General features: G+C 59.2%; 53 protein-coding genes, 1 tRNA gene and 1 pseudogene (2 of these 55 only partly in view). 34 read left to right on the top strand and 21 right to left on the bottom strand.

Going from position 1 to position 57,671, the window contains the following annotated elements; genetic code table 11:
* The 4 genes from FHT84_RS18835 to FHT84_RS18825 all read right to left on the bottom strand — a co-directional run.
* Positions 1-472 carry the 5' portion of a GntR family transcriptional regulator gene (locus FHT84_RS18835; RefSeq protein WP_113249934.1) on the bottom strand. Its footprint begins 143 nt before the window's first position, so only the first 472 of its 615 coding nucleotides appear in the window; it begins with the start codon at positions 470-472; the stop codon falls past the left edge of the window.
* A 191-nt stretch (positions 473-663) separates the two neighbouring features.
* Positions 664-870, bottom strand: coding sequence for a hypothetical protein (locus tag FHT84_RS31460; RefSeq protein WP_112340805.1), 207 nt, complete (start codon positions 868-870; stop codon positions 664-666).
* A gap of 239 nt (positions 871-1,109) precedes the next feature.
* On the bottom strand, positions 1,110-1,367 hold the full coding sequence (locus FHT84_RS18830; RefSeq protein ID WP_112340804.1) for a GlsB/YeaQ/YmgE family stress response membrane protein: 258 nt from the start codon (positions 1,365-1,367) through the stop codon (positions 1,110-1,112).
* Between the two features lie 333 nt (positions 1,368-1,700).
* Positions 1,701-1,776, bottom strand: a tRNA-Lys gene (locus FHT84_RS18825).
* Positions 1,777-2,031: 255 nt separating this feature from the next.
* Here FHT84_RS18825 and FHT84_RS18820 point away from each other — a divergent pair.
* Complete coding sequence (locus FHT84_RS18820; protein ID WP_210278897.1) at positions 2,032-2,535, top strand: hypothetical protein; 504 nt, start codon at positions 2,032-2,034, stop codon at positions 2,533-2,535.
* A gap of 185 nt (positions 2,536-2,720) precedes the next feature.
* A complete protein-coding gene (locus tag FHT84_RS18815) occupies positions 2,721-2,924 on the top strand; it encodes a hypothetical protein (protein ID WP_162736971.1) in 204 nt (67 codons plus the stop codon).
* Positions 2,925-3,196: 272 nt separating this feature from the next.
* On the opposite strand, the gene FHT84_RS18810 is transcribed toward FHT84_RS18815, so the two are convergent.
* Positions 3,197-3,478 carry a PsiF family protein gene (locus FHT84_RS18810; protein WP_112340802.1) on the bottom strand — a complete coding sequence of 94 codons (282 nt, stop codon included), beginning with the start codon at positions 3,476-3,478 and terminating at the stop codon, positions 3,197-3,199.
* Between the two features lie 271 nt (positions 3,479-3,749).
* Between FHT84_RS18810 and FHT84_RS18805 the strand changes: the two genes are divergently transcribed.
* Positions 3,750-4,502: a cytochrome c biogenesis CcdA family protein gene (locus tag FHT84_RS18805; protein WP_113249935.1), complete on the top strand. Its 753-nt coding sequence runs from the start codon at positions 3,750-3,752 to the stop codon at positions 4,500-4,502.
* A gap of 64 nt (positions 4,503-4,566) precedes the next feature.
* Positions 4,567-5,529 carry an AEC family transporter gene (locus tag FHT84_RS18800; RefSeq protein ID WP_113249936.1) on the top strand — a complete coding sequence of 321 codons (963 nt, stop codon included), beginning with the start codon at positions 4,567-4,569 and terminating at the stop codon, positions 5,527-5,529.
* Here FHT84_RS18800 and FHT84_RS18795 read toward each other — a convergent pair.
* Positions 5,506-6,708 carry a UbiH/UbiF family hydroxylase gene (locus FHT84_RS18795; protein ID WP_113249937.1) on the bottom strand — a complete coding sequence of 401 codons (1,203 nt, stop codon included), beginning with the start codon at positions 6,706-6,708 and terminating at the stop codon, positions 5,506-5,508. The two genes, FHT84_RS18800 and FHT84_RS18795, sit on opposite strands and share 24 nt — an antisense overlap.
* 214 nt (positions 6,709-6,922) lie before the next feature.
* On the opposite strand from FHT84_RS18795, the gene pcsA reads away from it, so the two are divergent.
* From pcsA to FHT84_RS18720, 15 genes are all read left to right on the top strand, one after another.
* A complete protein-coding gene (gene pcsA, locus FHT84_RS18790; protein WP_183763458.1) occupies positions 6,923-7,648 on the top strand; it encodes a phosphatidylcholine synthase in 726 nt (241 codons plus the stop codon).
* A gap of 12 nt (positions 7,649-7,660) precedes the next feature.
* On the top strand, positions 7,661-8,644 hold the full coding sequence (locus FHT84_RS18785) for a quinone oxidoreductase (protein WP_183763455.1): 984 nt from the start codon (positions 7,661-7,663) through the stop codon (positions 8,642-8,644).
* Between the two features lie 41 nt (positions 8,645-8,685).
* The gene (locus FHT84_RS18780; RefSeq protein WP_183763452.1) at positions 8,686-10,260 is read left to right on the top strand and encodes an ABC transporter ATP-binding protein; all 1,575 of its coding nucleotides are present in this window, start codon (positions 8,686-8,688) and stop codon (positions 10,258-10,260) included.
* Complete coding sequence (locus FHT84_RS18775) at positions 10,250-11,335, top strand: ABC transporter permease (RefSeq protein ID WP_183763449.1); 1,086 nt, start codon at positions 10,250-10,252, stop codon at positions 11,333-11,335. Before FHT84_RS18780 ends, FHT84_RS18775 begins: the two co-directional genes overlap by 11 nt.
* Entirely contained in the window at positions 11,332-12,252 is a 921-nt protein-coding gene (locus FHT84_RS18770) for an ABC transporter permease (RefSeq protein ID WP_112340794.1), read from the top strand. The genes FHT84_RS18775 and FHT84_RS18770 overlap by 4 nt, the downstream gene beginning before the upstream one ends.
* Before the next feature lie 48 nt (positions 12,253-12,300).
* The gene (locus FHT84_RS18765) at positions 12,301-13,377 is read left to right on the top strand and encodes a BMP family ABC transporter substrate-binding protein (RefSeq protein ID WP_112340793.1); all 1,077 of its coding nucleotides are present in this window, start codon (positions 12,301-12,303) and stop codon (positions 13,375-13,377) included.
* 141 nt (positions 13,378-13,518) lie between these two features.
* On the top strand, positions 13,519-14,481 hold the full coding sequence (ytfQ, locus tag FHT84_RS18760) for a galactofuranose ABC transporter, galactofuranose-binding protein YtfQ (RefSeq protein WP_112340792.1): 963 nt from the start codon (positions 13,519-13,521) through the stop codon (positions 14,479-14,481).
* Positions 14,482-14,609: 128 nt separating this feature from the next.
* Positions 14,610-16,133 carry a galactofuranose ABC transporter, ATP-binding protein YtfR gene (ytfR, locus tag FHT84_RS18755; protein WP_183763446.1) on the top strand — a complete coding sequence of 508 codons (1,524 nt, stop codon included), beginning with the start codon at positions 14,610-14,612 and terminating at the stop codon, positions 16,131-16,133.
* Positions 16,130-17,155, top strand: a complete 1,026-nt coding sequence (locus FHT84_RS18750; RefSeq protein WP_112340790.1) for an ABC transporter permease — start codon at positions 16,130-16,132, stop codon at positions 17,153-17,155. Before ytfR ends, FHT84_RS18750 begins: the two co-directional genes overlap by 4 nt.
* A complete protein-coding gene (gene yjfF / locus FHT84_RS18745) occupies positions 17,152-18,120 on the top strand; it encodes a galactofuranose ABC transporter, permease protein YjfF (protein WP_112340789.1) in 969 nt (322 codons plus the stop codon). The genes FHT84_RS18750 and yjfF overlap by 4 nt, the downstream gene beginning before the upstream one ends.
* Positions 18,121-18,136: 16 nt before the next feature.
* Entirely contained in the window at positions 18,137-18,883 is a 747-nt protein-coding gene (locus tag FHT84_RS18740; RefSeq protein ID WP_112340788.1) for a FadR/GntR family transcriptional regulator, read from the top strand.
* 103 nt (positions 18,884-18,986) lie between these two features.
* Positions 18,987-20,348, top strand: coding sequence for a bifunctional UDP-N-acetylglucosamine diphosphorylase/glucosamine-1-phosphate N-acetyltransferase GlmU (glmU, locus tag FHT84_RS18735; RefSeq protein WP_112340787.1), 1,362 nt, complete (start codon positions 18,987-18,989; stop codon positions 20,346-20,348).
* 115 nt (positions 20,349-20,463) lie between these two features.
* On the top strand, positions 20,464-22,290 hold the full coding sequence (glmS, locus tag FHT84_RS18730) for a glutamine--fructose-6-phosphate transaminase (isomerizing) (RefSeq protein WP_183763443.1): 1,827 nt from the start codon (positions 20,464-20,466) through the stop codon (positions 22,288-22,290).
* Between the two features lie 176 nt (positions 22,291-22,466).
* Positions 22,467-23,168, top strand: a complete 702-nt coding sequence (locus FHT84_RS18725) for a DUF502 domain-containing protein (protein ID WP_183763440.1) — start codon at positions 22,467-22,469, stop codon at positions 23,166-23,168.
* A 228-nt stretch (positions 23,169-23,396) separates the two neighbouring features.
* Positions 23,397-24,893, top strand: a complete 1,497-nt coding sequence (locus FHT84_RS18720; protein ID WP_183763437.1) for an esterase-like activity of phytase family protein — start codon at positions 23,397-23,399, stop codon at positions 24,891-24,893.
* A gap of 42 nt (positions 24,894-24,935) precedes the next feature.
* Here FHT84_RS18720 and recG read toward each other — a convergent pair whose 3' ends face one another.
* Positions 24,936-27,041, bottom strand: a complete 2,106-nt coding sequence (recG, locus tag FHT84_RS18715) for an ATP-dependent DNA helicase RecG (RefSeq protein ID WP_183763433.1) — start codon at positions 27,039-27,041, stop codon at positions 24,936-24,938.
* A 173-nt stretch (positions 27,042-27,214) separates the two neighbouring features.
* Here recG and FHT84_RS18710 point away from each other — a divergent pair, with 173 nt between their 5' ends.
* Positions 27,215-27,529 (top strand): succinate dehydrogenase assembly factor 2, encoded by a 315-nt coding sequence (locus FHT84_RS18710; RefSeq protein WP_112340784.1) that lies wholly within the window; start codon positions 27,215-27,217, stop codon positions 27,527-27,529.
* Entirely contained in the window at positions 27,526-31,026 is a 3,501-nt protein-coding gene (gene mfd / locus FHT84_RS18705; protein WP_113249938.1) for a transcription-repair coupling factor, read from the top strand. The genes FHT84_RS18710 and mfd overlap by 4 nt, the downstream gene beginning before the upstream one ends.
* A 91-nt stretch (positions 31,027-31,117) precedes the next feature.
* On the opposite strand, the pseudogene FHT84_RS18700 reads toward mfd, so the two are convergent.
* Positions 31,118-31,539, bottom strand: a pseudogene (locus FHT84_RS18700) (RidA family protein).
* 168 nt (positions 31,540-31,707) lie between these two features.
* On the opposite strand from FHT84_RS18700, the gene FHT84_RS18695 reads away from it, so the two are divergent.
* A complete protein-coding gene (locus tag FHT84_RS18695) occupies positions 31,708-32,295 on the top strand; it encodes a TetR/AcrR family transcriptional regulator (protein WP_113249940.1) in 588 nt (195 codons plus the stop codon).
* Positions 32,296-32,374: 79 nt separating this feature from the next.
* Here the strand turns inward: FHT84_RS18695 and FHT84_RS18690 are convergent, their stop codons facing one another.
* Both FHT84_RS18690 and FHT84_RS18685 read right to left on the bottom strand, forming a co-directional pair.
* Entirely contained in the window at positions 32,375-33,046 is a 672-nt protein-coding gene (locus FHT84_RS18690) for a DsbA family oxidoreductase (protein ID WP_183763430.1), read from the bottom strand.
* Between the two features lie 91 nt (positions 33,047-33,137).
* Positions 33,138-34,949 carry an extracellular solute-binding protein gene (locus tag FHT84_RS18685; RefSeq protein WP_183763427.1) on the bottom strand — a complete coding sequence of 604 codons (1,812 nt, stop codon included), beginning with the start codon at positions 34,947-34,949 and terminating at the stop codon, positions 33,138-33,140.
* A 264-nt stretch (positions 34,950-35,213) separates the two neighbouring features.
* Between FHT84_RS18685 and FHT84_RS18680 the strand changes: the two genes are divergently transcribed.
* Positions 35,214-35,873, top strand: coding sequence for an invasion associated locus B family protein (locus tag FHT84_RS18680; RefSeq protein ID WP_112340779.1), 660 nt, complete (start codon positions 35,214-35,216; stop codon positions 35,871-35,873).
* 136 nt (positions 35,874-36,009) lie between these two features.
* Here FHT84_RS18680 and hspQ read toward each other — a convergent pair whose 3' ends face one another.
* From hspQ to FHT84_RS18665, 3 genes are all read right to left on the bottom strand, one after another.
* Complete coding sequence (hspQ, locus tag FHT84_RS18675; RefSeq protein ID WP_112340778.1) at positions 36,010-36,339, bottom strand: heat shock protein HspQ; 330 nt, start codon at positions 36,337-36,339, stop codon at positions 36,010-36,012.
* 214 nt (positions 36,340-36,553) lie between these two features.
* The gene (gene glnA, locus FHT84_RS18670) at positions 36,554-37,963 is read right to left on the bottom strand and encodes a type I glutamate--ammonia ligase (RefSeq protein WP_112340777.1); all 1,410 of its coding nucleotides are present in this window, start codon (positions 37,961-37,963) and stop codon (positions 36,554-36,556) included.
* Positions 37,964-38,025: 62 nt separating this feature from the next.
* Positions 38,026-38,364 (bottom strand): P-II family nitrogen regulator, encoded by a 339-nt coding sequence (locus FHT84_RS18665; RefSeq protein WP_015339877.1) that lies wholly within the window; start codon positions 38,362-38,364, stop codon positions 38,026-38,028.
* Between the two features lie 348 nt (positions 38,365-38,712).
* Here FHT84_RS18665 and FHT84_RS18660 point away from each other — a divergent pair, with 348 nt between their 5' ends.
* Positions 38,713-40,188, top strand: a complete 1,476-nt coding sequence (locus tag FHT84_RS18660; protein WP_183763424.1) for an NAD(P)H-hydrate dehydratase — start codon at positions 38,713-38,715, stop codon at positions 40,186-40,188.
* 2 nt (positions 40,189-40,190) lie between these two features.
* Here FHT84_RS18660 and FHT84_RS18655 read toward each other — a convergent pair whose 3' ends face one another.
* Together FHT84_RS18655 and uvrA are read right to left on the bottom strand one after the other, a co-directional pair.
* Positions 40,191-40,997 carry a DUF72 domain-containing protein gene (locus FHT84_RS18655; RefSeq protein WP_112340775.1) on the bottom strand — a complete coding sequence of 269 codons (807 nt, stop codon included), beginning with the start codon at positions 40,995-40,997 and terminating at the stop codon, positions 40,191-40,193.
* Positions 40,998-41,030: 33 nt separating this feature from the next.
* Positions 41,031-43,952 (bottom strand): excinuclease ABC subunit UvrA, encoded by a 2,922-nt coding sequence (gene uvrA, locus FHT84_RS18650; protein ID WP_113249941.1) that lies wholly within the window; start codon positions 43,950-43,952, stop codon positions 41,031-41,033.
* A 271-nt stretch (positions 43,953-44,223) separates the two neighbouring features.
* Here uvrA and FHT84_RS18645 point away from each other — a divergent pair, with 271 nt between their 5' ends.
* Positions 44,224-44,790 (top strand): single-stranded DNA-binding protein, encoded by a 567-nt coding sequence (locus FHT84_RS18645; RefSeq protein ID WP_113249965.1) that lies wholly within the window; start codon positions 44,224-44,226, stop codon positions 44,788-44,790.
* A 105-nt stretch (positions 44,791-44,895) separates the two neighbouring features.
* Here FHT84_RS18645 and FHT84_RS18640 read toward each other — a convergent pair whose 3' ends face one another.
* Positions 44,896-45,600: an alpha/beta hydrolase gene (locus FHT84_RS18640; RefSeq protein WP_113249942.1), complete on the bottom strand. Its 705-nt coding sequence runs from the start codon at positions 45,598-45,600 to the stop codon at positions 44,896-44,898.
* A gap of 106 nt (positions 45,601-45,706) precedes the next feature.
* Here FHT84_RS18640 and FHT84_RS18635 point away from each other — a divergent pair, with 106 nt between their 5' ends.
* On the top strand, positions 45,707-46,633 hold the full coding sequence (locus tag FHT84_RS18635) for a LysR family transcriptional regulator (protein ID WP_112340772.1): 927 nt from the start codon (positions 45,707-45,709) through the stop codon (positions 46,631-46,633).
* Between the two features lie 152 nt (positions 46,634-46,785).
* Here the strand turns inward: FHT84_RS18635 and FHT84_RS18630 are convergent, their stop codons facing one another.
* On the bottom strand, positions 46,786-47,418 hold the full coding sequence (locus FHT84_RS18630; RefSeq protein ID WP_112340771.1) for a MarC family protein: 633 nt from the start codon (positions 47,416-47,418) through the stop codon (positions 46,786-46,788).
* A gap of 224 nt (positions 47,419-47,642) precedes the next feature.
* On the opposite strand from FHT84_RS18630, the gene gyrA reads away from it, so the two are divergent.
* Positions 47,643-50,426 (top strand): DNA gyrase subunit A, encoded by a 2,784-nt coding sequence (gene gyrA / locus FHT84_RS18625; protein WP_183763422.1) that lies wholly within the window; start codon positions 47,643-47,645, stop codon positions 50,424-50,426.
* 147 nt (positions 50,427-50,573) lie between these two features.
* Here the strand turns inward: gyrA and FHT84_RS18620 are convergent, their stop codons facing one another.
* From FHT84_RS18620 to FHT84_RS18610, 4 genes are all read right to left on the bottom strand, one after another.
* Positions 50,574-51,410, bottom strand: a complete 837-nt coding sequence (locus tag FHT84_RS18620) for an NAD(P)-dependent oxidoreductase (RefSeq protein ID WP_348647359.1) — start codon at positions 51,408-51,410, stop codon at positions 50,574-50,576.
* A gap of 255 nt (positions 51,411-51,665) precedes the next feature.
* Complete coding sequence (locus FHT84_RS31690; protein WP_281023965.1) at positions 51,666-51,800, bottom strand: hypothetical protein; 135 nt, start codon at positions 51,798-51,800, stop codon at positions 51,666-51,668.
* A gap of 40 nt (positions 51,801-51,840) precedes the next feature.
* Complete coding sequence (locus FHT84_RS18615) at positions 51,841-51,999, bottom strand: hypothetical protein (RefSeq protein ID WP_162943881.1); 159 nt, start codon at positions 51,997-51,999, stop codon at positions 51,841-51,843.
* Positions 52,000-52,090: 91 nt separating this feature from the next.
* A complete protein-coding gene (locus FHT84_RS18610; RefSeq protein WP_246713298.1) occupies positions 52,091-52,315 on the bottom strand; it encodes a hypothetical protein in 225 nt (74 codons plus the stop codon).
* 202 nt (positions 52,316-52,517) lie between these two features.
* On the opposite strand from FHT84_RS18610, the gene coaD reads away from it, so the two are divergent.
* From coaD to FHT84_RS18575, 7 genes are all read left to right on the top strand, one after another.
* Positions 52,518-53,030, top strand: a complete 513-nt coding sequence (coaD, locus tag FHT84_RS18605; protein WP_112340768.1) for a pantetheine-phosphate adenylyltransferase — start codon at positions 52,518-52,520, stop codon at positions 53,028-53,030.
* 29 nt (positions 53,031-53,059) lie between these two features.
* Complete coding sequence (locus tag FHT84_RS18600) at positions 53,060-53,632, top strand: peptidylprolyl isomerase (protein ID WP_112340767.1); 573 nt, start codon at positions 53,060-53,062, stop codon at positions 53,630-53,632.
* Positions 53,633-53,715: 83 nt separating this feature from the next.
* Positions 53,716-54,225: a peptidylprolyl isomerase gene (locus FHT84_RS18595; protein ID WP_092715425.1), complete on the top strand. Its 510-nt coding sequence runs from the start codon at positions 53,716-53,718 to the stop codon at positions 54,223-54,225.
* 88 nt (positions 54,226-54,313) lie between these two features.
* Entirely contained in the window at positions 54,314-55,399 is a 1,086-nt protein-coding gene (gene queA / locus FHT84_RS18590) for a tRNA preQ1(34) S-adenosylmethionine ribosyltransferase-isomerase QueA (protein ID WP_112340765.1), read from the top strand.
* 6 nt (positions 55,400-55,405) lie between these two features.
* Positions 55,406-56,536, top strand: coding sequence for a tRNA guanosine(34) transglycosylase Tgt (tgt, locus tag FHT84_RS18585; RefSeq protein ID WP_112340764.1), 1,131 nt, complete (start codon positions 55,406-55,408; stop codon positions 56,534-56,536).
* Between the two features lie 245 nt (positions 56,537-56,781).
* Positions 56,782-57,207: a VOC family protein gene (locus FHT84_RS18580; RefSeq protein WP_183763419.1), complete on the top strand. Its 426-nt coding sequence runs from the start codon at positions 56,782-56,784 to the stop codon at positions 57,205-57,207.
* Positions 57,208-57,460: 253 nt separating this feature from the next.
* Positions 57,461-57,671: the beginning of a cell wall hydrolase gene (locus tag FHT84_RS18575; RefSeq protein WP_183763416.1), read on the top strand. Its footprint extends 680 nt past the window's final position; only the first 211 of its 891 coding nucleotides appear in the window; its start codon is at positions 57,461-57,463; its stop codon lies off the right edge, out of view.

Below are 57,671 nucleotides of genomic sequence, written 5' to 3'. Positions count from 1 at the left end.
GCCTGCGCGCATGTGTCTGCACTGGTCCGAGCGCTGCCGTAATGAAATTGTTGGGGCAGGCGGCTTCCAGAATCTCATCGAACGTCTTGTCGGCGGCGAAAAATCCGGGCAGGTCGCCTGTAACGGCACACTCCGTCATCAGACGAGCGCATTCCCGCAACTGCTCACGCTGCTGCGGATCTGCATGGGTGGCAACGAGCGCGGCCGCGATCGGCTCCAGTTCGCGCCGGACCTGCATGACGAATTGATGGTCCTCGGGGCGGATCTCCGCAATCTGCAGGCCGACGCGCGGCCGCACATGGATCAGCCCTTGCCAGGCGAGCTTCTGAATCGCTTCGCGCACCGGAGTTCGCCCGTGGCCAGCCATCTCGATCAGTTGTTTCTCGGTGACGAGGGCGCCTGGCGTCAGCTCGAGCGTCACGATCGAGTATTCGAGCGTGAGATAGGCGAGGTGGCTAAGCGAATTCTGCATTCGAGACGGTTTCCGGCATGTGCATGGACGGCACAGAGTGTCATCTGGCATCATCGAAGGCAATCGATAGTGATATATCAGTATCGCAGTCGGCCGGCCTTCTTTACGTCCATGTATTTCAATGATTCCGGACCGCCTTGAGAAAATCGACGGTCCGGCGGCAATTCACGCCTGACGGAAAGAGCCGCGCATCATTGGCCTATTGCCGTGGAAAGGCTCGGCGGCTTCCGTTTGGCTGCCATGAGCAGATCCAGCTCCGTCGATGAGGGCCCGAACTTATAGAAGAGGCGCTTTGCTTCCGCGTCGTCGAGACGATATTTCCGCGCAAATTCAGCAATGCTGTAAGGGCGGCCTCGGATGACTCTTCGCGTGGTTGTCCGATTGGCGTTTTCCGTCATGTTTCCAACCTCCTTTCGGTTCCATTCTGGTAGATAGCGCCAAGCTGGAGGTTGGAAAGGCCTCGAAGTGCATTGTGATCGTGCACATCGGCTCTCTCGGGTCTCATATTCGGATTTTTATATGTCGTGGCAACCCGCCGCGCATGCCGACACCGTTCATGCAACAAAAAGGGAAGGCGAGAATATCTCGCCTTCCCTTTTCCTCTTCCCGATTCGGGCGCTTCCCGCCCGATATATGGTTATCGCCTGATCAGTCGGCCGACGAAAATCAGGATGCAGGCGCCGATGAAGCCCGTGACCAGATAGTTCAGCCACACATGGAACGGCAGAGCGATGCCGAGGGCACGGAACAGCCAGCTGGCGACGAGCGCGCCAACGATGCCGAGGATGATGTTCATGATGATGCCGGTGTTGCTCTTCATGATCATCTCGGCGAACCAGCCAGCCAAACCGCCGATGATAATTGCTGCAATCCAACCTACGTTTGCGTCTTCCATAAAAGAACCTCCTGAGGGCCCGACAGGTTGTCAACAATAACCGATATACACCAAAAACGATTCGCACCCCAACTGTTGCCGATTGCAGGCTGATGGAACCGATCTTTGCAACCCTGATTATTAGCGAAAATTGTAACCTTTGTTTGCGCCTGATGAGAATCGGCTGCCTGCCGAGGGCAATCGGTTTGTCAGCTTCATGCACTATGATCTGGGATATATCGACCTGGAGCAGAGGACCTTGCAAACCATCGACAACCTGTTCGCCACGAGGTTGTCACCCATGTCTTAGGGACAATCTGTTACCTATGTCTTCGGTATGGACAAAAAATCCGCTGGTGAGAGCGATGGGATTCGAACCCATGACCTACTGATTAAAAGTCAGTTGCTCTACCGACTGAGCTACGCTCTCCCTTTCCGCAGGCAGATACTGCCTCGGCTGGAAGTGCGCGGAACATATGCAGACGCCCTATTGCGGTCAACCCATAAAATAGCAGTTCTCGCGCCCCGAAGATGCTTTTCCTCGTCTCCTTGTGGCGAAATGGGGAGGCGTGCCGGAAAAATCCTCTCTTGTGAGATTGTATAACGCACAGGTTGTTGATGTCGTTTGTGTCAAAATGGCTGGTGAAGGCCCTCGATTGGGTAGTAAGGTGCCCTGATCAAAAAGATGGCTGGTAAAGACGACGGGCGAATAATGGAATTCGTGGCAGATCTGCCCTTATGGGAAATCTACGCAATCGTTTGCGGGCTGCTGGGTTCCCTCGGGATCCTATTAGGGCTGATCGCCGGAAAGAGGTTTGGGATTGCATTGAGGGTATTGCCGCTGGTTGGCGTCGCGATCACGACGCCGGTGACAGAGCATCTTGTGATTCCCTATCTCACGGAGCGCTACCCGGTAATCTTCGCCAACAAGGACCTGCCCAGAAAGGTCGATCAGAAAACCACTTTGACGAAGATAGATTTTACTGACCAGATTTACAGCTATTTCTACGATGTGGATGATGATGAGGAGGATTTCGATCCTCCTCTCGTCAAATCCGCCCAGCTTGCCGACTTGTGCAACTTCCTCCTGCCGAAATTCAGCTCCGGCGAAGCCTTGCTGGCAAATTACATCTATCAGCTGAAGGGTCGGGATTACTCGTTTTCGGTCGACAGCCGCGACTGCTCGTGAGGCTTGGATATCGACTGTCGTATTTTTATATTAAATGTCGCTAAAAGTATGACGCCTTGTTGTTTCGGCGTCCTTAAAGCCGCGCCGACCGCGGATTGGACAATCGTCGGACAGCGATATCCCCAGCCTCCTTGGAACGGAATCGAATCGACCGAGTTTCCCTTCCGACAAAGAGGAGACGTATGTTGGCAAACGATCGATCGCATGATCCGCAGGACGGAAACGAAGAGAAGCAGGCGCTGGCGAAGATTCAGCACAGCAAGGCACATGATTCGGTTCGGGTATCGAAGAATAGGGACAAGGCCAAGGTTGTTGCCGATCCTCGCAACAGGCTCGCCGATGGCAAGGTCGATCCGGCGACGAGAGAACTCAAGCCGAAGACGGAGTGATCCTCGGCGGGTCATGGCTCCGGTCGCATCCGACTGGCCGGTTTCTGCTCCGTCCATTGATTCGACCGGACAGGAAAGGAGCTTTAATTTCAGTGGTTTCCGCTGTTTGTCTCGTCGGTTGCAAACATTGCCGCCGCCATGGCAGCCAGACGTGCTGTTTTCCTGTGCCGCATCTCTCCGGCTTATGGTGCGAGGTGAAGACCCTATCGCAACGATCAACTCCACCGCCGCTTCAACGGCAAAGTTGATCGTTGCGTAAGACGTATTTGGCCTTAGACCTTACCGCCGTTCTTCTTGCAGTCGCTGCGGAATTTGGCGCGTGCCTTTCCATGCAGACCCTTGGCATCGGCCTGGGTCGAACATGCCTTGGACACGGCAGTCTGAGCCGGCTTCATTGCTTTCGGCTTGGTCGTGGTGGTCGTCGAAGGCGTCGACATCGTTGCACTGGGGGTCGTCGTAGTCGTGGTGCTGGGCGTCGTCGCGGTTTGGGCCATGGCGCTGACGCTGAAGAGTGCGACAAAGGCTGTAGTCGTGAACATAGTAGCAATTCGCATGGGGGCTTTCCTCCGTTAAATAGCTGAGATGGAATATGCGTTGTTCTACGAACCATGGCAGCTTGGACCCCGAATTGGGCGAAAAGTGAATTCTTTCATCCGCTTCCTCTGCGGCGTTTGGTCGCGTCTGTGGAAACGGATTGGCAGCCTGTGCTGGGCGCAGCAATCGTTCGTCTCCAAGGCTGTACCGGGACTGCCCGCGAAAAGGTGATTGGCTTTCGGTCGTCTGCAACGCTAGGAAGGGACCGGAATGACATAGCCGGAGTCCATCGTGTCGCTCGCCGATATCTCGCTTCTGAGTGCATTGCTCGCCGGAGCGCTTTCGTTTCTTTCGCCCTGCGTGCTGCCGCTCGTACCGCCTTATCTCTGCTACATGGCGGGAATTTCGGTCGAGCAGTTTCGTGGCGGCGGCGCGGCTGCCGTAGCGGCGCCGAACATTCGCGGCAATGTCCTTATGTCGGCGCTCTTTTTCACCTTAGGATTTGCCACGGTATTCGTCGCGCTCGGAGCCGGCGCCTCCTCCATCGGGCTGCTGCTGCGCCAGCACCTGGATATCCTCGCCAAGATCGGCGGTCTCATCATCGTCATCATGGGCCTGAATTTTCTCGGCGTCTTCCGGATCGGCCTTCTGGCCCGCGAGGCACGCTTCCAGAGCGGCGGCAAACCGGCGACGCTGACGGGTGCCTACATTATGGGCCTTGCCTTCGCCTTTGGCTGGACGCCTTGCATCGGCCCTGTGCTGGGCGCCATTCTCGGCATTGCTGCATCGCGTGAGACGGTCGGCGCTGGTGCGGGCCTGCTCGCCGTCTATTCGCTCGGCCTTGCCATTCCCTTCTGGATCGCCGCCGGCTTTTCCGGGGCCTTCATGAGCTTTCTCTCCCGCTTTCGCCGCCATCTCGGTACGGTCGAGAAGGTCATGGGCGGGCTTCTGGTGCTCACCGGTCTCGCCTTCATTTTCGGCTATGTGAGCGACATGGCGATCTGGTTTCAGCAGACCTTTCCAATCCTAATGAAAATCGGCTAATCCGGGCGACACCTTTCGCCTTCATTTTCCCCGGCAAACGGAACATGCCCGATGGCTGACCCCCATGGCTGATATTGTTGGTCTGCTGCTGCCATTCTTCGGCCTGATCCTGATCGGTTACGTCGCCGCACGCGTTACGAAACAGCCGGCGGAGGCACTCGGCTGGCTGAATACCTTCATCATCTATGCCGCATTGCCGGCGCTGTTCTTCAAGCTCGTATCCCAGACGCCGATCGAACAGCTGACACGGATCGACTTCATCGCCGCCGATATCGCCGCGACCTATTCGATTTTCCTGCTGCTGTTTCTGATCGGCCGTTTCCTGCGCCGCAATTCACTTGCCGACTGCACGATCCAGGCTTTCGCCGGCGCCTATGGCAATATCGGCTATATGGGGCCAGGGCTCGCACTTCTGGCGCTGGGCGAAAGGGCCGCCGTTCCCGTAGCGCTGATCGTTTGCTTCGAAAACGCCCTGCATTTCATCGTCGCGCCCGCGCTGATGGCGTTGGAAGGTGAAGACAAGCGATCCCCATCGCGGCTTGCCGCGGATATTGCCGGCAAGGTGTTGTTGCACCCCTTCATCCTATCGACCGCGCTTGGTTTCGTCGTGGCGGCGTTTTCGCTCCATCAGCCTGTCGCCTTCGAGCGATTTGTCAATTATCTCGCGCAAGCCGCTGCACCTTGTGCGCTATTTGCCATGGGCGTGACGCTTGCATTGCGGCCGTTGAAACGGATTCCAGTCGAGATCGGCTATATCGTGCCGGTGAAGCTCATCCTGCATCCGCTTGTCGTCTATATCGTTCTGCAGGCCGTCGGCGGATTCGATCCGATCTGGATCGAGGCGGCGGTGTTGCTTGCGGCATTGCCGACGGCAACGAATGTCTTTGTCATCGGTCAGCAATATGGCGTCTGGCAGGAGCGAGCCTCCGCCACCATCCTGATCACCACGGCCTGTTCCGTGGTGACGGTTTCGCTGGTGCTCTATCTGATAAAGTCCGGCACCTTACCGGCGCAGCTTTTCCCGTAATGCCGACGAAAAATTGCGCAAGCCGCCGCCGGGTTCTATGCCCTCGCGCATGACGATGTTGCGGAGCGGAGCAATGGCCGAGAGCACATGCAGGCCTGCCGCGCGCAGCATCTGCACAGGCAGGAAATCCGACAGAAGCGAGCGATTGAGGAGGTCGACGCTTGCTGTCCGGGTGACGATATCGGCGCGTCTCTTGCGGTCGAAACTTTCGCCCGATGTCGCCGGGATCGGCTGATCGGCGCGCGAGCAAAGAATATCCGACAACGCCAATATATCGCGAAGACTGAGATTGAGCCCCTGGGCGCCGATCGGCGGAAAGACATGTGCGGCTTCGCCGATCAGCGCGGCGCGGCCCTTGCCGAAACGATAGGCCGTCATGCCGGAAAGCGGCCAGACCTGCACGCTGTCCTCGATCGTGACCTCACCGAGCATCGACTGCATCCGCTCCTCGACCAGCCGGCCGAGTTCTTCGAGCGACTTCTCCGCATTGGCTGCCGCTTCGGCCGGCTTCTGAACCCAGACGAGGCTGGAACGCCGGCCGGGCAGAGGCACCTGCGTAAAGGGGCCGCTTTCGGTATGGAATTCGGTAGAGATGTTCTGATGCGGCAGGCTATGCGAAAAATTCAGAACCATTGCCGATTGCGGATAAGACCAGCCCTTGGTTTTGATTCCGAGCGTCTCTCGCACCATCGAATTGCGGCCATCCGCACCGATGACGAAGGCGGCTTCGATCGAATCGCCGTTGTCGAGGACGACCGTGACGCCGTCATCGCGGAAGGTGATTTCGGAAGCGGTGGCTTCGATGCGGCTGATATTGCCTTCCGCTTCGATGGCTTGGCTGAGATTGTCGAGCAAGACGGCATTCGGAATATTGTAGCCGAAGGCGTCCAGTCCGATCTCGGACGATCGGAACGAGACGGTCGGCGCACGCAGCAGCCGCGAAGTGCCGTCGACGATGCGCATCGTGGTCAGCGGTGCCGCCGAAGACGCTATTCTTTCCCATAGCGTCAAGCGCTCCAGAAAGCGGATCGATTGGTCCATCAGCGCCGTCGTCCGCTTGTCGGCCTTGTTGTGCGGCGCGGCGACAAGGGCGACGGATCTTCCGCCGCGCGCAAGCGCGAATGCCGTGATCATGCCGGCGAGTCCACCGCCGATAACGGCCACTTCAATCTGCTTCATATCGATGCCTCAATTGCCTTTGGTTCTGAAAATAAGCGCTTAGCCTGTTGAAATCCATGGGATGAAACATCGCAATGGGTGAAAATGACAGTAAGTCGCGCTAGCGTGCCGGGATCGACGCTTTTGTGCTGGCGGTGCAAGCCAAAGGATGCATATTAGCGAGAAAAAAACCGCCTGCCGGGGCAGGCGCATAAGCAGGCGAGTCACGGGGCGGATGAAAATCTTCAATTACAAGCGGGTGCCTTACGCGGAGATGCGTGCTTTCTCCGTTCATATACTGACGGCATCCGGATCGTTTCTCGCCTTTCTCGGCGTCGTCGCGGCGTCGGAACATCGCTTCGTGGATATGTTCTGGTGGCTTGGTCTGGCACTGCTTGTCGACGGCATCGACGGACCGATCGCGCGCAAGGTTCGCGTCAAGGAAGTGCTGCCAAACTGGTCCGGCGACACGCTCGACAACATCATCGATTACGTCACCTACGTGCTCCTGCCGGCCTTCGCTCTCTACGAGAGCGGCATGATCGGCGAGCCATGGTCGTTTGTCGCAGCCGGGATGATCGTGGTTTCCAGTGCCATCTATTACGCCGATACCGGCATGAAGACGGACGAATATTTCTTCTCCGGCTTTCCGGTCGTCTGGAACATGGTGATCTTCACGCTCTTTGTCATCGACGCCAGTGCGACGACAGCCATGATCCTCGTCGGCGTTTCCGTCGTCCTGACCTTCCTGCCGATCAATTTTCTGCATCCCGTGCGCGTCAAGCGCTTGCGGCCGCTGAACCTTGGCATATTTTTCTTCTGGTCGGCGCTTGGCATCTATTCGCTGCTGATGCATTTCGTCATGCCGCAATGGGCCGTTGTCCTATTCATCATCAGTGGTATCTATCTTTATTGCATCGGCGCCGTGCTGCAGTTTTTCCCGTCCATCGGACGTCAATGAGGATTGCGCATCATGAAGAAGACCAAGGTTATCCGCATCCATGAAAATGGCGGTCCTGACGTCATGAAGCTGGAGGAGGTGGAACTGCCGCCTCCGGGTGCGGGTGAGGTGCAGATCCGCCATGCCGCAATCGGCCTTAACTTTATCGACGTCTATTTTCGTTCCGGTCTCTACAAGGCGCCCTATTTTCCTCTGCCGCTCGGCAAGGAAGCCGCAGGCACGATCACTGAAGTCGGGTCTGGGGTGAGCGATTTTGCCGTGGGCGATCGCGTCGCCTATGTCGGCAGCGACGGCGCCTACAGTGTCGAGCGCAATATCGAGACGCGCCATCTGGTGAAAGTGCCTGACGATATCCCGCTCGAAACCGCCGCATCGATGATGCTGAAGGGAATGACGGCCGAATATCTGCTGAACCGCACCGTCAAGGTTGGTCCCGGAACGACGCTGTTGTTTCATGCGGCTGCAGGCGGTGTTGGCCTGATTGCCGGCCAATGGGCCAAGGCCCTCGGCGCCGAAACCGTCATCGGCACCGCCGGTTCCGCCGAAAAGGTCGAACTGGCGCTGGCGCATGGCTATGACCACGTCATCGACTACAGCAGAGAGAATTTCGCAGATCGCGTCCGCGAGATTACCGGGGGCAAGGGTGTCGATGTCGTCTACGATTCGGTTGGCAAGGACACGTTTCCGCAGTCGCTCGACTGCCTGAAGCCGCGCGGCATGTGGGTCACCTTCGGCCAGTCTTCCGGCCCGATCGAGAACTTCAATCTCGCCATCCTCAATCAAAAGGGCTCGCTTTTCGCCACGCGACCGAGCCTCTTTGCCTATGTCGGTACACCTGAGGAGTTGAGAGCTAGTGCAAAGGCGTTATTTGCTGTTGTGCAAAGCAGCAAAGTGCGTATCAATATTCATCAGACTTATCCGTTGGGCGATGCTGGGCGCGCGCACGCGGATCTGGAAGCCAGGAAAACGAGTGGAACTACACTACTGATCCCATAGATCCGTAAAGGACAGGTCGGTGGGAAGGAAATGAGGGGAACGTGTCGTCATCCGATGCGCCGGCAACCGGCGCGCTATTGTCGGTTCGCAAACTGACGAAAATGTTCGGCAGTTTTACTGCTTGCAACGAAATCGATCTTGAAATCCAGCCGGGAGAAATTCACGCTCTCCTCGGGGAGAACGGCGCAGGCAAATCCACGCTCGTCAAGATGCTGTTCGGCGTGCTCGAACCGTCTCATGGCGAGATTATCTGGCAGGGACAGCCCGTTTCGATCGATGCGCCGAGTACTGCGCGCAAGCTCGGGATCGGCATGGTATTCCAGCATTTTTCCCTGTTCGAGGCGTTGACCGTCGCGGAAAATATAGCGCTCTCGCTCGACAGCAATATCCCGCTCGCAAAAATTTCCGAGGAAGCTGCAAAGCTTTCGCATGCCTATGGACTGCCGCTCGATCCGAATGCGCATGTCGCCGATCTTTCGGTCGGCGAACGCCAGCGCATCGAGATCGTTCGCGCGCTTCTGCAGAATCCGAAGCTGATCATTCTCGATGAGCCAACCTCTGTTTTGACACCGCAGGAAGCCGATCGCCTCTTCGAGACCCTGTTTAAGTTGAGAGACGAGGGACGCTCGGTGCTTTACATCAGCCATCGGCTGGAGGAAGTGCAGCGCATCTGTTCGCGCGCCACTGTCCTGCGCCACGGTAAAGTTACGGGCGCCTGCGACCCGCGGCAGGAAACGACGAGCTCGCTCGCCCGTATGATGGTCGGCAGTGATGTCGCGAGCGTGCATCACGAAGGTCTGGACAAGAAAGGGGATATCCTCTTGGAAGTCGCCGGCCTTTCGGCGCCCGCGCGAACTCCTTTTGCCATGTCGCTGAAGGATGTTGCCCTGCGTGTACGTGCGGGCGAGGTGTTGGCGATTGCCGGAGTCGCCGGAAACGGCCAGGGCGAGCTGTTCGACGTCATTTCAGGTGAATACACCGTTGCATCGGATGATCTCGTCCAGTTGCGCGGCAAGGCGGTGGGAGGCAAGGGCATCAATGCGCGCCGGCTGCTGGGTGCCGGTTTTGTGCCGGAAGAACGCCATGGCCACGCGGCCGTATCGGCATTGAAACTCTCCGACAATCTCGTGCTCGCCAGGCATCAGTCGGACCGCAAGTCGTTTCTGGGTGGTGGCTTCTTCAACGTCATCAGGCATGGCGCGGTCAAGCAGGCGACGAAGCGGATCTGCGAGGCGATGGATGTGCGCAAAAGCGGCGAGGATCCCGCCGCCGGCGCGCTTTCCGGCGGCAATCTGCAGAAATTTATCGTCGGTCGCGAGCTGGATCGTCAGCCGAGCGTGCTCGTTGTCAATCAGCCGACCTGGGGCGTGGATGCCGGCGCTGCCAGCCGCATCCGCCAGGCACTGGTCGATCTCGCCCGCGACGGTTCGGCGGTGCTCGTCATCAGCCAGGACCTGGATGAGATTTTCGAAATCGCGACCGATATCGCCGTGATCTCGGAAGGGCGGCTGTCGCCATCCTATCCGACAGGTGAGCTGACCCGCGAAAAGATCGGCCTGCTGATGGGCGGGCTGCATGAATCGAAGACGCATTCGGAGCCTGCCCATGCGCATTGAACTCGAAAAGCGCCCGCAGGTCTCGAAGCTGTTCGGCTTCCTGTCGCCGTTGCTTGCCCTCGTCCTGGCGCTGATCGCCGGCACCATCATGTTCGCCGTCATGGGCAAGGATCCCGTCGAGGCGCTCGATGCCTTCTTCGTCGAGCCTCTGCTGGAAGTATGGTCGCTGCACGAACTCGCGATCAAGGCTGGGCCATTGATCCTGATCGCAGTCGGCCTGTGCCTCTGCTACCGTTCCAACAATTGGAATATCGGTGCCGAGGGCCAGTTCACCATGGGTGCAGTCGCTGGATCGTTCATCCCGATCGTCTTCACCGATTGGCACTCGCCGTCGATCCTGCCTCTGATGCTGCTCGCCGGCGCTATCGGCGGTGCGCTCTATGCTGCCATTCCGGCGCTGCTGAAGGCGCATTTCAATACCAATGAGATCCTGACGAGCCTGATGCTGGTCTATATCGCGCAGCTCTTCCTGGATTGGCTGTCGCGCGGGCCATGGCGCGATCCTCAAGGCCATAATTTTCCGCAGAGCATCGATTTCCCCCCGGAAGCCGTGCTGCCGGCGATATGGGAAGATTCCGGGCGGGCGCATTGGGGCATCGTCTTTGCCGTGGTCGCGGCGGTCCTTGCCTGGTTCCTGATGAAATATACGCTGAAGGGCTTTGAGATAACGGTACTCGGCCAGTCGGCGCGGGCAGGGCGCTTTGCCGGTTTCTCCTCGCGCAAGATGGTCTGGTTTGCCTTCCTCTTTTCCGGTGCGCTCTCGGGATTGGCCGGCATATCCGAGGTTTCCGGCTCCATCGGCCATCTTCAGCCGGCGATCTCGCCTGGTTACGGCTTCACCGCTATCATCGTCGCCTTCCTCGCACGCCTCAATCCGCTCGGAGCCATCCTCTCCGGCCTTGTATTGGCGCTGACCTATCTCGGTGGCGAGGCGGCGCAATTGTCGCCCGGCATTTCTGCCAAGGCGGCCAGCGTCTTCCAGGGGCTGTTGCTGTTTTTCGTGCTCTCCTGCGACACGCTGATCTATTACAGGATCCGCCTGGTCTGGTCGCGGGTTCGGGGAGGTGCGGCATGAGTGTCTTCGAAGCCATCCTGCTCACCATCATCACCGCATCGACGCCGCTCGTCATCGCCGGCCTCGGTGAGCTGGTGGTAGAACGGTCGGGCGTGCTCAATCTCGGTGTCGAAGGCATGATGATCATCGGTGCCGTTGCCGCTTTCGTCGGCGCCCAGATGAGCGGATCTCCCTATGTCGGCCTGCTGACCGGCATCGTTGCGGGCGCGCTGTTTTCGCTGCTGTTCGGCTTCCTGACCCTGACGCTGGTGACGAACCAGGTCGCAACGGGGCTGGCGCTGACTATCCTCGGCCTCGGCCTTTCCGGCATGATCGGCGAAGGCTATGTCAGCGTGCCGGGTGTGCAGCTGCAGGAGATCGTTTTTCCGTTCCTGTCGGATATTCCGCTGATCGGCTCGGTGCTGTTCAAGCAGGACGTGACCTTCTATCTCTCGATAGCGCTACTCATCGGTGTCAATTGGTTCCTCTTCCGCAGCCGTGCCGGCCTGAAGCTGCGCGCCGTCGGCGATAGCCATGGCTCGGCCCATGCTCTCGGCATCGATGTCATCCGCACGCGCTATCTCGCCGTCATGTTCGGCGGCGCCTGTGCCGGGCTTGCCGGCGCCCAGCTCTCGCTTGTCTATACCCCGCAATGGGTCGAGAACATGTCGGCCGGCCGCGGCTGGGTGACGCTGGCGCTGGTGGTCTTCGCATCCTGGCGGCCGATGCGCGTCATGGCCGGCGGCTATCTTTTCGGTGCCGTAACGATCCTGCAGTTCCATGCGCAAGGCTTCGGCGTCGGCATTCCCTCGCAATTCCTATCGATGCTGCCCTATGCATCGACTATTGTGGTTCTCGTCATCATCTCTCAAAATCGCCGCGCGACCTTGATCAACACGCCAGCGTCGCTCGGCAAGGCCTTCGTTCCGGAACGCTGAAGACAAGAATCGGACGGATTTCATAGTGTCAAACCAACAGGGGTAACCATGAAGAAACTAGCACTCGCCCTCACAACGACAGCCGCTGCCATCATCGGCTTTGCGGCCGCTGCTGAAGCAGCGCCGACCAAGGTCTGCTTCGTCTATGTCGGCTCGCATACGGATGGCGGTTATTCGCAGGCGCATGATCTCGGCCGCCAGCAGGTCCAGAAGGAGTTCGGCAACAAGATCGAGACGCCCTATCTCGAAAACGTGCCGGAAGGCCCGGATGCCGAACGCGCCATCGAGCGTCTTGCCCGTTCCGGCTGCTCGCTGATCTTCTCCACCTCATTCGGCTTCATGGACGCGACCGTCAAGGTTGCCGCCAAGTTCCCGAAGGTGAAGTTCGAACATGCGACCGGGTTCAAGAGCGGCCCGAATCTCGCGACATACAACTCGCGCTTCTATGAAGGCCGTTACATCCTGGGCCAGATCGCCGCCAAGACGTCGAAGAATCATGGTGCCGCTTACATCGCGTCCTTCCCGATTCCGGAAGTCGTGATGGGCATAAATTCCTTCGAACAGGGCGCGCGCTCGATCGATCCCAGCTTCAAGCTCAAGGTCGTCTGGGTCAACACCTGGTTCGATCCGGGCAAGGAAGCAGACGCCGCCAAGGCCATGGTCGACCAGGGTGTCGATATCCTGACGCAGCACACCGATACGACGGCGCCGATGCAGGTGGCTGAAGAGCGTGGCATCCATGCTTTCGGCCAGGCTTCCGACATGATCAAGGCTGGCCCGAAGGCACAGCTGACGGCAATCGTCGACACCTGGGGTAACTATTACTCCAAGCGCGTTCACGCGCTGCTCGACGGCACCTGGAAGTCCGAACAGAGCTGGGACGGCCTCAAGGACGGCATCTTGAAGATGGCTGACTACACCAACATGCCCGACGACGTGAAGAAGATGGCTCAGGAAACCGAAGCCAAGATCAAGTCCGGCGAGCTCGCGCCCTTCACCGGCCCGATCAACAAGCAGGACGGAACCCCTTGGCTGAAGGCAGGCGAAAAGGCCGATGACGGCACGCTGCTTGGCATGAACTTCTACATCGAAGGGGTCGACGACAAACTGCCGGCTTCGAAATAAGCGGGCCAAATAGTTTAAGTTGAGAAGGGGCGTTTTAAATGCCCCTTTTTGTTGCGCTGCAACATCGAATGCCGATTTACAAAAGTATTACTATATGATTTTTAAACCTTGGCCTGAGGAAATGGCCTTTGGGAGGAAATCATGAAGTTGAAGACTGCACTGATCAGTGCGACGATGCTCGCTGCCTGCATGTTCACGTCGGCATCGGCTAAAGACCTGGTCGTCGGATTCTCGCAAATCGGTTCGGAGTCTGGTTGGCGTGCGGCCGAAACGACGCTGACGAAGCAGGAAGCCAAGAAGCGCGGCATCGACCTGAAATTCGCTGACGCGCAGCAGAAGCAGGAAAACCAGATCAAAGCGATCCGCTCGTTCATCGCGCAGGGCGTCGATGCGATCCTGCTTGCGCCTGTGGTCGAGACCGGCTGGGATGCTGTCCTGAAGGAAGCCAAGGAGGCCAAGATCCCCGTCATCCTGCTTGACCGCACGGTCAACGCGCCGAAGGACCTTTATCTGACCGCTGTCACGTCCGACTTGGTTCATGAGGGCAAGGTTGCCGGCGACTGGCTCGTCAAGACGGTCGGCGACAAGAAGTGCAATGTCGTCGAGCTGCAGGGCACGACCGGTTCCTCGCCGGCCATCGCCCGCAAGAAGGGCTTCGAGGAAGCCATCAAGGGTCACGACAACCTGAAGATCGTTCGCAGCCAGACCGGCGATTTTACCCGCGCCAAGGGCAAGGAAGTGATGGAAAGCTTTCTGAAGGCTGAAAACGGCGGCAAGGATATCTGCGCGCTCTATGCTCATAACGACGATATGGCCGTCGGTGCAATCCAGGCGATCAAGGAATCCGGCCTGAAGCCGGGCAAGGATATCCTGGTCGTGTCAATCGATTCGGTTCCGGATATCTTCAAAGCGATGACTGCCGGCGAGGCGAACGCCACTGTCGAACTGACGCCGAACATGGCTGGTCCCGCCTTCGATGCGCTCGACGCCTATCTGAAAAGCAAGAAGGAGCCGCCGAAGTGGATCCAGACCGAGTCCAAGCTCTACACCCAGGCCGATGATCCGCAGAAGGTCTACGAGCAGAAGAAGGACCTCGGCTACTAAGACAAAAGCTGATCGCACCGGCTGGCAGAGCCGCCGGTGCGCATTCTTGTTCAAGATGCCGGCGCATCGACGCAATGCGCCGGCTATCGCTTTCGCCCATTGGCTCAATGCAAGGATATCAGCGCTTCATGGCTCAAGACATCGAGCGACTTCTGACAGCGACAGGCTTTTGTAAATATTTTCCCGGTTCGACCGCTCTCGATCACGTTGATTTCACATTGATGCGCAGCGAGGTTCACGCGCTGCTTGGCGAGAACGGTGCCGGAAAATCCACGCTGATCAAGTGCATGACAGGCGCCTATCGCCGCGACGGCGGCACTCTGGTTCTCGACGGCGCCGAGATCGATCCTCACGACACGCTGGCGGCGCAAAAGCTGGGCATCGGAACAGTCTATCAGGAAGTGAACCTGCTTCCCAATCTAAGCGTGGCGGAGAACCTGTTCCTCGGTCGCCAGCCGCAGCGGTTCGGCATGGTCAGCAGCCGCATCATGAACGGCATGGCGAGAGACCTGTTGTCGCAATATGGCATGGATATCGATGTCAGCCGCCAGCTGGACCGTTTCTCCGTTGCCATACAGCAGGTGATCGCGATTGCCCGCGCCGTCGATCTCTCCGGCAAAGTGCTGATTCTCGACGAGCCGACCGCGAGTCTCGACACGCATGAAGTCGAGATGCTGTTCGGCATCGTCAGGCGCCTGAAGGAGCGCGGCCTGGGAATCGTCTTCATCACGCATTTTCTGGAGCAGGTCTACGAGATCTGCGATCGCATCACCGTTCTTCGCAATGGTCGTCTGGTCGGCACGCGCGATGCGGATGGTCTGCCGCGGCAGACCTTGATCGCCATGATGCTCGGCCGCGAACTTGCCGAGACGGAAAGTGCGGCCAAGCAGACAGAGACGGAAAGCGGCCCGGTCAGATATCATTTCACGAATTTCGGCAAGCGCGGCAAGATCAAGCCCTTCGACATGGAGGTTCATGTCGGAGAGGTGGTCGGCATCGCCGGCCTGCTTGGCTCCGGACGCACCGAAACCGCCGAAGTGCTTTTCGGCGTCGAGCGTGCCGATAGCGGCGAAGCGAAGATCGATGGCAATACCGTTACGCTTTCCAGCCCACGCGCGGCGATCAAGCGCGGCTTCGGCTTCTGCCCGGAAGATCGCAAGACGGATGGCATTATCGGCGATCTTTCCATCCGGGAGAATATCATCATGGCACTGCAGGCCAGGCGCGGCTGGGCCAGGCCTCTCGCACGCAGCGAGCAGAATGCCATCGCCGACCGCTACATCAAGGCGCTCGATATCCGCACGACCGATCGGGAAAAGCCCATCCGTCTTCTTTCGGGTGGCAACCAGCAAAAGGCGATCCTGGCGCGATGGCTGGCGACCAATCCGAATTTCCTGATCCTGGACGAACCGACCCGTGGTATCGATGTCGGCGCGCATGCGGAAATCATCCGGCTGATCGAAGATCTTTGCCGGCAGGGCATGTCCCTGGTAGTCATTTCGTCGGAACTCGAGGAGCTTGTCGCCTATAGTTCACGCGTCATCGTCCTGCGCGACCGCGAACATATTGCCGAGTTGACCGGCAGCGAGATATCAGCCGGAAATATCGTCGAGGCCATTGCCACGGCTCAGAATGCAAAGGAAGACGCATGAGCTCGCAAATCAAGGCATCCTTGCTTCGGTTGCTGCCGCAGTTCATTGCGCTTGCGGTAATTCTTCTGTTGAATTTCATTATGTTCCCGCATTTCTTTCATCTAGAAATTCAAAATGGAAGACTCTACGGGAGCCTGATTGACGTGCTCAATCGCGGCGCACCGGTGGCGCTGCTGTCCATCGGCATGACGCTGGTTATCGCCACCAAAGGGATCGATCTTTCGGTCGGCGCGGTGATTGCCATATGTGGTGCCGTGGCGGCATCGTCGATCGTTTCCGGCTATTCGCTGAGCTACACTCTGTTGCTGACCGTCGGTATCGGTCTGGCGTGCGGCTTATGGAATGGCTTTCTGGTCGCCGCGCTCGATATCCAGCCGATCATCGCGACGCTGGTGCTGATGGTGGCCGGTCGCGGCATCGCGCAATTGATTACCGAGGGTACGATCCTCACCTTCAACAATGACGGGCTGATCTTTCTCGGCAGCGGTTCCTTCGCGGCACTCCCGATGCCTGTGGTGATCTGGCTTGTCGCTGCGCTCGTCGTGATCCTTCTCGTCCGGCGCACGGCGCTTGGGATGCTGGTTGAAGCGATTGGTATCAACCGCCGGGCGAGCACACTGTCAGGTATCCAAACCCCGGTCCTGCTCATGGCGGTTTATGCATTGAGCGGGCTTTGTGCCTCTATCGCCGGCATCATCGTTTCGGCCGATATCAAGGGAGCCGATGCCAATAACGCCGGCCTGTGGCTGGAGCTGGACGCGATTCTCGCCGTCGTCGTCGGTGGCAATTCGTTGCTTGGCGGCCGTTTCAGCATCGTCGGTTCATTGATCGGCGCGATGATCATTCAATCGGTCAATACAGGCATCCTGCTCTCCGGCTTTCCGCCGGAGTTCAATCTGGTGATCAAGGCGGTCATCGTCATCGTCATTCTGGTCATCCAGTCCCCGGCGATGCAATCCACCATGTCATTTTTCTGGCGCCGAGGCGAAGGGCGGATGGTGCAAAAGGAGCAGGCAAAGTGAATTCCAAATATCTTCCGCTGCTTGCGACGATCGTCATCTTCATCCTCGCCTATGCCGGCTGCGTGACGCAATATCCGAACATGCTGTCGACGCGAGTGATCGGTAATCTATTGACCGACAATGCTTTTCTGGGGATTGCGGCCGTCGGCATGACATTCGTGATCATTTCCGGCGGGATCGATCTGTCCATCGGCTCGGTCATTGCCTTTACCGGCGTTTTCCTGGCGGTTATCTTTCGCGATACGACGATCCATCCCCTGGTCGCGTTCGCCCTGGTCCTCGTGATCACGACGATTTTCGGCGCCGGCATGGGTGCCATCATCCATTATCTCAGCATGCCGCCCTTCATCGTGACGCTGGCCGGCATGTTCCTGGCGCGCGGCATAGCCTTCGTGCTGTCCATCGACAGTATCCCGATCGAGCATGATTTCTATTCGCAGCTGAACGATCTCTATTGGCTCATGCCTGGCGGCGGCCGGCTGACATTGATCGGTGGCCTCATGCTGCTCGTCTTCGCCGGCGGCGTTATCCTGGCTCACCGCACTCGTTTCGGTGCCAATGTCTATGCCTTGGGCGGCGGTGTGCCGACGGCGCAACTCATGGGCGTTCCCGTCGGCCGTACGACGATCCGGATCTACGCTTTGTCGGGTTTTCTCGCCGGTCTATCCGGAATCGTTTTTTCGATCTATACATCCGCTGGATATTCGCTTGCCACCGTTGGCGTTGAGCTCGACGCCATCGCTGCTGTGGTCATAGGTGGAACACTGCTAACGGGAGGAGCGGGGTTCGTCGGGGGAACACTCATCGGAATTCTCATACAGGGCCTGATTCAGACCTACATCACCTTCGATGGAACGCTTTCCAGCTGGTGGACGAAGATATTGATCGGCTTATTGCTGTTTGCATTTATTCTGATGCAGAAGGGCCTTCTGCTGCTTTCCCGTTTCAATCGACGATACGCCTGAGGGAAGGACAGAATGCTTGCGCAGCCGATTGCTTGATACCAGAAAACCCGAGAGAAAGACGCGAACGAGCCATGCTCAGGTCGTCGACGATCTTGGTAAGGCGATCGTGTCAGGCGCTTTTCCGATCGGTAGCATTCTTCCTGGCGACAGCGAGCTTCTGCAGCGATTCAAGGTATCCCGCACCGTTCTGCGCGAAAGCATGAAGACGCTTGCGGCAAAGGGGCTGATCGTGCCGCGGGCACGTGTCGGCACTCGGGTCACCGAGAGAATTCATTGGAACATGTTCGATAATGAAGTGCTTAACTGGCACTTCGAGAGCGGGGTCAACAAGGAGTTCCTTCTCCACCTCTATGACATACGCATGGCTTTCGAGCCTTTCGCCGCCAGCCTGGTAGCGGAGCGGGCCAGCCGCGAGGACATCGATCTCCTGCGCCGGCTCGCAGCCTCCATGGCCGCCTCGCATCATACGTCGGACAGCCTTGCCGTTGCCGACCTGCATTTCCATCTGGCAATCACCGAAGCGTCGCAGAACCCGTTCATGCGCTCGCTCGGCGGACTCATCGAGGCGGCATTGGTCGGCATGTTCCGCATGAGCGCGCCTCCTTCCAGCAATGGCTTTGCCAATATTGCCGACACGCATATGGCGATTGTCGATGCCATCGCGGCGCGGGACGGCCCGGCCGCGCACAAGGCTATGGAGTTTGTGATCATCGATGGGCGTCAGCACGTCCTCGAAGGTTTCGCCGCTCTTGCCCAGGCCTGAGCTCTGCCTTTAATTTCGCCGTAGTTCGCCGCTCGACTAGTTGCTATGAGGGTGACTGTGCTCGTCAGCGGGCAACGCCTGATCGTATATCTCGGAGCCCGAAATGGAACGTACCTGCCTCGCCATCATTCTCGCCGCCGGCGACAGTACCCGTATGAAATCGTCGATATCGAAGGTTCTGCATCCGATTGCCGGTCGCCCGATGATCGCGCATGTGATGGAGGCGATCGCCAAGACGGATATTTCGGCGGCAGCGCTGGTTGTCGGGCGCAATGCCGATGAGGTGACTGCGGCAGCGTCGATCGGCGGCATCACCGTCGAATCCTATCTGCAGAAGGAGCGCCTCGGCACCGGTCACGCCGTGCTGGCGGCGCGCGAAGCGATCGCCAGGGGATACGACGATATCCTCGTTGCCTATGGCGATGTGCCGTTGCTGACCGACACGCCGCTTCGCGCTGCGCGCCAGGGGCTGGCCGAAGGCAATGACGTCGTCGTCATCGGCTTTCACACCGACAATCCGAATGTCTATGGCCGGTTGCTGGTCAAGGATGGCGAATTGATCGCGATCCGCGAGGCAAAGGATGCAACGGACGCCGAACTGGCGGTGACCTGGTGCAATAGCGGTCTGATGGCGATCAACGGCCGCAAGGCGCTCGATCTGCTCGACCGCATCGGCAATGATAATGCCAAGGGCGAATACTACCTCACCGATCTCGTCGAGATCGCCCGTTCGCTGGGCGGGCGCGCCGTGGCCGTCGATGCACCCGAAGTCGAGATGACTGGCTGCAACAACCGCGCCGAACTCGCCTTCATCGAGCGTCTCTGGCAGGAGCGGCGCCGGCACGAGCTGATGCTGTCCGGTGTCACCATGATTGCGCCGGAGACCGTGTTTTTGGCCTATGATACCGTTATCGGCCAGGATGCATTGATCGAGCCGAATGTCGTGTTCGGCCCGGGCGCGGTCATTGAAGGCGGCGCGATCGTCCACGCCTTCTCGCATATAGAGGGCGCACATGTCAGCGCAGGTGCCACCGTCGGGCCATTTGCAAGGCTGCGCCCTGGTGCGGACCTCGCTCGTGGCGCAAAGGTCGGCAATTTCTGCGAGGTCAAGAACGGCAAGATCGGCGAGGGCGCCAAGGTCAATCATCTGACCTATATCGGCGACGCGACGGTGGGTGCCGCCAGCAACATCGGTGCCGGCACGATCACCTGCAATTATGATGGCGTGAACAAGCACGAAACCCATATCGGCGCCAATGCCTTCGTCGGGTCCAATTCATCGCTCGTGGCACCCATCCGCATCGGTGATGGCGCCTACATTGCGTCCGGCAGCGTTATCACCGACGATGTTCCCGCCGATGCGCTGGCCTTCGGGCGTGCGCGCCAGGAGGTGAAGCCGGAACGCGCCAAGCTCATTCGCGAGCGGGCCCTTGCTATCAAGGCAGCCAAGAAGGCCGGCCACTAAACTCTTGGGCGATCCGCGTAACGGTCAGAAATCGAAAGTGACCGTTGCGGCAATTGAGAAAATTGCAGGAATGATTAGGACTTGCCCTCATATCTGAGGCCAGACGGAGAGTTGTATGTGCGGCATTGTTGGGATCGTCGGAACGAAGCCTGTAGCGGACCGCTTGGTGGACGCGCTGCGGCGCCTCGAATACCGCGGCTATGATTCGGCCGGCGTCGCGACGATCCATGACGGCGTGATGGATCGCCGCCGCGCGGAAGGAAAGCTCTTCAATCTGGAGAAGCGGCTGGAGACTGATCCTCTGCCCGGCACGACGGGGATTGCCCATACGCGCTGGGCCACGCACGGCGTTCCGAACGAAACCAATGCCCACCCGCATTTCGTGGAAGGCGTCGCCGTCGTCCATAACGGCATCATCGAAAACTTCTCCGAATTGCGCGAGGAGTTGAAGGCCGAAGGCAAGGTATTTGCTTCGCAGACAGACACGGAAGTGGTTGCGCACCTGCTCGCAAACCATATCCGCGAAGGTCTGGATCCCCGCGCCGCAATGCTGAAGATGCTGAACCGCGTGACTGGTGCCTACGCACTGGCCGTGATGTTCGAGAACGATCCTGACACGTTGATCGCGGCGCGTTCCGGCCCGCCCCTTGCCGTGGGTTACGGCAAGGGCGAAATGTTCCTCGGTTCGGATGCGATTGCCCTCGCGCCCTTCACCAACGAGGTCAGCTATCTCGTCGACGGCGACTGCGCGATCGTCACCCATGCCGGCGCGACCATTCTCGATTTCAACGGCAATGAAGTGACGAGGCCGCGGCAGATTTCGCAGGCAACCGCCTATGTGGTCGACAAGGGCAACCATCGCCACTTCATGGAGAAGGAAATCTACGAGCAGCCGGAGGTCATTTCGCACGCGCTCAGCCAATATGTCGATTTCGCTAGCCACCGGGTACGCCCAAGCGCATCGGCGATCGATTTCGGCAATGTCTCGGGCCTGGCAATTTCCGCCTGCGGTACGGCTTATCTTGCCGGCTTGATCGGCAAATACTGGTTCGAGCGATATGCGCGCCTGCCGGTCGAAATCGACGTGGCCTCAGAATTCCGCTACCGCGAAATGCCTTTGTTGCCCTCGCAGGCGGCACTCTTCATCTCGCAATCCGGTGAAACGGCCGATACGCTTGCCTCGCTGCGCTATTGCCGGGATCACGGCCTCAAAATCGGTGCGGTCGTCAACGTCAAGGAATCGACCATCGCGCGCGAGTCCGATGCTGTATTTCCGATCATGGCCGGCCCCGAGATCGGCGTTGCCTCGACGAAAGCCTTCACCTGCCAGCTTGCCGTTCTTGCTTCGCTGGCGATCGGAGCGGGTATCGCTCGAGGTACCGTCAACGCTGCGCAGGAACAGGAAATGGTGCGCCATCTCGTCGAGATGCCGCGCATCATGGCCAATGTCCTGAATATCATCCAGCCGCAGATGGAAGGCCTGGCGCGCGAGATTTCGAAGTTCAAGGATGTGCTCTATCTCGGTCGCGGCACGAGCTTCCCGCTCGCCATGGAAGGCGCGCTGAAGCTGAAGGAAATCTCCTACATCCACGCCGAGGGATATGCGGCCGGCGAGCTGAAGCACGGTCCTATTGCCCTGATCGACGAGAATATGCCCGTCATCGTCATCGCGCCGCACGACCGCTTTTTCGACAAGACCGTTTCCAATATGCAGGAAGTGGCGGCACGTGGCGGTCGAATCATTTTCATCACCGATGAAGCGGGGGCAGCCGCCTCGACATTGCCGACGATGGCGACGATTGCGCTGCCGGTCGTCGATGAGATCATCGCTCCGATCATCTTCTCACTACCGATTCAGCTGCTTGCCTATCATACCGCGGTCTTCATGGGGACGGATGTCGATCAGCCGCGCAACCTCGCCAAATCGGTCACCGTGGAATAGGATTCTTTCCGTCGCACATTTGCCGTCACGTCGTCGTGAGCCTATCGTTTGTTCGGCTCGCAGACGCAGCTGGCGGGTTGTATGCCGCGCTGATTTCTGGCACGATTCGCTCACGGAGATGGTGGGGTGAATTTGCCGGATAGCGGTAGCGACGGAACGGAGTTTTCGAGCGGCGAATGACTGAAAAACTCATCAAAATGTCCGTAACCACGCGGGTCAGAAACAATTTCCTGGCCGGCCTGATTATATGCGCTCCGATCGCCATCACACTGTGGCTGACCTGGTCTGTCGTCCATTGGGCCGATAGCTGGGTTCGCCCCTATATTCCCGCGCGTTACGATCCCGAAAGCTATCTGAACTTCGCCGTTCCCGGTACCGGCCTGGTGATCGCGATGATCTTCATCACGATCGTCGGTTTTCTGGCCAAGAACCTGATCGGCCAGAGTATCGTCCGCTTCGGCGAGTCGATCGTCAATCGCGTGCCTTTGGTGCGGACCATCTACAAGAGCGTCAAGCAGATCTTCGAGACCGTGCTGAAGGAGCAGGGTACGTCGTTCAAGAAGGTGGGGCTGATCGAATATCCGAGCCCCGGTCTCTGGTCCATGGTGTTCATATCGACGGATGCCAAGGGTGAGATTGCTTCGAAATTCAATGCCATGGGTCAGGACATGGTGGCGGTCTTCCTGCCGCCGACACCCGTGCCAACGGCCGGCTTTCTGGTTTTCGTTCCACGCGAAAAGATCACGGTGCTCGACATGAGCCCGGAGGATGGCGCCAAGCTGCTGATATCTGGCGGCCTGGTTTCGCCCGAATACAAGGAAGAGCTGGTTGCGGCGAAGGGGCTGCCCAGGCCCGTTCCGATAAAATCCCTGACTTAGAGACGCTCCCGCTCCTGTCGTAGGTTGCCTGGCCTCGCGTATCGCGCGAGCTGTCATGTCCCTATCATATTGACGCCTTAGACCGTCGTACGGGACAGGCAATCGGATGCATCTCATCATCGAACGTGCGGAGTTTCGACCCGGGCTGTTGTTTCTCGACACGGCTCGAGAGAGGGCCGGAGATGGATCTCATTGTCTCCATAGATATTTTCATCGGAGGATATTGTCTTGAAATCTATGCGTTCCAAGAGCTTGCCGCTGTTGTCGGCTGTGCTTGCCACATTTGTTTTTTCTGCGCCGGTCGCGGCGCTTGCGGATAGTTCCATCGCGGTCCAGGGCGTGACGCTTGTCAACAAGGGACGTGTTGCGGTCGGCCGCATCCCCTCCAACCTGCGTGACAAGTTCGGCGAGACCTTCGGCTCCGGTTCAGGCATGTCGATCGATACCAAGAGCTGGGTTCGCAATGCCGACGGCACCTATAAGGGTTCGCTCTGGCTGCTGCCGGACCGCGGCTACAATGCTGTCGGCACGACCGACTATCGTCCGCGCCTGAACACGATCGACGTCACTTTGAGCCCGGTCGCGCCTGGCGCGACGCCGCCGGCCGGCAAGGAACAGGCAGGCGTCGACGCCAAGCTTTCCGACACCCTGCTTCTGAAGGATGACAAGGGCGCCGACACCACCGGCCTCGATCCGGCCAATGGCACCCGCAAGGCGGAGGGCGCGATGCCGCTGCTGCCCCAGGCGCCGAACGGCAAGATCTCGCTCGACACGGAAGCGATCGCACGGCTGCCCGACGGCACGATGTTCATCAGCGACGAATATGGTCCCTATATCTACCGCTTTGCCGCCGATGGCCGCATGATGTCCGCCACCCCTCCGCCAGCCGCCTTGCTGCCGATGCGCAACGGCGCTGTCAACTTCGCTTCCAACAACCCGGGTCCCGGTGAAACCGCTCCGGATCCGAAGGACCCGACGAGCGGCCGCCAGAACAACCAGGGTCTGGAAGGCATGTCGCTGACGCCGGACGGCAAGTTCCTGATCGCCGTGCTGCAGTCTGCAACGCGCCAGGATGGCGGCGATTCCAGCTCCACGCGCCAGAACACCCGCGCGCTGGTCTATGATGCTGCCGATCCGGCAAATCTGAAGCTGGTTCATGAATATGTCGTGCCGCTGCCGGTCTTCACGAATGACAAGGGCAAAACGGCTGTTGCCGCCCAGAGCGAAATCTATGCGCTCTCGCCGACAAGCTTCCTGATGCTGGCGCGCGACAGCAACAACGGTTACGGCGTAAAGGGCGACAAGTCGCTCTACCGCAGCATCGTCGCCGTCGACGTGTCGGCTGCGACCGACATCGCCGGCAGCAAGTTCGATGCCGATACGGCGGTCGCGCCCAAGGGTGTTCTTGACGCCTCGGTAAAGCCGGCCACGGTTAGCCAGTTCATCGATATCAACGACAGCGCCGATCTCGCTCGCTTCGGCCTTCATAATGGCGCGCCGAACGACCGCAACAACCTCTCGGAAAAATGGGAGGCCATGTCGCTCGTCAGCGTTCAGGATCCGAAGCTGCCGGACGATTACTTCCTGTTCGTCGCCAATGACAACGACTTCCTGACCCAGGATGGCTATCAGGTGGGCGCGGCCTACAAGGGTGACGGCGGGGGCGATGTAGACACCATGTTCCAGGTATTCCAGGTGACCATTCCCGGCCTCGCCGCAAAGTGATCTGACGAAATGCCGATGGGCGCGGCTAACGCGTCCATCCGCTTACCCCGCTCGCAGGAACCGGATCGCTTCGTCGCGACGGAAGAGATAGAGCAGGGTGCGTACCGCACTGCCACGCTCGCTGGTCAGCTCCGGATCGCGCTCGATGAGATAGGCTGCATCCTTGCGGGCGATTTCCAGAAGATCGGCATGGGCTTCCAGGCTGGCGATGCGGAAGCCTGGTGTGCCGGACTGACGCGTGCCGAGAAGCTCGCCTTCGCCCCGCAGCTTCAAATCCTCCTCGGCAATGCGGAAGCCGTCTTCCGTCTCGCGCATGATCGACAGCCGCGCATGTCCGGTTTCGCCGAGCGGCCCTTTGTAGAGCAGAATGCAGGTCGAGGCTTCGTCGCCACGTCCGACGCGGCCGCGTAGCTGATGCAGCTGCGCCAGGCCGAAGCGCTCGGCATGTTCGATGACCATGATGGTTGCGTCCGGCATGTCGACGCCCACTTCGACGACGGTCGTGGCGACCAGCAGGCGGATCTCGCCATTCTTAAAGGCCATCATCACGGCGTCTTTTTCCGGTCCGCTCATCCGGCCATGGATCAGGCCGATGCCCGGTCCGAGCGCCTTGGTCAACGTCTCATGGCGCTCCTCGACCGACATTAAATCGGATTCTTCGGATTCCTCCACAAGTGGGCATATCCAATAGGCTTTTTTACCTTCGGACAGTGCGCTTTTCAGGCGACCGACTATGTCGCCGGTTCGCTCGTTCGGAATGGTGATCGTCTGGATCGGCTTGCGTCCCGCCGGCTTCTCGGTGAGCTTCGAAACGTCCATATCGCCGAAGGCAGCGAGCACAAGCGTTCGCGGTATGGGCGTCGCGGTCATGACGAGCATATGGGGAGAGATACCCTTCGCGGTCAGGCGCAGGCGTTGGTGAACGCCGAAGCGGTGCTGTTCGTCGACGACGGCCAGTATGAGGTTGGCATAGGCGACGCTGTCCTGGAACAGAGCATGCGTGCCGATGATGATCTGCGCCTCGCCGGAGGCGATGCGCTCCAGGATCGCATCTCGCTCGCGTCCCTTCGTACGGCCTGTAAGAACTTCGACGGAAAGGTTTGCATTCGCTGCGAATTTTGAAATGGTGGCGAAGTGTTGGCGGGCGAGGATTTCGGTCGGTGCCATGAGCACAGCCTGGCCACCGCTTTCGATCACGGCGGCGATAGCCATCAGGGCCACCAGCGTCTTGCCCGCGCCGACGTCGCCCTGCAGCAGCCGAAGCATGCGCTCGGTGCCCGCCATATCCTTCAGAATATCGGCCACTGCGTCGCGCTGGCTGTTCGTCATCGAGAAGGGCAGGAATTCCAGTATCTTGCGGCTGATTTCTCCAGTTGCATGCACCGGCTGCCCCGCAACCTTGCGTAGCCTTTGGCGCACGAGAGAGAGCGACAATTGCCCTGCCAGGAATTCATCATAGGCAAGCCGGCGGCGCGCGGGAGATTGCGGATCGATATCCGCCGCATCCCTCGGCGCATGCAGCATGTGGAAGGCGTCGGAGATCGAGGGGAAACCCTGCTTCTGAGTAAGGGCTATGTCATCCCACTCGGGCAGCTGCGGGATGCGCGGCAGCGCCGCCTCGATGGTCTTGCGCAGGAACTTCGGCGTGAGGCCGGCGGTTAGCGGATAGACCGGTTCGACGAGCGGCAGGTTTTCCGCCTCGCTCTCGCGCATGATATAGTCGGGATGCACCATGGACGGTCGGCCGTTGAACCAATCGACCTTACCACTGACGGTGACGGTTTCATCGATCGGCAGCTGCTTTTCGAGCCATTGCGCCTTGCCGCGAAAGAAGACCAGCGCCAATTCTCCGGTCTCGTCGTGCATATAGACGCGATAGGGAACGTTGCTACGCGGATTGGGCGGCGGCTGATGTCGGTCGACACGGCCGGTGATGGTGACAATTGCGCCCTGCGGCGCTCGGGCTATACCGGGCTGCTCGCGTCGATCGATGATCGAATGCGGCGCGTGAAAAATCAGGTCGATGACCCGGCAATCGTCGATCGTCTCGCGGTCGAGCAGCTTGACCAGCAGCTCGGATACCTTCGGCCCGACGCCGGGCAGCGAAGAGATGGAGGCAAACAGCGGATCGAGGATAGCGGGACGCATGGTCGGCAAAATGCGACGGGCAGGGCGCATTTGGCAAGGGGCGGTAGGGAACTCGGCGCCATTGTATCAAACACTCCCCGGAAAATTGCATTGCAGGTGCTTTTTTCTGAAAAACCGGTTCCCACCTTTGAGCACTGGTTTTATAGAGACGCATCAACATAAAGGTGTTTTTGATGACTGGGCTGACCCTCAGCAGTGCCGATCTCGATCCTCGCCGTCGGCGCATCCTTTTCCGTTGCTGGCATCGCGGCATCCGCGAGATGGATCTGGTCTTCGGCCAGTTTGCCGATAATGAGCTGCCGGGCCTCGCTGAAGCTGAACTGGATGAGCTCGAGCGCATCATGGCCGAAGAGGACAATGATCTCCTCAAGTGGATTCTCGGCAGCCAGCCGACGCCGCAGCATCTGCAGACGCCGCTTTTTCAGCGTCTGGCCTCGTACAAGCCCGATTTCGAAGAGATCGCCGAAAGGTTCGGATTAACGAAATGATCCCCGGTTTCGACGCGAAGAAGCTGCTCGCCGCCAGCGAGCCGATGACGGTCGGTCATGTGCCGGCCGGCCTAGAGCCGTTTCTGATTGCCGAAATGGCAAAGACCGGTCAGCCGATCGCCTATGTCATGTCCGACGGCCAGCATATGGCCGATGTCGAACAGATGCTCGGCTTCATCGCGCCCGAAATCCCGGTTCTCACCCTGCCTGCCTGGGATTGTCTTCCCTACGACCGCGTTTCCCCGAGTTCCGATACCTCGGCGCGGCGCCTGGCGGCTTTGTCCAGCCTGATCGCGCATCATCGCAAGCCGCATGCGGCGATCGTGCTGGTGACCGTCAATGCCATGCTGCAGAAGGTGGCGCCACAGGACATTATTGAGAGCCTGGCGTTCTCGGCCCGTCCCGGCAATCAGGTCCGGATGGACGACATCGCGGCCCGCCTGGAGCGCAACGGTTTCGATCGCGTGGCGACCGTGCGCGAGGTCGGCGAATATGCCGTGCGCGGCGGCATTCTCGATGTCTTCGTTCCCGGCACGGAAGAGCCGGTACGCCTGGATTTCTTCGGCGATACGCTGGAAAGCATCCGCAGCTTCGATCCGGCAAGCCAGCGCACGACAGGGCAGGTGCGTTCGCTCGATCTCAATCCGATGAGCGAAGTGACGCTGACGCCGGATACGATCAGCCGCTTCCGCAAGAATTATCTTTCCGCCTTCGGCGCCGCCACGCGCGACGATGCGCTCTATCTCGCCGTGTCGGAAGGCCGTCGCTATGCCGGCATGGAACATTGGCTGCCGCTCTTCTACGAGAAGCTCGAGACGGTTTTCGACTATCTCAAGGGCTTCCGTTTGGTGACGGATCACACCGTGCGCGAGGCAGCCGAGGAGCGTTCCAAGCTGGTCTTCGACTATTACGATGCCCGCCTGCATTCCGGCCAGCAAGCCAAGGGGCAAATGGCGCAGGGCACGCCCTATAAACCGGTTACGCCCGGCCAGCTCTATCTCGACGGCAAGGCTTTCGGCAGCGCTTTGGATGCCTTTGGCGCCATCCGCATCTCACCCTTCAACGAGCATGAGGGCGAGGCGCGCCGCGTCATCGAGCTTGATGCCCGCCAGGGGCCGCGCTGGGCGCGGCCAGCGACTGACACAGCCGATAGCGAGCGCGTCAACGTCTTCGATGCGGTCGTCAAGCATATTGCCGACAAGCGGGCGGCGGGCGGCAAGGTGCTGATTTCGGCCTGGACCGAAGGTTCGCTCGATCGCCTCCTGCAGGTGCTTTCCGAACACGGGTTGGCGCGCGTCAAGACGATTGAGGCCTTCAAGGATCTCAGCGGCCTGGCGAAGGGCGAGGCGGCTGCCGCCGTACTCAGCCTCGAAGCCGGCTTCGAGGCTGGGGATCTCGTCGTCATCGGCGAGCAGGATATTCTCGGCGACCGCATGGTGCGCCGCTCCAAGCGCCGTAAGCGCGCCGCCGATTTCATCTCGGAAGTGGCGGGGCTCGACGAAGGCTCGATTGTCGTTCACGCCGAGCATGGCATCGGCCGTTTCGTTGGCCTCAGGACCATCGAGGCTGCCGGTGCACCGCATGCCTGCCTTGAGCTGCAATATGCCGACGACGCCAAACTCTTCCTGCCGGTCGAGAACATCGATCTGCTCTCGCGCTTTGGCGGCGAGGGCACCGAGGCGCAGCTCGACAAGCTCGGCGGCGGCGCCTGGCAGATGCGCAAGGCGAAGCTCAAGAAGCGCCTTCTGGATATCGCTGGTGACTTGATCCGTGTTGCGGCCGAGCGCCTGACTCGCCATGCGCCGGTGCTGACCTCGCCCGAAGGGCTCTACGACGAGTTTGCTGCACGCTTCCCCTATGACGAGACCGACGACCAGATGAACGCCATCGAGGCGGTGCGTGAGGATCTCGGCGCCGGCCGGCCGATGGACCGCCTTGTCTGTGGTGACGTCGGTTTCGGCAAGACAGAGGTGGCGCTTCGTGCTGCCTTCGTCGCCGCCATGAATGGCGTGCAGGTCGCTGTCGTGGTGCCGACGACCTTGCTTGCCCGGCAGCATTTCAAGACCTTTTCCGAGCGTTTCCGCGGCCTGCCGATCCGGGTACAGCAGGCATCCCGCCTGGTTGGCGCCAAGGATCTGGCGCTGACGAAGAAGGAAGTGGCCGAAGGCAAGACGGATATCGTCGTCGGCACGCATGCGCTGCTCGGCGCCGGTATCAAATTCGCCAATCTCGGCCTGCTCGTCATCGACGAGGAGCAGCATTTCGGCGTCAAGCACAAGGAGCGGCTGAAGGAGCTGAAGAGCGACGTGCATGTGCTGACGCTATCGGCGACGCCGATCCCGCGCACCTTGCAGCTTGCGATGACCGGTGTACGCGAACTGTCGCTCATCACCACGCCGCCGGTCGACCGCATGGCGGTGCGCACCTTCATTTCGCCCTTCGATTCCCTCGTGATCCGCGAAACGCTGATGCGCGAGCATTATCGCGGCGGCCAGAGCTTCTATGTCTGTCCGCGTCTTGCCGATCTCGCTGATATCCATGCGTTCCTGCAATCGGATGTGCCGGAGTTGAAGGTGGCGGTCGCCCATGGCCAGATGCCGGCCGGTGAGCTGGAAGACATCATGAACGCCTTCTACGAAGGCCGTTATGACGTGCTGCTCTCCACCACCATCGTCGAATCCGGCCTCGATGTGCCGACGGCCAATACGCTGATCGTCCACCGCGCCGACATGTTCGGCTTGGCCCAGCTCTATCAGCTCCGCGGCCGCGTCGGTCGCTCCAAGGTCCGCGCCTTTGCGCTCTTCACGCTGCCCGTCAACAAGGTACTGACCACAACGGCGGAGCGCCGGCTCAAGGTGCTGCAGTCGCTGGATACGCTCGGCGCCGGCTTCCAGCTGGCAAGCCACGATCTCGATATCCGAGGTGCCGGCAACCTGCTCGGCGAGGAACAGTCCGGCCACATCAAGGAAGTCGGATTCGAACTTTACCAGCAGATGCTCGAGGAGGCCGTCGCCGAGGTCAAGGGCGTCGACGAGATCCAGGATACCGGCTGGTCGCCGCAGATCTCCGTCGGCACGCCGGTCATGATCCCCGATGATTATGTGCCCGACCTGCATCTGCGCATGGCGCTCTATCGTCGTCTCGGCGAGATCACCGAGCTGAAAGAAATCGACAGTTTCGGAGCCGAGATGATCGATCGCTTCGGCCCCTTGCCGATCGAGGTGCAGCATCTTCTGAAGATCGTCTACATCAAGTCGCTCTGCCGCATCGCCAATGTCGAGAAGCTCGACGCCGGCCCGAAGGGTGTCGTCGTGCAGTTCCGCAACAAGGAATTCCCGAACCCGCCCAACCTCGTCGGCTATATCGCCAAGCAGGGCACCATGGCAAAGATCCGTCCCGACCACAGTGTCTTCCTGACCCGCGACCTGCCGACGCCGGAAAAGCGACTGCAGGGGGCGGCCGTGGTCATGACGCAACTGGCGGAATTGGCGAAGTAGGAGGCGTCTCTCTCAGCCAGCAGTTTTGCGGCTGATGAAGGGCCGGCCCGCCGCAACCATTTTCCGCTGCGGGCCGAAACTGACCATATCCTCAAGCCGCCTGTGGCTCACGCATCTCCCCAGCATCTGGAATCCGCGCTATGACCTTGATTTCAAAATCGAAGCCCGCCAGCCAGTTGACGCCAACTGCCGTCCAGTTCGGATAAGGCTTTTCGGTGAAATCCGGTTCTTGACGGTCATGATCGCGCCGAACTGCCGCTCCGGATCGGTGTGAAACGTGGTGACATCGATGATGTCGTCGAAGGTGCATCCTGCGGCTTCCAGGGTTGCTCTCAGATTGTCGAAGGCAAGTTGAACCTGCTTTTCGAAATCCGGCTCCGGACTTCCATCCGCACGGCTACCGACCTGGCCGGAGACGAACAGCAGGTCGCCCGAACGGATTGCAGCGGAATAGCCGTGCTCCTCATAAAGCGCATGTCTGTTCTTCGGGAAAATTGCATTCCTGGTCGTCATTATATTCGCCTCCTATTCGTGTTGAGGGGAAAAGATCAGAAGGACACAAGCTTTGGCAGCCATTCCAAAGCGCCGTGTGATTTGATATACGGTGTGTATGTGAAATATTCATATGCGCGGCGTATGTCAATATTTCAAATACGAAACGTATGTGAATTTGAGAGTGATATGGCAAAGCGTCTGGAAAAGATGGAAGAAAATCGCAACAAGCTGATTGCCGCTGCGCGGAAAGCTTTTGCCGAAAAAGGCTTCGCCGCGGCATCGATGGACGAGCTGACGGCAGATGTCGGTCTGACGAGAGGGGCCCTCTATCATAATTTTGGCGACAAACGGGGATTGCTCGCCGCCGTCGTCGATCAAATCGATCATGAGATGGCACTGCGGGCGAAGGAGATCGGCGCACAAGCGGACGGTGACTGGCAAGGCCTGCTTGCGGAAGGTGAGGCCTATATCAAGATGGCTCTCGATCCGGAGGTCCAGCGCATCGTCCTGCTTGATGGGCCGGCGGTGCTCGGTGATCCCTCGAAATGGCCCAGCCAGAACAGCTGTCTCGCGGGGACCCGGCAGACGGTTTCGAAGCTTCTGGAACAAGAGGTGGTCAAGCCGGTCGATCCCGAGGCGGCAGCCCGCCTCATTTCAGGCGCAGCGCTGAATGCTGCCCTCTGGGTTGCCGCCAGCGATAAACCGGCGGACGTGCTGCCCAAGGCGATAGAGGCCTTCCGCGCAATGGCTTCGGGATTGCTGGCAAAGACCTGATGCCGGCTATGCTCGGCTATTTCCGCGATCTGCGATTCGTGGAATCTCTTGCAGCTATGATCGAAACGCGGAATCCCGCCTAGTTCATTCCCGAGCGCGCTTCCGTCTTCATCTTTGCGATATCGCGCAACGCCCCGGCAAGCACGTCCGGGGTCTGCGCGCCGCTGACGGCATATTGCTGGTCGAAGATGAAGAAGGGCACGCCGTTGACGCCGATCTTCTGGGCGGCGTCGATTTCGCCAATAATCAGATCGCGATCCGCATCGGAGGCGAGCAGGGTTGATATGACGGAACGGTCGAGACCGGCCTTTTCGGCAATATCGAGCAGTACGGCATGATCGCCGACATTGCGGCCCTCTTCGAAATTGGCCTTGAAGAGCGCATCGACCACCTTGTCCTGCTTCTCGCGGCTTTCGGTGACGGCCCAGTGGATGAGGCGGTGCGCATCGAGTGTGTTGGGGCCGATCTTGATGGCGTCGAAATCGAACTTGATGCCGACCTCGCGGCCGAGATCTGTCAGCATCTTGTGTCCCTGCGCAACACGTTCCGCGCCGCCAAGCTTCTGCTCGAGCGCCTTCTTCTGGTCGACGCCCTCAGGCGGATAGTCGGGGTTCAGACGATAGGGCCGCCAGTTGAGATCCACGCCCACTTCGTCCTGTACCTCGGCGATGGCAAGCTCCAGGCGGGCCTTGCCGAGATAGCACCATGGGCAGACAACGTCCGAGACGATGTCGATCGTAATGCGTTCCATGGTTTTGTCCTTTCGGTTTTGGGCTAGCCTTCACCATCTAGGCCTTTGTGCCGATAGCTTCAACCGGTTACCGAAAGGGAACCACACAGCATTACTGAGCCGAGGCATCCCACCATGCGGGCAGATAATAGCCGTAGAGCGGCAGTACGTCGGAATGGGCGATATGGTTGCGCCGTGCCACCCACTGCTGGGCGATATGGTAAAGCGGCACGACATAATAGCCTGAAAGCAACATGCGATCGAAGGAACGCACGGCGTCGCGGAAATCATCGGCCGAGCGCGCCGTCAGGAAGTGATCGATCAGCGTATCGACGTCCGGGTCTTCGACGCCGGCAAAGTTCAGGCTGCCCGCCATCTTGGCAGCGGCAGAGCCCCAGCGCGGCACTTGTTCGATGCCTGGCGACAGCGACGACGGATAGGATTTGATGATCATGTCATAATCATAATTCGTCGTGCGCAGCTGATATTGCGAATCGTCGACGGTGCGAATCGTAACGGCAATGCCGAGCAGCGCCAGCGAGCGGCGATAAGCGATGGCAATACGCTCCTGATCCGCATTCTGCGTCATGATCTCGAAGCCGAGCTGCCGTCCGGCGCTGTCGACCATGCGTTCGCCCTTGATCGTATAGCCGCCCTGTTTGAGGAAGTTGACCGCCTTGCGCAGGATTTTGCGGTCACGGCCGGTGCCATCGCTGACAGGCAGCTTGTAGGTGCCGTCAAGCACGTCGGCATCGATACGGTTCTTGATTGCACCAAGCATGGCAAGCTCGTTGGCATTGGCAGGCACGCCGAAGGAGGACAGATCGGAATTCTGCCAGTAGCTTTCCGTTCGTGTATAGGCGCTGGAAGCCAGATTGCGATTGAACCATTCGAAATCGAAGGCGAGTGTCAGGCCCTTGCGCACATTCTTGTCGGCAAACATCGGCCGGCGCATGTTGAAGACGAAGCCCAGCATGCCGCTCGGCAGCTTCGGCGTAAACGTCTCCTTGACGACGGCGCCGGAGCCGACGGCCGGGAAATTATAGGCCTGCTGCCAATGCGCGGGGCTGCCGTCCGGATAGATATCGATGTCGCCCTTCTTGAAGGACTCGAACAAGGTCGTGTCCTGCAGGAAGTAGCTCACCACGATCTGATCGTAATTGTCGACGCCGACCTTCGTCGGAATGTCCTTGCCCCAATAATCGGGATTGCGCTCGAAGGTGATTCGCTGGCCGGGATCGACGCTTTTCACCCGATACGGACCGGAGCCGACCGGAATGCCGAGCGTGGTCCGATCGAAATTGTCGGAATTGGTCGCATGTTTCGGCAGGATCGGCAGCGACGAGGCGATGATGAGGGGCGTTTCGCGATTGGCCTTCTCGTTGAATCGGACCATGACGCTATGTTCGCCGACCTTCTCGATCGAGCCGATCGTGTCGAGCCAGGACGAGAAGGGTATGCGTCCCTTCTCACGCAGGAGCTGGAAGGTGAAGATCACGTCGTCGGGCGTGACCGGCTGCCCGTCGGACCATTTGGCGGCGGGATTGAGGTTGAACTGGATGTAGCTCCTGCTGTCGTCCCATTCGACCGTCTGTGCCAATAATCCGTAAAGCGTGAAGGGTTCATCACGCGAGCGCACCATAAGCGGTTCATAGATGAGATTGCCGAATTCCGGATCCCACATGCCGCGCGCCGTGGTGCGCATGCTCTTCAAAATGAAAGGGTTCAGGTTGTCGAAGGTGCCGACCACGCCATAGCTGATGCGCCCGCCCTTTTTCACATCCGGATTGACGTAAGGGAAATGCTTGAAATCCGCCGGCAGGGCCGGATCTCCATGCGTGGCAATGCTATAGAGCGGTTGCGCCGCGGCGGCGTTGCACAAGGCTGCTAAGAACAGGAGGACAGCGATCCGGAGCGCTTGCATGGCATCCTTTCCGGTAAGGGTACGATTCGGCCGAACATTATCACGAGCGTGCCGAATTCAACACGCGACTGCGGAAATCTTAGGACTTGGCAGAAAAGGCCAAAGAAAAGCTGGATATCCGCGCCGGTGCGATGTAACAGGGGTGCCGGGTTTCTCGGGTCATGTATTTGCCTTATTCATTCGACAGGTGGACGACGGTTTGACCCGAATTGCATGGGACGGCGCGCTGTCGTTCCGAAGCGGATTTCAGGAGGCGGTTTCGCTATGATGTTCAAGACTGACAACAAAATGCGGGCAGGTCTCTCTGCTCTGGCTCTCATGATCGGCGCGGCCATGCCGGCTGCTGCATTCGCTCAGGACGCGTCCAACGCAGCTCCTGCCGATGGCGGCAACGATCCCAATCAGCCGCGCCTGGGCTGGTACAAGACCTGCACCAAGCAGGACGATGCCGACATCTGCATCGTGCAGAACCTGATCATGGCAAACAACGGCCAGCTGGTCACGGCAGTCGGCCTCATCTCCGTCGATGGCAAGGTCAACCGCAAGATCCTGCAGATCTCCGTTCCGACGGCTCGCCTGATCCCCCCCGGCATCACCATGCAGGTTGATGGCGGCAAGGGCCAGAAGCTCGATTACGCCGTCTGCCTTCCGGACAAGTGCACGGCCGAAGTGCCCTTGACCGACGCGATGATCAACTCGCTGAAGAAGGGCACGGATGTGACCTTCACCTCGATCAACTTCCGCCGCGCACCGAACCCGATCAAGATTTCGCTCACCGGCTTCGGTGCCGCTTATGACGGTCCGGCAATCTCCGACAGCAAGCTTGCTGAAAGCCAGAAGAGCCTGCAGGACAGCATGCAGAAGAAGGCCGAGGAAGCGCGCAAGAAGCTGGAAGACGCCCAGAAGGCCGCCAAGCAGCAGTAAGCTTCTAGAAGTTTGCCTTATTGAAAAAGCCCGGAGCGATCCGGGCTTTTTTATGCTATCGATCGTGTCTCGAAAATGAAAAAGGGAAGACGCTTGGAGCATCTTCCCTTTTAAAAAGAATTTATCTGGCAGGCGCTTAGTGGGCGAAGCTCATCTTGGGTTTGAACTGGCCCGTCGGCGCCCGGTCGAAAATCTGGGCGATCTGCGGATTGCGGAGAGGGACGCCGCTCTCGTCGTTGATCAGATTCTGTTCTGACACGTAGGCGACATATTCGGTCTCGTCGTTTTCGGCGAGAAGGTGATAGAATGGCTGGTCCTTTTCAGGCCGCACTTCGGCCGGAATGGAATTCCACCATTCCTCGGTGTTTGCGAATTCCGGATCGACATCGAAGATGACACCGCGGAAGGGGAACATCCGGTGTCGAACCACGTCGCCAATGTTGAATTTTGCGTTTCGTTGTTTCATGGCACGACTTCCTTTCAAGCAATCATGTGGTGACTTTCACCACTGATATCAAGGATTTTGCCCCCATTCCTTCATCGAACTGTCACATTCGGCCCGGGTCATTCGTTCGAGCCATGCGATCGCTCAATGCGAGGACGCTATCGGGCGGGAGACCTGCCACCGGCTTCCCGATCGTGGAGAAAGCCCCGGCAGGCCGGGGCTTTCGTGTCCGATATCAGACCGAGTAGTACATGTCGTATTCGACAGGATGCGGGGTCATTTCGAAGCGCATGACTTCCTGCATCTTCAGCTCGATGAAGGCATCGATCTGGTCGTCGTCGAAGACGCCGCCGGCCGTCAGGAACTTGCGGTCCTTGTCGAGGCTTTCCAGAGCTTCGCGCAGCGAGCCGCAAACCGTCGGGATCTTCTTCAGCTCCTTCGGGGGCAGATCGTAGAGATCCTTGTCCATGGCCTTGCCGGGATGGATCTTGTTCTTGATGCCGTCGAGGCCGGCCATCAGCATGGCGGCGAAGCCGAGATAGGGGTTGGCGGTCGGGTCGGGGAAGCGGACTTCGACGCGCTTTGCCTTCGGGTTGGAGCCGAACGGGATGCGGCAGGAGGCGGAACGGTTGCGGGCCGAGTAAGCGAGCAGAACCGGAGCTTCATAACCCGGGACGAGACGCTTGTAGGAGTTCGTCGACGGGTTGGTGAAGGCGTTGATCGCCTTGGCATGCTTGATGATGCCGCCGATGTAATAGAGGCAGCTTTCCGAGAGGCCTGCATATTCGTCGCCGGCGAAGGTCGGCTTGCCGCCCTTCCAGATCGACTGATGGACGTGCATGCCCGAGCCGTTGTCGCCGAAGATCGGCTTCGGCATGAAGGTTGCCGTCTTGCCGTAGGCATTGGCGACCTGGTGCACGACATACTTGTAGATCTGCATCTTGTCGGCATTGCGCACCAGCGTGTCGAACTTGATGCCGAGCTCGTGCTGGGCGGCTGCGACTTCGTGGTGATGCTTTTCGACGACGACGCCCATTTCGGCCAGAACCGTCAGCATCTCGGAGCGCATGTCCTGGCAGCTGTCGATCGGCGGGACAGGGAAATAGCCGCCCTTGACGCGCGGACGGTGGCCGAGGTTGCCCGTTTCGTAATCGGTGTCGTCGTTGGACGGCAGTTCGCTCGAGTCGAGCTTGAAGCCGGTGTTGTAGGGATCGGCCTTGTACTTGACGTCATCGAAGACGAAGAATTCGGCTTCCGGGCCGAAGAAGGCGGTGTCGCCGATGCCGGAGGCCTTGAGATAGGCTTCAGCCTTCTTGGCGGTGCCGCGCGGATCGCGGTTATAGGCTTCGCCGGAGACCGGGTCGAGGATGTCGCAGAGGATCACCATGGTGGACTGTGCGAAGAACGGATCCATATGAACCGTATCCGGATCGGGCATCAGCACCATGTCGGATTCATTGATGGCCTTCCAACCGGCAATCGAGGAACCGTCGAACATGACGCCATCGGCAAACATATCTTCGTCGACGCAGACCACATCCATGGTGAGGTGCTGGAGCTTGCCCTTCGGATCCGTGAAGCGCAAGTCGACGAACTTTACGTCGTTGTCCTTGATTTGTTTCAATATTTCGCTTGCGGTCGTCATTAAATTGCTTCCCTTGACTTAGATGACGATTAAACGAGCCGCGGCCGCAGGGACCGGGCGGATTAAATGGCGTCGATGCCCGTCTCACCGGTGCGGATTCGAATGACTTCTTCCACGTTGGAAACGAAAATCTTTCCGTCGCCGATACGGCCTGTTTGTGCAGCCTTGCGGATGGCCTCGATCACCGCCTCCGCATTTTCGTCCGCCAATACAACCTCGACCTTCACCTTCGGCAGGAAGTCGACGACGTATTCGGCGCCACGGTAAAGCTCCGTGTGGCCCTTCTGACGACCGAAGCCCTTCGCTTCCGTGACGGTGATGCCCTGCAGGCCGACTTCCTGAAGGGCTTCCTTCACTTCGTCGAGCTTGAAGGGCTTAATGATCGCTTCGATCTTTTTCATGAGAAAATGTCTCTCCGCTTCTTCTGTTACAGCAGGACTACTCCCCGCTCGGCCAACGTAATGCACGTATCATGCCAGTTGCGAACGAGCTGCCGTAGAAAATCCCGGTGAATTCGTACCGAGACGATGGATTGATGAGGATTTTTTGGAAAAATGGAAGCGATTTCGCGCCGAAATGCACGGGATAAGCAAAATTTCGCAAAAAAGTGCCACGCACGCCATGTCTATGCTCCGGCAAGCCATTGAATGTTATTGTTTAATTATTATGCAAATGCATATTTATCAATCAAATCGCATGCTGTGAAAACGGTTGTTTTTGAGGCAGATTTCGCATCTATAATATCCGTCATGATGTTGCCGCTTGCCGACCTGCTTCTCACGCCCGACGATATGGCCGCTGTCGACAGCGCTGCCGCCGCGTCCGGTATCGATTCCTATGGGCTTATGGAAAGGGCCGGTCAGGCTGTCGCTGCCGCAGCGCTCCGGCACTTTCCCGAGGCGCATCGATATATCGTTCTTTGCGGTCCGGGCAACAATGGCGGGGACGGCTATGTCGCTGCACGCGCGCTGCAGCATGCCGGCGCCGAACTGCGGCTTTTCCATCTCGGCGATCCCAAGCGGCTCAAGGGCGATGCTATCAGTGCCTTTGCCGATTGTCCTGTCGGAGGCGCGGCGATCGGAAGCTATGTTCCGAAGGTCGGCGATGTGGTGATCGACGCCATCTTCGGCGCGGGGCTTTCCCGCTCCGTTCCTGATGAAGTTGCCGCGGTCATTGCGCGAATCGCCGAGGCGCAAGTTCCTGTCATCGCCGTCGATCTGCCATCCGGCATCGATGGGCGTAGCGGCCGGATTCTCGGCGCCGCCTTCCAAGCCACGCGCACCGTGACCTTTATGACGCGCAAGCCGGGCCACCTTCTCCTGCCGGGCCGCGATCTATGCGGCGAGCTGGAGGTTTTCGATATCGGCATTCCCGCGCGCATCGTTCGCACCTATGCCGACAATCGGATCGCGGAAAATGCGCCGGCGCAGTGGCAGGCTAAGATACCTTCGGCCAGCGCGGAGACGCACAAATACAAGCGCGGTCATCTGGTCGTCTTTTCAGGCGGTCCGAACGCAACCGGTGCTGCACGCATGTCGGCCATGGCGGGGCTGAAGGCCGGGGCAGGGCTCGTCACCATCGCCTCGCCGCCGGAAGCGCTTGATGTCAATGCCGGCCTGCTGACCGCAATCATGCTGCACGCGGTCGGGGATGAAGCGTCGTTGCGGCAATGGCTCGCCGATCAGCGGCTCTCGACCTTCATTCTCGGACCAGGTTTCGGCGCCGGCGAAAAAGCGCGCCAGTTCTGCCTCGCGCTTGCAGATCGCCATCTGGTGCTGGACGCGGACGGCATCACGTCGTTTCGCGACCAGCCGCAGCGATTGTTCGATGCTTTTGCCGAGGGACCGACACGCTTGGTGCTGACGCCGCATGAAGGGGAGTTTGCACGGCTCTTTCCCGATATTGCTGCGGACGAAGCTTTGAGCAAGATCGACAAGGCGAGGGCCGCGGCCGCGAGAGCCCACGCCGCCATCATCTACAAGGGTGCCGACAGCGTGATTGCCGCCCCTGACGGCCGGGCGCTGATCAATGCCAATGCGCCGCCCTGGCTTGCCACGGCCGGCTCCGGCGACGTGCTGGCCGGTATTGTCGGCGGCCTGATGGCGCAGGGCGCGCCCGCCTTCGAAGCCGCAGCGGCCGGCGTCTGGCTGCACGGCCTTGCGGGCCAGCATGCCGGCAAGGGGCTGACCGCTGAAGATCTCGTCGCGGCCGTCAAGCCGCTATAGCGCTATTTCGCCACTTCCTGCTGCAAGGCGATCGCACCGGGCGGTGCATTTACCTTGCCCTCATGGATCATGAAGGCAAAGACGTCGCGCGGCTCGACCTTGACCTTGCGTTTCGCATCGATCAGCGGCAGGTCGTCCGGCACCTTGCCGGCGGCCCATGTTTTCAAGCGATCCGCCCAGGCTTTCAGATCTTTCGGCGGATAGCAGGTCTTGATATCGTCCGAGCCTTTCTGCAGGCGGGCATAGACGAAATCTGCGGTCACGTCGGCGATCATCGGATATTCGAAATGCTCGGCGCAAACCGGCGCCACATTATACTTTTCAAGCAGCGCAATGAATTCCGGCACCTTGAAGGAATCGTGCCGGACTTCGACGACATGCTTGAGTGCAAGGCCATCCTGTTTCGCCGGCAGCAGCTTCAGGAATGCCTCGAAGTCATCCGGATCGAATTTCTTCGTCGGCGCGAACTGCCAGAGCAGCGGACCGAGATGATCGCCGAGCTCGCTGATGCCGGATTCCAGAAAGCGCTGCATGGACTCGCCCGCTTCGGCAAGCACGCGGCGGTTGGTGACGAAACGCGTCGCCTTCAGGGAGAAGATGAAGCCGTCAGGAACGTCGGCAGCCCATTTGGCGAAGACCTCAGGCTTCTGCGTGCTGTAATAGGTGCCATTGACCTCGATCACCTTCAGCTGGCGGCTGGCGTAGTTCAGCTCATCCTTCTGCTTCAGCGTGTCGGGATAGAAAGTCCCGCGCCAGGGTTCGAAGGTCCAGCCGCCTATGCCTGTGCGGATTTCGCCCGCTTTGGTCATTCTCTCCTCCTTGGACATTCAGCCGGGTGAACCTCACTCCGCCGCCGCAACCTTCTTCACCGGACGCCGCTCCAGCAGTTCCCTCAGGAACTGTCCCGTATAGGAGCGCTTTTCGTTGACGACCGCTTCCGGCGTTCCAACGGCAACGATCTCGCCGCCGCCATCGCCACCTTCCGGACCGAAATCAAGGATCCAGTCGGCGGTCTTGATGACTTCGAGATTGTGCTCGATGACGACAACCGAATTGCCCTGATTGACCAGTTCGTGCAGCATTTCCAGAAGCTTGGCGACATCGTGGAAGTGCAGTCCGGTTGTGGGTTCGTCGAGGATGTAGAGCGTGCGGCCCGTCGATCGCTTCGACAATTCCTTGGCTAGCTTGACGCGCTGCGCTTCGCCACCTGAAAGCGTATTGGCCTGCTGTCCCACCTTGATATAACCGAGGCCGACATCCTTCAGGCTCTGCAGCTTGTCGCGCACGGCGGGAACGGCCGCAAAGAAATCGACGCCTTCTTCGACCGTCATGTCGAGCACGTCGGCGATCGACTTGCCCTTGAAGGTCACGTCGAGAGTTTCGCGGTTATAGCGCTTGCCGTGGCAGACGTCGCAGGTGACGTAGACGTCGGGCAGGAAGTGCATCTCGATCTTGATGACGCCGTCGCCCTGGCAGGCCTCGCAGCGGCCTCCCTTAACGTTGAAGGAGAAACGGCCGGGCTGATAGCCGCGAGCCTTGGCTTCCGGCAATCCGGCGAACCAGTCACGGATCGGCGTGAAGGCGCCGGTATAGGTCGCAGGGTTCGATCGCGGCGTGCGGCCGATCGGCGACTGGTCGATATCGATGACCTTGTCAATATGTTCGAAACCGTCGATGCGGTCGTGATCGGCCGGGATTTCGCGGGCACCCATAACGCGGCGCGCCGCCGACTTGTAAAGCGTCTCGATCAGGAAGGTGGACTTGCCGCCGCCGGACACGCCGGTAACTGCGGTAAAGACGCCGAGCGGGATAGACGCCGTGACATTCTTGAGGTTGTTCCCTCTCGCGCCGACGACCTTGATTTCCTTGCCCTTCTTGGGCTTGCGGCGCTCATCCGGAACCGGCACGCCGAGTTCCCCGGAAAGATATTTACCGGTCAGTGACTTCGGGTTCGCCATGATATCCTGCGGCGTGCCATGCGCCACCACCTGGCCGCCATGGACGCCAGCTGCCGGGCCGATATCGACCACATCATCTGCGGTCAGGATCGCATCCTCATCATGCTCGACGACGATGACGGTGTTGCCGATATCTCGCAGATGCTTCAGCGTTTCCAGCAGGCGGGCATTGTCGCGCTGATGCAGTCCGATGGAGGGCTCGTCGAGAACGTAGAGAACGCCCGTCAATCCTGAACCGATCTGCGATGCAAGCCGGATGCGCTGGCTCTCGCCGCCGGACAGCGTGCCTGAATTGCGCGACAGGCTCAGATATTCGAGACCGACATCGTTGAGGAAGCGCAGGCGATCGCGGATTTCCTTGAGGATGCGGACAGCAATCTCGTTCTGCTTGTCAGTGAACGTTCCCGGCAGCGCGTCGAACCAGTCGCGGGCAACACGAATGGACATCTCCGCCACCTGGCTGATGTGCAGTTTGTTGATCTTGACCGCCAGGGCTTCCGGTTTCAGGCGATAGCCGTTGCAGGCCGGGCAGGGGGCGGCCGACATGAAGCGTTCGATCTCCTCGCGCGCCCAGGCGGAATCCGTTTCCTTCCAGCGCCGCTCGAGGTTCGGCACGATGCCTTCGAAATTCTTGTGCGTGGTGTAGGAGCGCGCACCGTCGGCATAATGGAATTCGATCTTGTCTTCCGTGCCGTTCAGAATGACGTCCTTGGCCTTGTCGGACAGCTCGTTCCAGCGGTTGCCGAGCTTGAAGCCGTAATGCTTGCCGAGCGCCTCCAGCGTCTGATTGTAATAGGGTGAGGTCGACTTGGCCCACGGAACGATCGCGCCATCGCGTAGCGTGCGCTCGGGTTCCGGCACGATCAGCTCCGGATCGATCTTCTGCTGCGAGCCCAAGCCGTCGCAGGACGGGCAGGCGCCGAAGGGATTATTGAACGAGAACAGGCGCGGCTCGATCTCCGGAATGGTGAAGCCGGAAACCGGGCAGGCGAATTTCTCGGAGAACAGCACGCGCTCATGCGTCTCATTCAACGACTTGTTGGCCGAACCGCCGGCAGCGGTCTCTTCAGGCGGCAACGGCTTGTCGGCGAATTCCGCGACGGCAAGACCGTCGGCAAGACGCAGCGAGGTCTCGAAGCTGTCGGCGAGACGCGCCGCCATGTCGGGCCGGACGACGATACGGTCGACGACCACGTCGATGTCGTGCTTGTATTTCTTGTCGAGCGCCGGCACATCGGCAATCTCGTAGAACTGGCCGTCGACCTTGACGCGCTGGAAGCCCTTCTTCATGAGCTCCGCCAGTTCCTTCTTGTATTCGCCCTTACGTCCGCGCACGAGCGGTGCCAGGATGTAAAGCCTGGTGCCTTCGTCATAAGCGAGAACGCGGTCGACCATTTGGCTGACCGTCTGGCTCTCGATCGGCAGGCCCGTCACAGGCGAATAGGGAACGCCGACACGGGCAAACAGCAGACGCATATAGTCGTAGATTTCGGTGACCGTGCCGACCGTCGAGCGCGGATTGCGTGAGGTGGTCTTCTGCTCGATCGAGATCGCCGGCGAGAGCCCGTCGATCTGGTCGACATCAGGCTTCTGCATCATTTCCAGGAACTGGCGTGCGTAGGCCGAAAGGCTTTCGACATAGCGACGCTGGCCCTCGGCATAGATCGTATCAAAGGCGAGCGACGACTTGCCGGAGCCGGAAAGGCCGGTCATGACGATCAGCTTGTTGCGTGGCAGGTCAAGATCGATGCCCTTGAGATTGTGCTCGCGCGCACCACGTATGGAAATAGTCTTCAGTTCGCTCATCGTCGTATGCAGGTCCCTTGGAGTCTGCCTTTATTTAGTGATGTCAGCCCGCGAGTCGAGGCTGAAATGAAGGGTAGAGCCGGGTTTTCGATTCCGTTGACATCATCATAGGGATAAATTAGAACAAATAAAGAACAAAATCATCGCGGCGATTTCTTTGTGGATGAACGGAACTGGGAAGGCCGCATAAATAGCACCTGACAGCCGCTATGGGTTAAGGTGCGCCGATAGAATTTCAAAGCCGTCGATGGACGGCAAGCAGGGTGGTGTCATGGCCGGTAGTGTGAATAAGGTAATTCTGGTTGGAAATCTCGGGGCGGACCCGGAAATCCGCCGCACGCAGGACGGCCGCCCGATCGCCAACCTCAACATTGCGACCTCGGAAACCTGGCGCGACCGCAATTCCGGTGAGCGCAAGGAAAAGACCGAGTGGCACCGTGTGGTCATCTTCAATGAAGGTCTCTGCAAAGTCGCGGAACAGTATTTGAAGAAGGGCGCCAAGGTTTACATCGAAGGTGCGCTGCAGACCCGCAAGTGGCAGGATCAAAACGGTCAGGACCGCTATTCGACCGAAGTCGTGCTGCAGGGCTTCAATTCGACGCTGACCATGCTCGATGGCCGCGGCGAAGGCGGCGGCTCCATTGAAGGCGGCAGCCGTGGTGGCCGTGGCGGTGGTGATTTCGGCGGCGGTTATGGCGGCGACTACGGTGGCGGCGACGATTATGGTCAGTCCTCCGCGCAGGGCTCATCCCGCAGCGGGGGAGGCAATCGTGGCGGTGGCAGCCAGGGCGGCGCCGGTAATTTTTCGCGCGATCTGGATGACGACATCCCGTTCTGAGATAAGAGGGTGGAACGTTCTGTAAAATAAAGCCGTACGCTTCACATAGGTAAGAGAGACCGCCCTGCGGCAGTCTCTCACCATTCGTTGAGTGAATAATGGCTTTCACCAGCCGTTCTGAACAGCGGCCACCGCCTTCCGGATTATTTCGATAACGGCGGCAGGCTGGGAGAGCATCGGCACATGGCTGCTTGCCACCTCGGTAACAGTCGCCCCCATGCGTTTCGAAACCCAGCGCTGGAGATCGGGATGCACGGTGTGGTCCTCGGTCGCAAGTACATACCAGCTCGGCTTGGTCCGCCACGCCACCTGGTCTGCCGCTAGCTTCTGCTGGTTGAGCACGTCGGCGTCAGGCGCGAAATGGGTCGCCCAAACTAGCTTCTGCTCGTCTTGTGAAAGGTCGCCACAAAAGAACTGGGTGCCGCTCGGCAGCAGCCAAGCACGGTTGTCAGCAATCTCAACGTAACCGAAGATGTCCGAGGGATATTTGTTGAGTTGGTCCTGCACGGTTTCGCCCGCATCAGGGGCGACGGCCGCGATATAGACAAGGCCGACCACGCGCGGGTCAATGCCGGCCGCCGTAATGGTCGCGCCACCGTAGGAATGGCCGACGAGGATGACGGGGCTGCCGACGCGATTGAGCGTGCGCTTGATCGTTGCCACATCCTCTTCGAATGAATCCAGGCCATATTGGACGGCGATCACCTCATGCCCGTCCGCCTGCAGGACCGTTATCACCTTGCTGAAGCATGAACCATCCGCCCAGAGGCCATGGCAGAATACGATGGTAGGCTTGGATGCCGTAGACATTTTGTTTTCTCCTTCGTTGATTACAGCGCGAAGGTAGATTTCACTTCCATCTGCGACAAAGACTTTGTACGTTTGACCTATGCCTTGGAAGTATAGCGAGGATCGGATGGAACTCCGCCATTTACGCTACTTCATTGCGGTTGCCGAGCAGGGCAGTTTATTGACCGCTGCCCAACGGCGACTGAACACCTCGCAGCCATCGTTGAGCCGGCAGATTCGCGATCTCGAATCTGAAGTCGGCGTTCAGCTGTTCGAGCGACAGGCACGCGGAGTTGTGCTTACGGATGCGGGGCGCGTTTTTCTGGATCATGCTCGGCTGGCGCTTCTACAAGTCGAGGCGGCCATCGAAGGCGCCCGGCGAACGGCAGAGCCGAAGAGGCCCACACTCGCTATGGGATTTCTGGTCGGGCTGGAGGTCACGTGGCTACCTCACCTATTGCGCATGATCCGCGAGGAGGCGCCGGAGACCGAGATCACATTGTGTAGTCTATCCTCCCCGGAGCTTGCTCTTGCACTTATGCGCGGAAAGTTGGACATGGCCTTCCTTCGCCCTGAGAAACAAAGTTTAGGCCTATCTTTCAAACTGCTGGCGAAGGAGCCGCTACTCGCCGTGCTGCCGGCGAGCCATCGCTTGGCATCTCGCAAAAAGATTCGGCCGGAAGATCTCGCCAGCGAAATTTACGTCAGCTCGGCAAGAACGTCGCCGGTATTGCAAGCTGTCATCCAGGATTACGCATCGAGCGCCGGGATCGTACTCAAGGCAAAATACGAAGGCGAGAACATATCGTCGGCAATGTCGCTCGTCGCATCCACTGGCGGAGTTACTCTTCTCCCGCTTTATGCGCAAAATATACTGGCACCAAACGTTGTTGCCAGAGCGCTCGAAGGTGTGCCTCCGACAGTCGATCTCACTCTGGGATACAGCGAAGCAAATTCCTCTCCCTTGCTCCGCCGGCTTCTATCTCGAGCGGATGAATTGGTCGAAAACGTGCAAAATCAAAGCATCATCCGATACGCGGAAGCCTCACAATAGGAACGGCTCCGGATCCGGCGAAGCTGGGGCAACCGTAGTGGTGGCAACCAGGGCGGTGGCGGCAATTTCTCGCGCGATCTGGATGATGACATCCCCTTCTGAGCTGAGCATACGCGGGAGAACTTTGAAAGCTCGCCTCATGCCGGGCTTTGTCACGAAAGGGTCAGCGCCGCCCTTGCCCCATCCACGACGAACTGCGCGGCAAGCGCCGCAAGGATAACCCCGAGCAGGCGGGTTAGAATGGCGCGGCCGGTTGCGCCCAGCATACGATCGAGCCTGTCGGAAATGGCAAGGGCTGCAAAGACGAGGGCGAGGTTGACGGCGATGACGCCGATCAGCTGCGCGCGGTCAAGCGTCGTCTGTAGCGAGCCGGCCAACAGAATGGTGGCCGAGATGGCGCCGGGACCGGCGATCAAGGGCAGGGCGAGGGGGAAGACCGCGATATTGCGGATGTGATCCTGCGTGATCGCGACTTCGGTCGTCTTCTCTTTCCTGTCCTGCCGCCGCTCGAACACCATCTCGAAGGCGATCCAGAAGAGCAGCAGGCCGCCGGCAATGCGGAAGGCGCCGATGGAGATGCCGAGCACGCCAAGCACGCTCGCTCCGAATAGAGCGAAGGCTGCCAGGATGAAGAAGGCGATCAGCGAGCCGCGCAGAGCCACCTGTTTGCGCTCGGAGCGATTCATGCCAGCCGTAAGTCCGATGAAAAGCGGTGCAAGCCCCGGCGGATCGACAGTGACAAGCAGAGTCGTGAAGGCATTGATCAGCGTATCCGCGCTCGCCATATAGTCCCCAAAGCTTATTCTGTCACTGTTATCAAGCATTGTTATGCGACGAATGGGCTTTGGCAAAGGGTCATGCGTCGGTGTCGATCAGTTTCGCCATGGAAATGTTCGATTCCATGGCTTAAAGGGGCAAAACCTGTTCAAAAACACCGGCCCAAATTGGCGCTCGCCAGGCCTTTCGGCTATAAATTTCGCAGTGATTCTAAAAGAGATCGTGATCTGTTTTGACTGAGCAAACACCACCCGGCGGCGGGAAGCTCCCGCCAGGCATCGAGCCGATTTCCATCATGGAGGAAATGCAGCGGTCGTATCTCGATTACGCCATGAGCGTGATCGTCAGCCGCGCGCTTCCCGACGTTCGAGACGGTCTCAAGCCCGTTCATCGGCGCATCCTCTATGCGGCGCATCAGAGCGGTTATCACTGGAACCGCAAATATGTGAAGTCGGCCCGCCCCGTCGCTGACGTCATGGGTAGCTATCACCCGCATGGCGACGCCTCGATCTATGACGCCTTGGTCCGCATGGCGCAGGACTGGTCGATGCGCGTGCCGCTCATCGACGGGCAGGGCAATTTCGGCTCCATCGACGGCGACCCGCCGGCGGCGATGCGTTATACGGAATCGCGCCTGGCGAAGGTCGCCCATGAGCTTCTGGAGGATATCGACAAGGAGACGGTCGATTTCCAGGAAAACTACGACGCCACGACGGTGGAGCCGAAGGTTCTGCCGGCGCGCTTCCCGAACCTGCTTGTCAACGGTTCCGGCGGTATCGCCGTCGGCATGGCGACCAACATTCCGCCGCACAATCTTTCCGAAGTCATCAACGGCTGCATTGCGCTGATCGATAATCCGGCAATCGAGCTGCCTGAGATGATGGAGATCATCCCAGGCCCGGATTTCCCGACGGGTGCGAAAATTCTCGGCCGTGCCGGCATCCGCTCCGCCTATGAGACGGGGCGCGGTTCGGTCGTCATGCGCGGTGTCGCGACCATCGAGCCGATGCGTGGTGATCGCGAGCAGATCATCATCACTGAGGTTCCCTATCAGGTGAACAAGGCGTCGATGATCGAGAAGATGGCCGAACTCGTGCGCGAGAAGCGCATCGAGGGCATCTCGGATCTGCGCGATGAGTCCGACCGCCAGGGCTATCGCGTCGTCGTCGAACTCAAGCGCGATGCCAATGCCGACGTCATCCTGAACCAGCTTTATCGCTATACGCCACTGCAGACCTCTTTCGGCTGCAACATGGTGGCGCTGAATGGCGGCAAGCCCGAGCTGATGAACCTGATGGACATGCTGCGCGCCTTCGTGGCATTCCGCGAGGAAGTCATCAGCCGCCGCACGAAATATCTGCTGCGCAAGGCGCGTGAGCGCGCCCACGTCTTGGTCGGTCTGGCGATTGCGGTCGCCAATATCGACGAAGTCATTCGGGTCATCCGTCACGCGCCGGATCCGCAGTCGGCTCGCGAAGAGCTGATGACTCGCCGCTGGAAGGCTTCGGATGTTGAGTCACTTATCCGGCTAATCGACGATCCGCGTCACCGCATCAACGAGGACGGCACTTATAATCTCTCGGAAGAGCAGGCACGCGCCATTCTCGATCTGCGTCTTGCACGTTTGACCGCTCTTGAGCGTGACAAGATCGACGAGGAATTGAATGAGATCGGCGCCGAAATCAAGGACTACCTTGATATTCTCTCCTCGCGTGCCCGCATCCAAGCCATTGTAAAAGAAGAGCTTGCTGCTGTTCGCGACGAGTTCGGAACGCCGCGCCGCACCGAGATCGTCGATGGTGGTCTCGAGATGGACGATGAGGATCTGATCGCCCGCGAGGACATGGTCGTCACCGTTTCCCATCTCGGCTACATCAAGCGCGTGCCGCTGACCACCTATCGTGCGCAGCGCCGTGGCGGCAAGGGCCGCTCGGGCATGACGACCCGCGATGAAGATTTCGTTACGCGGCTATTTGTTCTCAATACGCACACGCCCGTCCTGTTCTTCTCGTCCCGCGGTATCGTCTACAAGGAAAAGGTCTGGCGTCTGCCCATCGGCACGCCGACATCACGCGGCAAGGCGCTGATCAACATGCTGCCGCTGGAGCCCGGCGAACGCATCACCACGATTATGCCTCTGCCCGAGGACGAAAGCACTTGGGACAATCTCGACGTCATGTTCACGACGACGCGCGGAACCGTGCGCCGCAACAAGCTGTCGGATTTCGTGCAGGTCAACCGCAACGGCAAGATCGCCATGAAGCTCGAGGAGGAGGGTGACGAAATCCTCTCCGTCGAGACCTGCACCGAGCATGACGACGTGCTGATGACGACGGCGCTCGGCCAGTGCATTCGTTTCTCGGTTTCGGACGTGCGCGTCTTTGCCGGCCGCAACTCCATCGGCGTGCGCGGCATCAGTCTTGCATCCGGAGACCGGATCATCTCGATGACGATCGTCCGTCATGTGGATGCAGAGCCCTGGGAGCGTGCCGCCTATCTCAAGCGCTCCGTCAACGAGCGCCGCTCCGCAACGGGAGACGACGAGGAGATTGCGCTAGTCGGCGAAGAGGTCACCGAAGAGGGGCAGCTCAGCGACGAGCGCTATGAAGAGCTCAAGGCGCTCGAACAGTTCGTTCTGACGGTCTCGGAAAAGGGCTTCGGCAAGCGGTCGTCTTCGTATGATTTCCGCATCTCCGGCCGCGGCGGCAAGGGTATCCGCGCCACCGATACGTCGAAGACGGGCGAGATCGGCGAACTTGTCGCCGCCTTCCCGGTCGAGGACGGCGATCAGATCATGCTCGTGTCGGATGGCGGCCAGCTGATCCGCGTGCCCGTCGGTGGCATTCGCATCGCCAGCCGCGCCACCAAGGGCGTCACCATCTTCTCCACTGCGAAGGATGAGAAGGTCGTGTCCGTCGAGCGCATCAGCGAGCCGGAAGGCGAAGATGATGCAACGGCCGAAGACGACGCTGTTGCCGGCGAGGCAGGAGATGTCGAGGGTGGCGGCGTAGAATAAAAGCGCGCCGCAATCCGGTCGGGAAAGCTGGACACTGATCCGACTGACCTGCTTGAAAATGGAAGTTTCAATCGCATGAGCTTGGCAACAGGCTCGTGCGATTGTTTTTGGAGCACAGGCTGACTTGCCGGAGGATCGCGGTAGGATCTACTCGGACTGCTTGTTGTCTGGGGAGAAGGGTGGGAGAACCTCGAGGCTTTCCCGATCAAGTTGAGCGAGAACCTCGTCATAGCCAAAGCGGAAATGCCATCCGAGGACCGTGCCTGCGGATTTCGAGGCGTAGATGCGATCGATGCTTTGCGGCAGAGACCAGTTTTGCTGTGCAAATATCGCAGCGAGGCCCGGAGCACGCAATCGGATGACGGAGGCTGCGTCAACGGCGAGTGCCTCGCAATCCTCGGGTTTGAACAGCGTGCCGGCTGAAATGATATGCCGTTGAAAATCCCTGCCGCCATTCGTCAATGCCACGAGATGGGCATCGGCCACGTCCCGGATATCGACGCCACGGTGCAGCCGGTAGGCGGCCATCACATCGGCCGGTTCCGGAAAGCTTCGAGACATGCGTAAAACGCGTACCTGCAAATCTGGACCGGCCATGTCCGCCAGGATCCGTTCGGCTTCCAGTTTCGTGCGGTGATAGATGCTTTTCGGTTGTGGCGCGGTGTCTTCATCAATCCATGTGCAACGGCCGGGAGCGGCTGCGTGGCCATAAAGCGCCGTCGTGCTCGTAAATACCAGCCGCCTCACACCGGCCGCCAGGGACGCTTCTGCCAGAAAACGCGTTCCCTTCACATTGATGCGGCGAAATTCATCGTCGGAGATCGTTCCGACATGTGGAGCGTGCAGCGCTGCGCAATGGACGATCGCATCCGCACCAGCCAACGCTTGGCGCAGCAGCACCGCATCGGTAAAATCTCCGACGAGATGCGTTGTCGAAAACGGCGAACGATCGATTCCTACGGTTGAGTGATTTGCCGACAGCACGTTGAAGATTGCTCGGCCAAGCGCCCTGAACTGCCTGTCAGAACAACGCGCATGTCGATCCCCCCATTGAACCGACTCATCATAGCACGATCGTGGCTACCGCCGCGCTTCTCGAAGCAAGATCATATGCTTGCGGAGGGTGACAGGATGCGAAGGTCAATGTATTGGCAATAAAAAACCGGACGCTGGCGGGTAGCGTCCGGTTCATGGTCCATCCGAGCATCTGGCGGGGAGAGGATGCTCGGTACGCGGAGATCAGAGCGTCTTATGACGCTTATGCAATCTCTTGCTCTCTTCGCTTTCGCGATGGAGCGCCGAAATGGTGGATGCGACTGACACGATGAACATGATGCTGATAAAAAGCGTAAGCAGCGTCAAAATTGTGAACATGATCGCTCCCTCCTTTGGTGGGACTAGCGTTCAGATCCCTTTAGTATTGGCTCGTGGCAACGAAGGGACGAGCCGAAGCAAAGGGACCGTAGACCTTCGACTGGTCGGGTTTCTGATCGTAAAGTGCAACGGTTGCCGCGAGCATTCCCGAAATCATGGCCATCCAAACAACGTTAATGAGGGTGATCTTGTCGGGCATACTCTTCTTCCTTCTTGCCGCAATACGCGAGCTGAGTTTCGGACTGTTAACGCGGCGTTTCCTAAATGGTTCCGCCGATCTTGAGGTCTATCTAGCAATGCGCGCCTGAAGCGACCTTGAATAGCTTGTTCATCTGGCGTTCAGATTCGTGATGCGTTTTGCGCATGGCAGTGGCGATTTCTTGGGCAAAATCGACATCTTTGCCGCTTTCAAAAGCAGAATCCCATTCGATCTCATAATTGTCGGCGAAAAGATGAACGAGGTATTCGACCAGAAATGAACCGACGATGGCGCCTGCGATAATGAAGACGAGCATGGAATGATTTCCCTGAGACGGAGATCGATGAGCCATTGAGCCAGGGCCCGTTTCGATGTTGAAGCCAGTAAAGCATTGTCGAGCTGAAACAGGCTTGAACGTCGCGTTCATCCGATGTTCAGAGGCGGTCCCCGGGTTGCAAATGACTTGCGATGCGGCCCCATCCGTGACAAAAGGCGTCAAAACAACGAGCCGGCCTGGTATGACGACAGCCTTTTATCCCGGATCCTTCGACCCGATGACCAATGGACATCTGGATGTCCTCGTGCAGGCGTTGAACGTTGCCTCGAATGTGATCGTCGCGATCGGCATTCATCCCGGCAAGAAGCCGCTCTTCTCCTTCGAGGAGCGGGCGGAGCTGATCCGCAGATCGCTCGCCGAGGCTGTGCCGCAGAAGGCGGGTGCCATTTCCGTCGTCGCCTTCGACAATCTGGTCGTCGATGCCGCCCGCGCCCATGGCGCCACCTTGCTGGTGCGCGGCCTGCGCGATGGCACCGACCTCGACTATGAAATGCAGATGGCCGGCATGAACCGGCAGATGGCGCCGGATATCCAGACGCTGTTTCTGCCCGCCGGTACGGCCTCGCGGCCCATAACCGCCACATTGGTGCGGCAGATCGCATCCATGGGCGGCGATGTCAGCGCCTTTGTGCCGTCAGCGGTTCTGGAAGCCCTGACCGGCAAACTCAAAGATACGGCCAGCGTCAAAAACTGAGCCCGAATTCATTTCCGAACGGAGCACTAATGAAACTCTTTCATATCGCATTGGCAGGCGCTTTGAGCCTTGCCGCATTCGCAGGCAGCGCAATCTCGGCTGCGGCCGCCGATCTCCTGACGATCCAGCTCAAGGACGGCCCTGTCGTCGTCCAGCTGATGCCCGAAGTTGCGCCGAAGCATGTCGCGCAGATCGAAGCGCTGGCCAAGAAGGGTGCTTACGACAACGTCGTCTTCCACCGCGTCATCGATGGCTTCATGGCCCAGACCGGCGACGTCCAGTACGGCAATGCGACGAAGAGCTACGATCCGAACAAGGCCGGCACCGGCGGTTCCGACCTGCCGAACCTTCCGGCCGAATTCTCGAAGGTTCCGTTCCAGCGCGGCACCGTCGGCATGGCACGCGCGCAGGACCCGAATTCCGCCAATTCGCAGTTCTTCATCATGTTCGCTGATGGTGCTTTCCTGAATGGTCAATACACGGTCGTCGGCAAGGTCATCTCCGGCATGGAGCTTGTCGACAAGATCAAGCGCGGCGAAGGTCAGAACGGCGAAGTGAGCAACCCGGACAAGATGATCAAGGTTACGGTCACCAAGAAGTAATGTCACAGGCATGATCCCAAAAAGCTCGACGCGATTTTTGGACAGGATCATGCGCAATCAAGAAGAGAGAAGAGGAAACGAACATGGCTGAGATCAAGGATCCAGAAAACACCCTCATCCTGGAAACCACCAAGGGCCAGGTTGTCATTCAGCTTCTGCCGCAGGTCGCCCCCGAGCATGTCGCCCGCATCAAGGAACTCGCCCGCGAGAAGGCCTATGACGGCGTCGTCTTCCATCGCGTCATCGATGGCTTCATGGCCCAGACCGGCGACGTGCAGTTCGGCAAGCAGGGTAGCGAAACCTTCAACCCGGGCCGCGCAGGCATGGGCGGCTCCTCCAAGCCGGACCTGAAGGCGGAATTTTCCGCGACCTCGCATATTCGCGGCACCTGCTCCATGGCCCGTTCGCAGAACCCGAACTCGGCCAACTCCCAGTTCTTCATCTGCTTCGCTGATGCTCCCTGGCTGAACAAGCAGTATTCCGTCTGGGGCCAAGTCATCTCCGGCATGGAATTCGTCGACCAGATCAAGCGCGGCGAACCGGTGAAGGATCCGGATTCGATCGTATCCGCGCGGGTTGCCGCCGACGTCTGATCGTGATTATTCCTGAAACCCGCCTCTTGCGCTTATGGCGTGAGGGGCGGGTTTCGCTTTGCCTGAATGAACTGCCTGGACGACCTGAATGCGTGTTGACCTTTTCGACTTCGATCTGCCGGATGAGCGTATCGCGCTCAGGCCCGCCGAGCCGCGCGATAGCGCGCGTCTGCTCGTCGTCGATCCAAACGATGGTGCCAACACGCTGAGTGACCATCAGGTGCGGGATCTGCCATCTTTCCTGCGCCCCGGCGATGCCATGGTTTTCAACAATACCAAGGTGATACCGGCACAGCTGGAAGGCATTCGCCATCGCGAAGGCGCGCCTGGCCAGCAGGTCTCGGCGACGCTGCATATGCGTGTCGCGCCGGATCGCTGGAAGGCCTTTGCCAAGCCCGGGAAGCGCATCAAGATCGGTGACCGCATCCAGTTCGGTCACGGCGAAAATGTCTGCGCGCTCGGTTCGCTCGACGCCACGGTCGAGGAAAAAGGCGAGGGCGGCGAGATTACCCTGCGGTTTGATCTATCCGGTCCCGCCCTCGATGAGGCGATTGCCAGCGTTGGGCATATTCCGCTGCCACCCTACATCGCTGCGAAGCGCCCGGAAGACGAGCGCGATCGCGCCGACTATCAGACGATCTATGCGCGGGAAGAGGGTGCCGTCGCAGCACCGACTGCGGGTCTGCATTTCACGCCATCCCTGTTTGCCGCACTTGATGCCATGGGCGTCGAGCGTCATTTCGTGACGCTGCATGTCGGCGCCGGTACTTTTCTGCCGGTCAAGGCCGATGATACCGACGATCACAAGATGCATTTCGAGATTGGCTATGTCGATGCCGAAACCGCCGCCAGGCTCAACGCCGTCAAGGCGAGGGGCGGGCGCATCGTCTGTGTCGGAACGACCTCGCTGAGACTGATCGAAAGTGCTGCCGCCGACGATGGCACCATCCAGCCCTGGCAGGGTGCTACCGGCATCTTTATCACGCCCGGCTACCGCTTCAAGGCCGTCGACATGCTGATGACCAATTTCCACCTGCCGCGCTCGACCCTGTTCATGCTCGTATCGGCCTTTGCAGGCCTCGATACCATGCGCGCGGCCTATACACATGCTATCGAGACGGGCTATCGCTTCTATTCCTATGGCGATGGCAGCCTGCTCTACCGGAAAGACTAGAACGAGATGAGCGAGAGCTTTCAGTTTCAATTGAAGAAGACCGACGGCGGTGCGCGCCTCGGCGAAGTTTCCATGCCGCGCGGCACGATCCGCACGCCGGCATTCATGCCTGTCGGCACGGTCGGCACCGTCAAGGCCATGTATCTCGATCAGGTGCGCGAAAGCGGCGCCGATATCATCCTCGGCAATACGTATCACCTGATGCTGCGCCCGACCGCCGAGCGTGTCGCCCGCCTTGGCGGCTTGCACGAGCTGATCCGCTGGCCGCATCCGATCCTCACCGATTCCGGCGGTTTCCAGGTCATGTCGCTGTCCGGTCTGCGTAAACTCGATGAGCAGGGCGTCACGTTCAAATCGCATGTCGATGGCAGCCTGCATCACATGTCACCGGAGCGATCGATCGAGATCCAGGGGCTGCTCGATTCCGATATCCAGATGCAGCTCGACGAATGCGTCGCCCTGCCGGCAACGCCGAAGGAGATCGAACGCGCCATGGAAATGTCGCTGCGCTGGGCGGAACGCTGCAAGGTGGCCTTCGGCAACCAGCCCGGCAAGGCAATGTTCGGCATCGTTCAGGGCGGCGACGTGCCTGAGCTTCGCGTCCGCTCCGCACAGGCGCTGAGCGGCATGGACCTGAAGGGTTATGCAGTCGGCGGCCTTGCCGTCGGCGAGCCGCAGGAGGTTATGCTGCGTATGCTCGAGATCACGCTTCCGGAGCTGCCGACGGAAAAGCCGCGCTATCTGATGGGGGTCGGCACGCCCGACGACATTTTGAAATCGGTCGCCCGCGGCATCGACATGTTCGATTGCGTGATGCCGACCCGCTCGGGCCGTCACGGACTGGCCTTCACGCGTCGCGGCAAGGTCAACATCCGTAATGCGCGCCATGCCGAGGACATGCGGCCGCTGGACGAGCAGTCCAATTGCCCGGCGTCACGGGATTATTCGCGCGCCTACCTGCACCATCTTGTCCGCGCCAACGAAGCGCTCGGCGGCATGCTGCTCTCCTGGCATAATCTCGCCTACTATCAGGAACTGATGCAGGGCATCCGCCAGGCGATCGCCGAAGGCCGCTTCGCCGATTTCATGGCTGAAACGATGGAGAATTGGGCGAGGGGCGATCTCGAGCCGGTGTGATTGAGCTACGATGAGGATGCGCTACGCGATCTTGCTCCCATGACGATTTCGCGCTAACAGAAGCGTGTCGAAAAAGGCAGGGTTGGTTTCGGTAGGCCCAACTCCTTCCAATATGGAAGCACTGCTCCTTGCCATTGGTGATGAGAGCCCGCGACGCGGAACTTGGCCATTGTGGTCGAGTGCCTCGCGTTGATGTGGGCCGGATCGACCGACATGTCTCCGCGGGAAAGCCTTTTGGAGCTGTCATGAGACTGAACCACCTGGATCTGCATGTTCCCGATGTCGCTGCGACCCGGGATTTTTTTGTTTCCGTTTTCGGCCTGACGGAGGTGGAAACGCGGGGCGCCAATGGCCTTGCCATCCTTCGCGATGATGCCGGGCTTGAACTTGTCATCAGCCGGCCTGTCGAGAAATTCGGCGGTACCGATACCGTTTCTGTTGGCCGCAATACCTATCATATCGGCTTCATGCAGCCCTCTCGAGAAGCCGTCGATCTGTTGTTCGAACGGGCGAAATCGAGTGGCTGCGAGATCTGGAAGCCACCTTCGGCCATTCGTGGCAATTGGTCGTTTTATTGTTTTGCACCGGGGCGAATCCTCATCGAAGTCGGCTGGCGCATGGACCTTGCCCTGTTGGTAAATCATTTATTATCGATTGATTGCTATCCTTAACCAACGTCATTTTGAGCCGGCTGGAATGGACTTGCCCTAGGCAATCTCCGTTTCCGGCCGTGTTTCAAAATGAGCCTGGCGACAATAAAGCATTGGGAAAAATAGCGAATCGGAATAAACGGTCCATCCGCCTTTGAAAAACGTCATTGGCTGATTTGATTGCGTGGCCGCTTGGAATTTTGAAAAAATCCGGCTAAAACGCATTCTCTTGATCGATAAGGGCTGTACTACCGAAAATAGGAGGCACTTGCCGTTGAGGGCGCAACGTAAATTCGGGGCATGTCTTTCAGGGCTATTGGTTGTCGGTCTAGCGGCTACCAGCTGTACGACGACGCAGAAGACAACCCCCACCCCCAGCAAAACCACCAAGCCCATTCGTGGCGCGAAAGTAACGTACAATTACACTACGAAGGACAAGGACTGTCTCGAACGTGCAATGTACTTCGAATCGGAGCGTTCAGACC

The organism is Rhizobium sp. BK289, from assembly GCF_014193575.1.
GTDB classification, from domain to species: domain Bacteria; phylum Pseudomonadota; class Alphaproteobacteria; order Rhizobiales; family Rhizobiaceae; genus Rhizobium; species Rhizobium tropici_C.
This window is presented reverse-complemented; position numbering and strand designations above follow the sequence as displayed.

Bases quoted from the DNA above. Each gene is read 5' to 3' on its own strand.
- FHT84_RS18635 (WP_112340772.1), top strand. From the start codon at position 45,707: ATGGAACTCCGCCATTTACGCTACTTCATTGCGGTTGCCGAGCAGGGC.
- glnA (WP_112340777.1), bottom strand. From the start codon at position 37,963: ATGACGACCGCAAGCGAAATATTGAAACAAATCAAGGACAACGACGTA.
- mfd (WP_113249938.1), top strand. From the start codon at position 27,526: ATGATCCCCGGTTTCGACGCGAAGAAGCTGCTCGCCGCCAGCGAGCCG.
- FHT84_RS18665 (WP_015339877.1), bottom strand. From the start codon at position 38,364: ATGAAAAAGATCGAAGCGATCATTAAGCCCTTCAAGCTCGACGAAGTG.
- FHT84_RS18770 (WP_112340794.1), top strand. From the start codon at position 11,332: ATGAGTGTCTTCGAAGCCATCCTGCTCACCATCATCACCGCATCGACG.
- FHT84_RS18725 (WP_183763440.1), top strand. From the start codon at position 22,467: ATGACTGAAAAACTCATCAAAATGTCCGTAACCACGCGGGTCAGAAAC.
- FHT84_RS18655 (WP_112340775.1), bottom strand. From the start codon at position 40,997: ATGACCAAAGCGGGCGAAATCCGCACAGGCATAGGCGGCTGGACCTTC.
- glmU (WP_112340787.1), top strand. From the start codon at position 18,987: ATGGAACGTACCTGCCTCGCCATCATTCTCGCCGCCGGCGACAGTACC.
- FHT84_RS18610 (WP_246713298.1), bottom strand. From the start codon at position 52,315: ATGCTCGTCTTCATTATCGCAGGCGCCATCGTCGGTTCATTTCTGGTC.
- FHT84_RS18785 (WP_183763455.1), top strand. From the start codon at position 7,661: ATGAAGAAGACCAAGGTTATCCGCATCCATGAAAATGGCGGTCCTGAC.
- hspQ (WP_112340778.1), bottom strand. From the start codon at position 36,339: ATGAAACAACGAAACGCAAAATTCAACATTGGCGACGTGGTTCGACAC.
- FHT84_RS18710 (WP_112340784.1), top strand. From the start codon at position 27,215: ATGACTGGGCTGACCCTCAGCAGTGCCGATCTCGATCCTCGCCGTCGG.
- FHT84_RS31690 (WP_281023965.1), bottom strand. From the start codon at position 51,800: ATGTTCACAATTTTGACGCTGCTTACGCTTTTTATCAGCATCATGTTC.
- FHT84_RS18660 (WP_183763424.1), top strand. From the start codon at position 38,713: ATGATGTTGCCGCTTGCCGACCTGCTTCTCACGCCCGACGATATGGCC.
- FHT84_RS18615 (WP_162943881.1), bottom strand. From the start codon at position 51,999: ATGCCCGACAAGATCACCCTCATTAACGTTGTTTGGATGGCCATGATT.
- FHT84_RS31460 (WP_112340805.1), bottom strand. From the start codon at position 870: ATGACGGAAAACGCCAATCGGACAACCACGCGAAGAGTCATCCGAGGC.
- FHT84_RS18685 (WP_183763427.1), bottom strand. From the start codon at position 34,949: ATGCAAGCGCTCCGGATCGCTGTCCTCCTGTTCTTAGCAGCCTTGTGC.
- FHT84_RS18680 (WP_112340779.1), top strand. From the start codon at position 35,214: ATGATGTTCAAGACTGACAACAAAATGCGGGCAGGTCTCTCTGCTCTG.
- ytfR (WP_183763446.1), top strand. From the start codon at position 14,610: ATGGCTCAAGACATCGAGCGACTTCTGACAGCGACAGGCTTTTGTAAA.
- ytfQ (WP_112340792.1), top strand. From the start codon at position 13,519: ATGAAGTTGAAGACTGCACTGATCAGTGCGACGATGCTCGCTGCCTGC.
- FHT84_RS18775 (WP_183763449.1), top strand. From the start codon at position 10,250: ATGCGCATTGAACTCGAAAAGCGCCCGCAGGTCTCGAAGCTGTTCGGC.
- coaD (WP_112340768.1), top strand. From the start codon at position 52,518: ATGACGACAGCCTTTTATCCCGGATCCTTCGACCCGATGACCAATGGA.
- FHT84_RS18800 (WP_113249936.1), top strand. From the start codon at position 4,567: ATGGCTGATATTGTTGGTCTGCTGCTGCCATTCTTCGGCCTGATCCTG.
- FHT84_RS18640 (WP_113249942.1), bottom strand. From the start codon at position 45,600: ATGTCTACGGCATCCAAGCCTACCATCGTATTCTGCCATGGCCTCTGG.
- tgt (WP_112340764.1), top strand. From the start codon at position 55,406: ATGAGCGAGAGCTTTCAGTTTCAATTGAAGAAGACCGACGGCGGTGCG.
- queA (WP_112340765.1), top strand. From the start codon at position 54,314: ATGCGTGTTGACCTTTTCGACTTCGATCTGCCGGATGAGCGTATCGCG.
- FHT84_RS18580 (WP_183763419.1), top strand. From the start codon at position 56,782: ATGAGACTGAACCACCTGGATCTGCATGTTCCCGATGTCGCTGCGACC.
- FHT84_RS18595 (WP_092715425.1), top strand. From the start codon at position 53,716: ATGGCTGAGATCAAGGATCCAGAAAACACCCTCATCCTGGAAACCACC.
- FHT84_RS18695 (WP_113249940.1), top strand. From the start codon at position 31,708: ATGGCAAAGCGTCTGGAAAAGATGGAAGAAAATCGCAACAAGCTGATT.
- FHT84_RS18630 (WP_112340771.1), bottom strand. From the start codon at position 47,418: ATGGCGAGCGCGGATACGCTGATCAATGCCTTCACGACTCTGCTTGTC.
- FHT84_RS18690 (WP_183763430.1), bottom strand. From the start codon at position 33,046: ATGGAACGCATTACGATCGACATCGTCTCGGACGTTGTCTGCCCATGG.
- FHT84_RS18600 (WP_112340767.1), top strand. From the start codon at position 53,060: ATGAAACTCTTTCATATCGCATTGGCAGGCGCTTTGAGCCTTGCCGCA.
- FHT84_RS18750 (WP_112340790.1), top strand. From the start codon at position 16,130: ATGAGCTCGCAAATCAAGGCATCCTTGCTTCGGTTGCTGCCGCAGTTC.
- FHT84_RS18645 (WP_113249965.1), top strand. From the start codon at position 44,224: ATGGCCGGTAGTGTGAATAAGGTAATTCTGGTTGGAAATCTCGGGGCG.
- uvrA (WP_113249941.1), bottom strand. From the start codon at position 43,952: ATGAGCGAACTGAAGACTATTTCCATACGTGGTGCGCGCGAGCACAAT.
- FHT84_RS18795 (WP_113249937.1), bottom strand. From the start codon at position 6,708: ATGAAGCAGATTGAAGTGGCCGTTATCGGCGGTGGACTCGCCGGCATG.
- pcsA (WP_183763458.1), top strand. From the start codon at position 6,923: ATGAAAATCTTCAATTACAAGCGGGTGCCTTACGCGGAGATGCGTGCT.
- FHT84_RS18830 (WP_112340804.1), bottom strand. From the start codon at position 1,367: ATGGAAGACGCAAACGTAGGTTGGATTGCAGCAATTATCATCGGCGGT.
- FHT84_RS18820 (WP_210278897.1), top strand. From the start codon at position 2,032: ATGGCTGGTAAAGACGACGGGCGAATAATGGAATTCGTGGCAGATCTG.
- FHT84_RS18810 (WP_112340802.1), bottom strand. From the start codon at position 3,478: ATGCGAATTGCTACTATGTTCACGACTACAGCCTTTGTCGCACTCTTC.
- recG (WP_183763433.1), bottom strand. From the start codon at position 27,041: ATGCGTCCCGCTATCCTCGATCCGCTGTTTGCCTCCATCTCTTCGCTG.
- glmS (WP_183763443.1), top strand. From the start codon at position 20,464: ATGTGCGGCATTGTTGGGATCGTCGGAACGAAGCCTGTAGCGGACCGC.
- FHT84_RS18765 (WP_112340793.1), top strand. From the start codon at position 12,301: ATGAAGAAACTAGCACTCGCCCTCACAACGACAGCCGCTGCCATCATC.